The sequence below is a fragment of the Pseudomonas ficuserectae genome, assembly GCF_024584585.1.
In the GTDB taxonomy this organism is placed as follows: Bacteria; Pseudomonadota; Gammaproteobacteria; order Pseudomonadales; family Pseudomonadaceae; genus Aquipseudomonas; species Aquipseudomonas amygdali.
This window is the reverse complement of the sequence record NZ_CP085684.1, coordinates 517,109-574,779: the sequence shown is the minus strand read 5'-3', so window position 1 is coordinate 574,779 and position 57,671 is coordinate 517,109. Positions and strand designations below refer to the sequence as shown.

45 protein-coding genes, 1 pseudogene and 1 riboswitch (2 of these 47 running past the window's edge) are annotated in these 57,671 nt (G+C 59.7%); of the genes and pseudogenes, 15 read left to right on the top strand and 31 right to left on the bottom strand.

Going from position 1 to position 57,671, the window contains the following annotated elements; all coding sequences use genetic code 11:
* Window positions 1–538, top strand: the end of a protein-coding gene (gene queG, locus LJU29_RS02520; RefSeq protein WP_054996768.1) for a tRNA epoxyqueuosine(34) reductase QueG. 557 nt of this gene lie to the left of the window's left edge; the window shows 538 of its 1,095 coding nt (coding positions 558–1,095); its start codon lies off the left edge, out of view; it ends in the stop codon at window positions 536–538.
* A 271-nt stretch (window positions 539–809) separates the two neighbouring features.
* Here queG and LJU29_RS02515 read toward each other — a convergent pair whose 3' ends face one another.
* The gene (locus LJU29_RS02515) at window positions 810–1,421 is read right to left on the bottom strand and encodes a trimeric intracellular cation channel family protein (protein ID WP_005742997.1); all 612 of its coding nucleotides are present in this window, start codon (window positions 1,419–1,421) and stop codon (window positions 810–812) included.
* Between the two features lie 96 nt (window positions 1,422–1,517).
* Window positions 1,518–2,054, bottom strand: a complete 537-nt coding sequence (gene orn, locus LJU29_RS02510; protein WP_002551812.1) for an oligoribonuclease — start codon at window positions 2,052–2,054, stop codon at window positions 1,518–1,520.
* 108 nt (window positions 2,055–2,162) lie between these two features.
* Here orn and rsgA point away from each other — a divergent pair, with 108 nt between their 5' ends.
* A complete protein-coding gene (gene rsgA, locus LJU29_RS02505; RefSeq protein ID WP_257111602.1) occupies window positions 2,163–3,194 on the top strand; it encodes a small ribosomal subunit biogenesis GTPase RsgA in 1,032 nt (343 codons plus the stop codon).
* A 61-nt stretch (window positions 3,195–3,255) separates the two neighbouring features.
* Here rsgA and motB read toward each other — a convergent pair whose 3' ends face one another.
* The gene (motB, locus tag LJU29_RS02500; protein WP_005752757.1) at window positions 3,256–4,281 is read right to left on the bottom strand and encodes a flagellar motor protein MotB; all 1,026 of its coding nucleotides are present in this window, start codon (window positions 4,279–4,281) and stop codon (window positions 3,256–3,258) included.
* A 3-nt stretch (window positions 4,282–4,284) separates the two neighbouring features.
* The gene (gene motA / locus LJU29_RS02495) at window positions 4,285–5,136 is read right to left on the bottom strand and encodes a flagellar motor stator protein MotA (RefSeq protein ID WP_002551809.1); all 852 of its coding nucleotides are present in this window, start codon (window positions 5,134–5,136) and stop codon (window positions 4,285–4,287) included.
* Window positions 5,137–5,343: 207 nt separating this feature from the next.
* Between motA and LJU29_RS02490 the strand changes: the two genes are divergently transcribed.
* From LJU29_RS02490 to LJU29_RS02475, 4 genes and pseudogenes are all read left to right on the top strand, one after another.
* Complete coding sequence (locus tag LJU29_RS02490; protein WP_257111601.1) at window positions 5,344–6,879, top strand: HDOD domain-containing protein; 1,536 nt, start codon at window positions 5,344–5,346, stop codon at window positions 6,877–6,879.
* Window positions 6,880–6,924: 45 nt separating this feature from the next.
* Window positions 6,925–7,737, top strand: a pseudogene (locus LJU29_RS02485) (rhodanese-like domain-containing protein); the annotation flags it as partial.
* Between the two features lie 156 nt (window positions 7,738–7,893).
* Entirely contained in the window at window positions 7,894–8,757 is an 864-nt protein-coding gene (asd, locus tag LJU29_RS02480; protein WP_004654580.1) for an archaetidylserine decarboxylase, read from the top strand.
* 259 nt (window positions 8,758–9,016) lie between these two features.
* Window positions 9,017–10,801, top strand: coding sequence for a cyclic-di-GMP receptor FimW-related protein (locus tag LJU29_RS02475; protein ID WP_005743003.1), 1,785 nt, complete (start codon window positions 9,017–9,019; stop codon window positions 10,799–10,801).
* 66 nt (window positions 10,802–10,867) lie between these two features.
* Here the strand turns inward: LJU29_RS02475 and serB are convergent, their stop codons facing one another.
* Complete coding sequence (gene serB / locus LJU29_RS02470) at window positions 10,868–12,082, bottom strand: phosphoserine phosphatase SerB (RefSeq protein WP_004654576.1); 1,215 nt, start codon at window positions 12,080–12,082, stop codon at window positions 10,868–10,870.
* 130 nt (window positions 12,083–12,212) lie between these two features.
* On the opposite strand from serB, the gene LJU29_RS02465 reads away from it, so the two are divergent.
* Window positions 12,213–13,754: a HAMP domain-containing protein gene (locus LJU29_RS02465; RefSeq protein ID WP_044321432.1), complete on the top strand. Its 1,542-nt coding sequence runs from the start codon at window positions 12,213–12,215 to the stop codon at window positions 13,752–13,754.
* Between the two features lie 297 nt (window positions 13,755–14,051).
* On the opposite strand, the gene LJU29_RS02460 is transcribed toward LJU29_RS02465, so the two are convergent.
* From LJU29_RS02460 to LJU29_RS02415, 10 genes are all read right to left on the bottom strand, one after another.
* Window positions 14,052–14,747, bottom strand: coding sequence for a PqiC family protein (locus tag LJU29_RS02460; RefSeq protein WP_183137906.1), 696 nt, complete (start codon window positions 14,745–14,747; stop codon window positions 14,052–14,054).
* Between the two features lie 183 nt (window positions 14,748–14,930).
* Window positions 14,931–17,186: a DNA topoisomerase IV subunit A gene (parC, locus tag LJU29_RS02455; protein WP_057430742.1), complete on the bottom strand. Its 2,256-nt coding sequence runs from the start codon at window positions 17,184–17,186 to the stop codon at window positions 14,931–14,933.
* Between the two features lie 10 nt (window positions 17,187–17,196).
* Window positions 17,197–17,730, bottom strand: coding sequence for a retropepsin-like aspartic protease family protein (locus LJU29_RS02450; protein ID WP_005743008.1), 534 nt, complete (start codon window positions 17,728–17,730; stop codon window positions 17,197–17,199).
* Window positions 17,727–18,704 carry an esterase-like activity of phytase family protein gene (locus LJU29_RS02445; protein WP_005752744.1) on the bottom strand — a complete coding sequence of 326 codons (978 nt, stop codon included), beginning with the start codon at window positions 18,702–18,704 and terminating at the stop codon, window positions 17,727–17,729. The genes LJU29_RS02450 and LJU29_RS02445 overlap by 4 nt, the downstream gene beginning before the upstream one ends.
* Complete coding sequence (gene parE, locus LJU29_RS02440; protein WP_002551799.1) at window positions 18,701–20,605, bottom strand: DNA topoisomerase IV subunit B; 1,905 nt, start codon at window positions 20,603–20,605, stop codon at window positions 18,701–18,703. Before parE ends, LJU29_RS02445 begins: the two co-directional genes overlap by 4 nt.
* A 76-nt stretch (window positions 20,606–20,681) precedes the next feature.
* Window positions 20,682–21,299, bottom strand: a complete 618-nt coding sequence (locus tag LJU29_RS02435; protein ID WP_005731105.1) for a YqiA/YcfP family alpha/beta fold hydrolase — start codon at window positions 21,297–21,299, stop codon at window positions 20,682–20,684.
* An 88-nt stretch (window positions 21,300–21,387) separates the two neighbouring features.
* Window positions 21,388–22,194 (bottom strand): 3',5'-cyclic-AMP phosphodiesterase, encoded by an 807-nt coding sequence (cpdA, locus tag LJU29_RS02430; RefSeq protein WP_122322846.1) that lies wholly within the window; start codon window positions 22,192–22,194, stop codon window positions 21,388–21,390.
* A gap of 87 nt (window positions 22,195–22,281) precedes the next feature.
* Window positions 22,282–22,656, bottom strand: coding sequence for a hypothetical protein (locus LJU29_RS02425; protein WP_057401738.1), 375 nt, complete (start codon window positions 22,654–22,656; stop codon window positions 22,282–22,284).
* Window positions 22,657–22,853: 197 nt separating this feature from the next.
* Window positions 22,854–23,306: a DUF1249 domain-containing protein gene (locus LJU29_RS02420; RefSeq protein WP_002551796.1), complete on the bottom strand. Its 453-nt coding sequence runs from the start codon at window positions 23,304–23,306 to the stop codon at window positions 22,854–22,856.
* Complete coding sequence (locus tag LJU29_RS02415; protein WP_004666418.1) at window positions 23,297–23,914, bottom strand: NUDIX domain-containing protein; 618 nt, start codon at window positions 23,912–23,914, stop codon at window positions 23,297–23,299. The genes LJU29_RS02420 and LJU29_RS02415 overlap by 10 nt, the downstream gene beginning before the upstream one ends.
* A 207-nt stretch (window positions 23,915–24,121) precedes the next feature.
* Between LJU29_RS02415 and LJU29_RS02410 the strand changes: the two genes are divergently transcribed.
* On the top strand, window positions 24,122–24,868 hold the full coding sequence (locus tag LJU29_RS02410; RefSeq protein WP_004654549.1) for an RsiV family protein: 747 nt from the start codon (window positions 24,122–24,124) through the stop codon (window positions 24,866–24,868).
* On the opposite strand, the gene cytX is transcribed toward LJU29_RS02410, so the two are convergent.
* Window positions 24,837–26,126, bottom strand: a complete 1,290-nt coding sequence (cytX, locus tag LJU29_RS02405) for a putative hydroxymethylpyrimidine transporter CytX (protein WP_005752736.1) — start codon at window positions 26,124–26,126, stop codon at window positions 24,837–24,839. The two genes, LJU29_RS02410 and cytX, sit on opposite strands and share 32 nt — an antisense overlap.
* 637 nt (window positions 26,127–26,763) lie before the next feature.
* Window positions 26,764–28,647, bottom strand: coding sequence for a phosphomethylpyrimidine synthase ThiC (gene thiC / locus LJU29_RS02400; protein WP_257111600.1), 1,884 nt, complete (start codon window positions 28,645–28,647; stop codon window positions 26,764–26,766).
* Between the two features lie 156 nt (window positions 28,648–28,803).
* Window positions 28,804–28,908: riboswitch (TPP riboswitch) on the bottom strand.
* Between the two features lie 162 nt (window positions 28,909–29,070).
* On the opposite strand from thiC, the gene LJU29_RS02395 reads away from it, so the two are divergent.
* The gene (locus LJU29_RS02395) at window positions 29,071–30,510 is read left to right on the top strand and encodes a TolC family outer membrane protein (protein ID WP_005752734.1); all 1,440 of its coding nucleotides are present in this window, start codon (window positions 29,071–29,073) and stop codon (window positions 30,508–30,510) included.
* A 191-nt stretch (window positions 30,511–30,701) separates the two neighbouring features.
* Here LJU29_RS02395 and waaA read toward each other — a convergent pair whose 3' ends face one another.
* Window positions 30,702–31,982, bottom strand: coding sequence for a lipid IV(A) 3-deoxy-D-manno-octulosonic acid transferase (gene waaA / locus LJU29_RS02390; RefSeq protein ID WP_005752733.1), 1,281 nt, complete (start codon window positions 31,980–31,982; stop codon window positions 30,702–30,704).
* A 69-nt stretch (window positions 31,983–32,051) separates the two neighbouring features.
* On the opposite strand from waaA, the gene LJU29_RS02385 reads away from it, so the two are divergent.
* Genes LJU29_RS02385 through LJU29_RS02370 form a run of 4 tightly spaced genes read left to right on the top strand, consistent with a single transcriptional unit; the run spans window position 32,052 to window position 35,413 of the window.
* Window positions 32,052–32,384 carry an SMR family transporter gene (locus LJU29_RS02385; RefSeq protein WP_005752732.1) on the top strand — a complete coding sequence of 111 codons (333 nt, stop codon included), beginning with the start codon at window positions 32,052–32,054 and terminating at the stop codon, window positions 32,382–32,384.
* A gap of 48 nt (window positions 32,385–32,432) precedes the next feature.
* Window positions 32,433–33,608, top strand: coding sequence for an NAD(P)/FAD-dependent oxidoreductase (locus LJU29_RS02380; RefSeq protein WP_057422464.1), 1,176 nt, complete (start codon window positions 32,433–32,435; stop codon window positions 33,606–33,608).
* Window positions 33,605–34,420 (top strand): aldo/keto reductase, encoded by an 816-nt coding sequence (locus LJU29_RS02375; protein ID WP_005743020.1) that lies wholly within the window; start codon window positions 33,605–33,607, stop codon window positions 34,418–34,420. The genes LJU29_RS02380 and LJU29_RS02375 overlap by 4 nt, the downstream gene beginning before the upstream one ends.
* A gap of 36 nt (window positions 34,421–34,456) precedes the next feature.
* Window positions 34,457–35,413, top strand: coding sequence for a hypothetical protein (locus LJU29_RS02370; RefSeq protein ID WP_002551786.1), 957 nt, complete (start codon window positions 34,457–34,459; stop codon window positions 35,411–35,413).
* 47 nt (window positions 35,414–35,460) lie between these two features.
* On the opposite strand, the gene hldE is transcribed toward LJU29_RS02370, so the two are convergent.
* On the bottom strand, window positions 35,461–36,885 hold the full coding sequence (gene hldE, locus LJU29_RS02365) for a bifunctional D-glycero-beta-D-manno-heptose-7-phosphate kinase/D-glycero-beta-D-manno-heptose 1-phosphate adenylyltransferase HldE (RefSeq protein ID WP_257111599.1): 1,425 nt from the start codon (window positions 36,883–36,885) through the stop codon (window positions 35,461–35,463).
* A gap of 127 nt (window positions 36,886–37,012) precedes the next feature.
* Window positions 37,013–38,815: a lipid A export permease/ATP-binding protein MsbA gene (gene msbA, locus LJU29_RS02360; RefSeq protein WP_060407199.1), complete on the bottom strand. Its 1,803-nt coding sequence runs from the start codon at window positions 38,813–38,815 to the stop codon at window positions 37,013–37,015.
* A 178-nt stretch (window positions 38,816–38,993) separates the two neighbouring features.
* Between msbA and LJU29_RS02355 the strand changes: the two genes are divergently transcribed.
* A complete protein-coding gene (locus LJU29_RS02355; RefSeq protein ID WP_005752721.1) occupies window positions 38,994–39,632 on the top strand; it encodes a BUD32 family EKC/KEOPS complex subunit in 639 nt (212 codons plus the stop codon).
* Window positions 39,633–39,682: 50 nt separating this feature from the next.
* On the opposite strand, the gene LJU29_RS02350 is transcribed toward LJU29_RS02355, so the two are convergent.
* From LJU29_RS02350 to LJU29_RS02320, 7 genes are read right to left on the bottom strand one after another with little or no spacing between them, the layout of a single operon-like run.
* Window positions 39,683–40,852 (bottom strand): O-antigen ligase family protein, encoded by a 1,170-nt coding sequence (locus LJU29_RS02350; protein WP_005752720.1) that lies wholly within the window; start codon window positions 40,850–40,852, stop codon window positions 39,683–39,685.
* Window positions 40,842–41,615, bottom strand: coding sequence for a glycosyltransferase family 2 protein (locus LJU29_RS02345; RefSeq protein WP_005778841.1), 774 nt, complete (start codon window positions 41,613–41,615; stop codon window positions 40,842–40,844). The genes LJU29_RS02350 and LJU29_RS02345 overlap by 11 nt, the downstream gene beginning before the upstream one ends.
* A 31-nt stretch (window positions 41,616–41,646) precedes the next feature.
* The gene (locus LJU29_RS02340) at window positions 41,647–42,603 is read right to left on the bottom strand and encodes a glycosyltransferase (RefSeq protein ID WP_005752717.1); all 957 of its coding nucleotides are present in this window, start codon (window positions 42,601–42,603) and stop codon (window positions 41,647–41,649) included.
* Window positions 42,604–42,633: 30 nt separating this feature from the next.
* Window positions 42,634–44,043 carry a PIG-L deacetylase family protein gene (locus LJU29_RS02335; protein WP_057423952.1) on the bottom strand — a complete coding sequence of 470 codons (1,410 nt, stop codon included), beginning with the start codon at window positions 44,041–44,043 and terminating at the stop codon, window positions 42,634–42,636.
* Entirely contained in the window at window positions 44,040–44,936 is an 897-nt protein-coding gene (locus LJU29_RS02330; protein WP_005731093.1) for an antimicrobial resistance protein Mig-14, read from the bottom strand. Before LJU29_RS02330 ends, LJU29_RS02335 begins: the two co-directional genes overlap by 4 nt.
* Window positions 44,936–46,066 (bottom strand): glycosyltransferase, encoded by a 1,131-nt coding sequence (locus LJU29_RS02325; RefSeq protein ID WP_057423950.1) that lies wholly within the window; start codon window positions 46,064–46,066, stop codon window positions 44,936–44,938. The genes LJU29_RS02330 and LJU29_RS02325 overlap by 1 nt, the downstream gene beginning before the upstream one ends.
* The gene (locus tag LJU29_RS02320; RefSeq protein WP_002551776.1) at window positions 46,050–47,807 is read right to left on the bottom strand and encodes a carbamoyltransferase family protein; all 1,758 of its coding nucleotides are present in this window, start codon (window positions 47,805–47,807) and stop codon (window positions 46,050–46,052) included. The genes LJU29_RS02325 and LJU29_RS02320 overlap by 17 nt, the downstream gene beginning before the upstream one ends.
* A gap of 302 nt (window positions 47,808–48,109) precedes the next feature.
* On the opposite strand from LJU29_RS02320, the gene LJU29_RS02315 reads away from it, so the two are divergent.
* Window positions 48,110–54,202 (top strand): membrane-targeted effector domain-containing toxin, encoded by a 6,093-nt coding sequence (locus LJU29_RS02315; RefSeq protein ID WP_257111598.1) that lies wholly within the window; start codon window positions 48,110–48,112, stop codon window positions 54,200–54,202.
* A 10-nt stretch (window positions 54,203–54,212) separates the two neighbouring features.
* Here LJU29_RS02315 and LJU29_RS02310 read toward each other — a convergent pair whose 3' ends face one another.
* The 4 genes in view from LJU29_RS02310 to rfaP are tightly spaced (each overlapping or abutting the next) and all read right to left on the bottom strand, a layout consistent with a single transcriptional unit that may run on beyond the window.
* Window positions 54,213–55,658, bottom strand: coding sequence for a lipopolysaccharide kinase InaA family protein (locus tag LJU29_RS02310; protein WP_005752707.1), 1,446 nt, complete (start codon window positions 55,656–55,658; stop codon window positions 54,213–54,215).
* Window positions 55,658–56,437, bottom strand: a complete 780-nt coding sequence (locus LJU29_RS02305) for a lipopolysaccharide kinase InaA family protein (RefSeq protein ID WP_054994584.1) — start codon at window positions 56,435–56,437, stop codon at window positions 55,658–55,660. The genes LJU29_RS02310 and LJU29_RS02305 overlap by 1 nt, the downstream gene beginning before the upstream one ends.
* Window positions 56,434–57,168 (bottom strand): lipopolysaccharide kinase InaA family protein, encoded by a 735-nt coding sequence (locus LJU29_RS02300; protein WP_257111597.1) that lies wholly within the window; start codon window positions 57,166–57,168, stop codon window positions 56,434–56,436. The genes LJU29_RS02305 and LJU29_RS02300 overlap by 4 nt, the downstream gene beginning before the upstream one ends.
* Window positions 57,168–57,671, bottom strand: the 3' portion of a protein-coding gene (gene rfaP / locus LJU29_RS02295; protein WP_005752705.1) for a lipopolysaccharide core heptose(I) kinase RfaP. Its footprint extends 303 nt past the window's final position; the window shows 504 of its 807 coding nt (coding positions 304–807); its start codon lies off the right edge, out of view; the stop codon is at window positions 57,168–57,170. The genes LJU29_RS02300 and rfaP overlap by 1 nt, the downstream gene beginning before the upstream one ends.

Genomic DNA, 57,671 nt, shown 5'->3' with positions numbered 1-57,671 from the left:
CGACATCCCGCTGCCGGTGGATGCGCCGCATGCGACGGAACATTGCGGGCGCTGCACGGCCTGCCTGGACATCTGCCCGACGGCGGCCTTTGTCGGGCCTTATGTGCTGGACGCACGGCGCTGCATTTCCTACCTGACCATCGAGCTCAAGACCGCGATTCCAGAAGAGCTGCGGCCACTGATCGGCAACCGGGTGTTCGGTTGCGACGACTGCCAGATTGTCTGCCCGTGGAACCGCTTTGCACGACCAACCGACCAGAGCGACTTTCAGCCGCGCCATAACCTGGACAACGCGGGGCTGGCCGAGCTGTTTTTATGGGATGAAGACAAATTCCTCAGTAGTACAGAAGGCTCGCCCCTGCGCCGCGCCGGGTACGAACGCTGGCTACGCAACCTGGCTGTCGGACTGGGCAACGCGCCCTCCACCATCCCGGTGATCGAAGCCCTGCACGCACGGCGCGACTATCCCTCGGAATTGGTCAGGGAGCATGTGGAATGGGCGCTGCAGAGGCATGGGGTGGCAGACGCAGAGGGCTAACGCGTCTGAGCGGGCCGGGCGACGCTTAACTTGCATGGGAGCGGACTTGTCTGCGAACTGTCGGGAACCGGCAGCAAAAACGGTCGCCTTGGTGCATCAGACACAACAGAGTCAGCAGGTTTCAGGGCCGCTTCGCAGCCCATCGCAGCCGTCGTGACCTCCTGAAGCTCCCACGCCCTCCGGGCAGAAGCCCACTCTGCGGGCATCTCAGGATGTGAATGAAGCAGAGTGCTGCGTATAGGCATGCAGCTCCGGGCGTTCTGCGCCCTCTTCAGGGCTCGTCTTTATAGACGAACTTGGGCATTTCCCAGCGGAATCGGATCGCCAGCAGGCGCAGCAGCAGGCCGCCGAACAAGGTGATGAGCACGGCCTGTTCATCCGGCAGTTGCAGGTACTGGCACAGCAAAAAACACCACGCGGCCAGAAATGAAACGCTGGCATACAGTTCGCGACGGAAGATCAGCGGAATGTCGTTGCAGAAGATGTCGCGCAGGATGCCACCGAAGACCCCGGTGATGACACCGCACACTGACGCGATCACCAGACCATGCCCGGCTTCCAGCGCAGTCATGCAGCCGATCAGGGTGAAGGCCACCAGCCCCAGCGCATCCAGCACCAGAAACAACGAGCGCAGGTGGCGCATCAATGGCGCGATAAAGATCGTCACCAACGCTGCCACACTGGTCAATATGAGGTATTCCGGGTGCTTGACCCAGGTCAGCGGGTAATGGCCGATCAGCACATCGCGCACCGAGCCGCCGCCCAGCGCTGTGACGCAAGCGATCAGCACCACGCCGAACCAGTCCATTCCTCGACGGCCCGCAGACAGCGCGCCAGTCATAGCTTCAGCAGTGATGGCAATCAGATAAAGCATCAGCAACATGGCGGGGACTCTGCGACAAAGGCGCGCAGTCTAACCAGCCGACCAACGCACTGAAAGAGTGCAGCGAAGATTATTCACTGCACGCGCGAGTCTTGATCAAGGCTTGATGAAGTGCTCACGATAAAAGCGCAGCTCGGCAATCGACTCGCGGATGTCATCGAGCGCCAGGTGGGTGCTGCCTTTCTTGAATTTCAGCTCGGGGGACCAGCGCGCCGCCAGTTCCTTGAGGGTCGAGACATCCAGATTGCGGTAGTGGAACCAGTTTTCCAGCGTCGGCATGTGGCGATACAGGAAGCGGCGATCCTGGCAGATGCTGTTGCCGCAGATCGGCGAACTGCGCTCCGGCACCCACAGCTTGATGAACTCAAGGGTCTGCGCCTCGGCTTCAGCCATGCTGATGGTGCTTTCGCGTACTCGCTGGGTCAGGCCCGAACCACCGTGCTGGCGGGTGTTCCACTCGTCCATTTTCGCCAGCGTTTCGTCACTCTGGTGCACAGCGATCACCGGGCCTTCGGCCAGGGTGTTCAGCTCGCTATCGGTGATGATCGTGGCCATTTCGATGATGACATCGGTATCAGGGTCCAGACCGGTCATTTCCAGATCGATCCAGATCAGGTTCTGCTTGTTCTGCATGTGTCGACTCCTCAGCGTAGGCGCGCAGTTTAGCTCACCCTGCCGTGCTAGACTCCTGCCGATCAATCGTACTGCCTAATTCATCGGTTACATCACATCGGAACACCCATGGCCAAACGCCAACTCAATCGTCGTCAGAACTGGCGCATCGAAAAAATTCAGGGCGAGCGTGCTGCCCGCGCGGCAAAACGCGAGTCCGCTACGCTTGAAACACTGGAAGGCGGCGACCTCGGCCCCGAACAGACCGGTCTTGTAATTGCTCACTTCGGTGTTCAGGTCGAAGTCGAGGCTCAGGAAGGCGAAGCAAGCGGTCAGGTATTTCGCTGCCACCTGCGCGCCAACCTGCCGGCACTGGTCACGGGTGATCGCGTCGTATGGCGCGCCGGCAATCAGGGCATTGGCGTCATCGTTGCGCAACTGCCCCGCACCACCGAACTGCGCCGCCCGGACTCACGTGGCCAGCTCAAGCCTGTGGCTGCCAACGTCGATCTGATCGTGATCGTGTTCGCGCCCATGCCCGAGCCACATGCCAACCTGATTGACCGCTATCTGGTGGCCGCCGAGCATGCCGGGATTCGTCCGCTGCTGCTGCTCAACAAGGCTGACCTGATCGACGAACAGAACGCGCCCGCGCTCAATGCGTTGCTGGCGGTCTACCGCACACTGGGTTACCCGGTGCTGGAAGTGTCGGCGCATCATGGCGATGGCATGCAGACACTGCAAAGCCAGCTTGATGGCCACATCAGTGTGTTCGTTGGCCAGTCCGGCGTCGGCAAGTCTTCGTTGGTCAACAGCCTGCTGCCGGAAACGGATACCCGGGTCGGCACGTTGTCCGAAGTCTCCGGCCAGGGCACACACACCACCACAACCGCCCGCCTGTTCCACTTTCCGCGTGGCGGCGATCTGATCGACTCACCGGGCATCCGCGAATTCGGCCTGGGGCATGTCAGCCGTGCAGACGTAGAAGCTGGCTTCATCGAATTCAACGACCTGATCGGCACGTGCCGCTTTCGCGACTGCAAGCACGACCGCGAACCGGGCTGCGCCCTGCTCAAGGGGCTTGAAGATGGCCGCGTGCAGCAACAGCGCATGAACAGCTACCGTTCGATCATTGCCAGCCTGCCGCAAGACAGTTACTGAGCACCGAACGCAACACGCAAAAACGCCGCGATGATCGCGGCGTTTCTGTATCGGTTGCAGCTCAGTTCTGGGCCGGCTCGACCCGTAACTTGCCATCGTCGAAGATGTTCAGCTTTTGCCGGATCTCGTGAGGCTGGGCATATGCCTGCGGGTCTGGCGGCGACGCTGTCGAAGCCCCCGGAGCAGCGGGAGTAGCAGGAGCGGCGGGCGCAGGTTTGGACTGAGGCGCACCACCGGAGTTCTGGTCGCCTTCGATACGCTGCTGAGCCTTTTTGGTCAAAACCACAATGTCGATGCGGCGGTTGACCGGATTGGTCGGGTTCTCGTGATCATAAAGAGCTGACGAGGCATAACCCACCACCCTGGCCACCTGTGAGTCCGGATAGGTACCGGCCACCAGCGCACGACGTGCAGCGTTGGCGCGGTTGGCCGACAGTTCCCAGTTACCGAATCCGCCGTTGCCTACAAAAGGTGTCGCATCGGTATGACCGCTGATACTGATCTTGTTCGGCACGCTCTTGATGGTGTCAGCCATCGCCAGCAGGATGTCTTCGAAATAAGGCTTGAGACGTGCGCTGCCCGAGTCGAACATCGGCCGGTTGTCAGCGTCCATGATCTGGATACGCAAACCGTCCTGGGTGATCTCGAACAGAATCTGGTCCTTGAATTTCTGCAGTTGCGGGTTTTCCTCGACCTTGTTCTGCAGCTCTTGCAACAGCATCTCCAGACGCTCCTGCTCGACCTCTTCAGCTTTGGTCTCGGAAGTCTCGGCCTCAAGGGGCACGGTGTCAGGTGACGGTGTGGTCTTGACCTCAGGGTTCAGCGTCTGATTCGGCGACATCTCGGGCGAGCCGCCCAGGTCGATCACATACGGCGAACCGCTGTCCGAAAAACCGACCGGGTCCTTGAAGTAACCGGCCACCGCGAGCAACTGTTCGGGCGTGGCAGAAGACATCAGCCACAGCACCAGGAAGAACGCCATCATCGCCGTCGCGAAGTCGGCAAACGCGATTTTCCAGGCACCGCCGTGATGTCCGCCACCAAAGCGCTTTACGCGCTTGATGATAATCGGCTGATTATTTTCCATGACTTAGCGACCGCGAACCGCTTGTTCCAGCTCGCTGAAGCTGGGGCGATGCAGCGGGTAGAGAACCTTGCGGCCAAATTCGACGGCCAGCGAAGGCGGCATGCCGGAGGCCGACGCCACCAGCGACGCCTTGATGCTCTCGTAGACGTTCATTTCTTCCTTGGCATCATGGGCAAGGCAGGTGGCCAACGGACCGAAGAAACCGTATGCCGCAAGAATACCGAAGAAGGTACCCACCAGCGCAGCACCTACGTGCATGCCGATTGCAGCCTTGTCGCCCGACCCCAGCGACGCCATGGTCACCACGATACCGAGTACCGCCGCCACGATACCGAAGCCAGGCATGCCGTCGGCGATACCGGTAATGGCATGGGATGGATGCTCAAGCTCTTCTTTCATGCTCAGCAGTTCCATGTCGAACAGGCCTTCCAGCTCGTGAGGAGCCATGTTGCCGGACGACATGATGCGCAGGTAGTCGCAGATGTACGCGGTCATGCGCTCATCTTTCAGCACACCAGGGTATTTGGCGAAGATCGGGCTGGAGGCGGCGTCTTCGATATCCCCTTCAATCGCCATCATGCCTTCACGGCGGCTCTTGTTGAGGATTTCGTACACCAGCCCCAGCACCTCGAGGTAATAGGCGTGTGTGAAGCGCGAACCGAACATCTTCAGCGACTTCTTGAACACGTGCATGGTCATGTAGCCAGGGTTGGCCTGGAGGAACGCGCCCAGTGCAGCACCGCCGATGATCAAGACCTCGTAGGGCTGGAACAGCGCCATGATCTTGCCATGGGACAGCACATATCCGCCGAGGACACTCGCGATAACGACAATGATGCCGATAATTTTAGCCATAGGAAAAAATACTTTACTGAGTCGGGTTCAGGGACAGTCCGGAAGTTCTTGAATCTCTTCTTCTCCTTATCGGCCTAACTGGGCCAGACTATAGCCGGTTCTTTTGAAAAACCCATTTATCCGCCTCCATAAAAGGAGGAAAATGGCCTCAGCGTCCCGTACGCTGGCGGTTTCCCAGCTCAGATAATCAGCCGCACAGGCCATCGAATGTCGACAGCACACGCAGCACATCATCTCGTTCCGAAAACGCTGGATGCCTGGGTCAAGCTGCTTGACGGCATCGCGTTACCGGTCCCTGCCGTCAATCATGGGCACGTTCGCGCAGCATTGAACGACAGTCGCCGCTCACTGCGTGAAATCGCTGAAATGATGCAGGAAAGCCCCGCACTGGTATTGAGTGTGATGCGCGAGGCCAACCATCACACCCACGGTTTGACCGAGCAGGCCGAGAGCCTCGAGATTGCGATCAACCGCCTGGGGCTGGCGCGTACTGAAATCCTTCTGGGCCGCTTGCCGGCCAAGCCGCCCGAGGAAATTCCCGCGGTCTATCGCCAATTGATTCTGGTCAGCCAGCACGCCACACAACAGGCCAACGGGTTGTTTGCCAGTCGCCTTGCACGACTCTGGCAAGACATCCATATGGGCAGCCTGCTGTTCCTCTCCCCCCTTTGGCCGATGGCGCTGGCCTATCCGAAGCTGCTCGAAGAGCTGGAGTTGCGGGTTATCCACAAGGGCCATTCCAGCCTTGCAGTGGAAAAAGAGCTGTTCGGCGTCAATCTGCTGGAGCTGTGCCTGGCACTCGCCGAATTCTGGCGCCTGCCGATCTGGGTCACGCGCGGTTATAAGTTGCTGATCAACGAGCGACGCGATCTGGCCAAGGTGCTGCGCATCGCCCGCGAAGAACACAGCCCGCTGCAACAGCAACAACTCATGGACGCCGACCCCAACCTGCGGCGCTGGCTGAACCAGCCAGCCAATACTGTTTTGCTGGGTAACGGCCTGGCGCTGGCGGCGCAACATGCCTGGAACAGCCCGCATTGCCTGCGCTGGGAACGGCTGACCAGCCTTTACCTGCAACAGTCGATCAGCGAAGTGCAGCAGCAGGCGCATCAAAACGCTGCCAGCAGCGCGCGTATTCATGCGGAAAAAGACCTCTGGCACCCGGCCGAATCGCTGATCTGGCCTTGGGATGCGCGCCGTGTAAGGCGCGACAACGAACCAGCGCCACCGCCATCGGCCGACGCCCTGCAGCTATGGCGCAAGCACTGCGCCGAGCTGCTGCAGGACCCCAGCCCGTTCATCAACGCCATGCACTTGACCACCTCGGCCCGCGACGCGTTCATGACGTGCGGTATGGAGCGGGTCATGCTGCTGATGCTGGACAAGACCTCGACCGTACTGCGCGTCAATCAGATGGCCGGACTGCCGGCCGAAACCGCCTCCTTGCAGCTGTTCATCAAGGAAAGCACCGTGTTGCAACGCTTGCTGACCCAGCCGACGCAGTTGCGCATGACCCCCGCGAACAACGCGCAGTTTGCCGCCCTGCTGCCCGCGCCACTGAAAACCCTGTTCAGTGGCCAGCACTGGCTTATTCGCTCGCTGAGCAACAACGGTAAAGTCATGCTGCTGGTGGTCGCCGACCAGAGTGGTGGGGCATTGTCGGAAATTTCCGTCCAGGCATTCGGAAAAACCGCGCAATGTATTGAAAGGGCACTTGGCATCTTTAGTCATCGCAAAGCGTGAGGCCTGGCGTACAATTCGCCTCTTTCCTTTCATCGGAGGCTGCAAATGTCCGCATTCACTGGCTTGTCGCTGGTCATCGAACCCAACGATCTGCTTGAGCGTCTAGACGCCCCGGAACTGATCCTCGTGGATCTGACCAGCAGCGCTCGCTACGAAGCCGGGCACATTCGCGGCGCACGCTTTGTCGATCCGAAACGTACGCAACTGGGCAAGCCCCCTGCACCAGGCCTACTGCCCGACACTGCCGATCTGCAGCAGCTGTTCGGCGAGCTGGGCCACAACCCTGATGCAGTCTATGTCGTCTACGATGACGAAGGCGGTGGCTGGGCCGGGCGTTTTATCTGGCTGCTGGATGTCATCGGCCACCACCGTTATCACTATCTGGATGGCGGCGTGCTGGCCTGGGAAGCGCAATCGCTGCCGTTGAGCACAGAGGTTGCGCCCGTTGCAGGCGGCCCGGTCACGCTGACGCTGCATGACGAACCTACCGCCACACGCGAATACCTGCAAAGCCGTCTGGGTGCCGCCGACCTGGCAATCTGGGACGCTCGCGGCCCTACCGAGTATTCGGGCGAAAAAGTAGTCGCGGCCAAGGGCGGACACATACCCGGCGCGGTCAATTTCGAATGGACTGCGGGCATGGACAAGGCACGTAACCTGCGTATTCGTCAGGACATGCCGGAGATTCTTCGCGACCTGGGCATCACGCCCGACAAGGAAGTGATCACCCATTGCCAGACTCACCACCGCTCGGGCTTCACTTATCTGGTGGCAAAAGCGCTGGGCTACCCAAGGGTCAAGGCCTATGCCGGCTCGTGGGGTGAATGGGGCAATCACCCGGAGACACCGGTAGAACTTCCGGAAGTGGCCGCCGCGCCCGCCGAGGCAGTCGAGGTTGCGCAACCCGTCGCGCCTGCGCAGCCAGCACCAGCCGAAACCGTCGAACCTGTCCGCTCTAGCGAACCGCGACAGGCCTCGCAGAAATATTCAGGACACTCATCCTCAGGACCTTCAATGAAAGACCGCTTGTTCATCATCAGCCAGTACCTGCTGCCGCACCACCTGCTGTCCCGACTGGCAGGCTGCGTTGCCGAATGCCGCGTACGCTGGTTCAAAAACGCTTTCACCGCGTGGTTTGCCCGCCGTTATCAAGTGGACATGTCGCAGGCTCTGGTCGAAGACCTGACGTCCTACGAGCACTTCAATGCGTTCTTCACCCGCGCATTGAAAGCCGACGCCCGCCCGCTCGATACCACGCCGGGCGCGATTCTTTCGCCAGCCGACGGCGCCATCAGCCAGTTGGGCCCTATCGACCACGGCCGGATCTTCCAGGCCAAGGGCCACAGCTTCAGCGTACTGGAACTGCTCGGCGGTGATCCCAAGCTGTCAGCGCCCTTCATGGGCGGCGAGTTCGCAACCGTCTACCTGTCGCCAAAGGACTATCACCGCGTCCACATGCCACTGGCTGGCACGCTGCGTGAAATGGTCTACGTGCCGGGCCGCATCTTCTCGGTCAACCAGACCACGGCTGAAAACGTACCCGAGCTGTTCGCCCGTAACGAGCGAGTGGTCTGCCTGTTCGACACCGAGCGCGGACCAATGGCAGTGGTGCTGGTCGGCGCGATGATCGTGGCGTCGGTCGAGACGGTATGGGCCGGGCTGGTCACGCCGCCCAAGCGTGAATTGAAGACGTTCAGCTACGACGAAGCAGCGCGTGCGCCAATCCATCTGGAAAAAGGTGCCGAGATGGGCCGCTTCAAACTGGGCTCCACGGCCATTGTGCTGTTCGGGCCAAATCAGGTGAAATGGGCCGAGCAACTGACCGCGGGTTCCAAGGTACAGATGGGCCAGGCATTGGCAGTTCCGACACAGGCATGATCGTGACTTGAAGTCACAGTGCCTGGCATGGGCGCCCCATTAACAGGGGCGCTCATGCAGTTTAAAACCGGACAGTAATGGCTCCAGGCCATATTTACTGCGTAGTGATGCCGATACTGGTAAAGTCGCCCGATCGGTGCTGTAGGATACTTCGCACCTTCATGGGCGTATGCTCGACATGTCCCCGCTCCGCGATGACGTCAGCCACCCATTTAAAGCCTCCGTCCGGGCCAATGAGTTGTTGGAGTTCGCCTGTCACATGAGTAATTTTAGCCTCCCTCTGCTATTGCGTGCCCCTACGCCGACGCAGTCGAGCCTGACATTCAGTGAAGCCAACCCCCGCGACCTCAAACGCTGGATTTCCAGATTGCCCAAGGCGAACCTCGGAGAAATGGCGCGCCAGCTCTATCAAGGGCTGACCGAGCTCAACCAGTTGATCACCCCGAGCGAGAACCGCCTGCAATTGCTTGAATTGCTGCGGCCCGAGGTGTACTTCGTCTGCAAGCACCTTGAACGTCACTTTCTCAATCAGGCCATTGTGCTGGACGAGCGACCACGCAAGGTGGCCAACCTCTGCCAGGCGCTGCAAAACCATCTCGCAACCGGTTACAAGCAGATCATTCAGCAGGTCGCCCCGCGCTACACCCGAGACCAGGCCGGGCTGTTCAGCACTGCGCTGCAACGCGCACTGCATGGTCTCAACGGGCCACTGATACGCGCCAACCAGCTTTACTGTCCCGTTCAGGATGGCCTGTGGCTCGAGCTGCATCAGATCTACCAGATTGCCCGCCAGTACCAGTTGCACAACACGCCGGTCGAAGAGCCCCTAGCCCATCACAGCAAAGTGCTGAGCGTGGAGCAAACCTACGTGATCGCGCTGCTGATGGGTTGCTCACGCTGCAACCAGATGCGTCAGTTGAACATCGGCAAACTGGCCGATGCGCTGGAGGCCTGGAGCCCTCTGGTAAAGCTGCAATTGCCGGTCACTGAAAGCAGCCTCTTCGCTCTGGACCCGACGGTCGACAAACCACCGCTGTATCGCACCCTGTTCAGCGACGAACAATCTCCTCGGCTGCTGGGTATCAACACCTACGCGCTGGCTGAAGCGATCAATCAGTACCTGGCCCTGCCGGATGACCAGCGCACCCCTTCGCCGTTGCTTATTCCAACCGGTATCAACACCGACCTGCTGCAACATCTGGCGGTCGCCTGGGGTGATGTGGCCGAACGCACCTTTCAGCGCACGGCAGGCCAGGGCACCCTGAAGCTGTGCATCGGCATGAGTGCACTGCATTTTTATGTGGCTGGTCAGAAGTCGTTCAGCGAACTCCTGCAACTCAACAGCGCAGGCAGTGCTGCGAGTTTTTCGCTGAAGATGGCCAATGATGACGCGGACGATCCGTGGGCGTCTGCCTTCGACACTCAGCGCGGCAAGACTTCATCCGTTCTGCTGCCCTACGAAGAGATCGAATACCCGAAAAACGACGGCGACAGCGACTCGCTTTCCAACAACCAGCATACGTTTCCGACCTTCGACCTGAATATTGTCAACCACAGCCCGGGCGGATACTGCCTGGCGTGGCAGAAGGACGTGCCTCAGCAGTTGCAGGCTGGCGAACTGGTGGGTATTCAGGATGACGCCGGCCAGGGCTGGAGCATTGCCATCGTGCGCTGGATCCGCCAGGTACGCAGCGGCGGCACACAGATGGGGATCGAACTGATCGCCCCGTTTGCCCAGCCGTGCGGCATGCAGCTGATTCGCGAACAGCAGAATAGCCAGTACCTGCGAACCCTGATGCTGCCGGAAGTACGCGCCATGGAAAAACCGCCCACCGTGCTCGCACCGCGTCTGCCTTTTCAGGAGGGCAACAAGGTGATGATCAACGTCGCCGGTGAAGAACGCCGCGCGTCACTGAGCAACCGGCAGGTCAGCAGCGCCAGTTACAACCAGTTCGAGTATCAGATGTACGACGCCCCGAAAGCGACCGAAACCGAAAAGGCCAGGCCGGATCAGGAATTCGATTCCTTGTGGGGCACGCTGTAGCGATCACTGCGACAGCCGTCGCGATTGGCCCCTCGCCATCAGGGGCAAACCACCACGGCCTGAGCGTCAGCGCTTTCCTTCGCGGTCGCGGAAACCCAGCAGATACAGCACGCCATCCAGTCCCAGCGTCGAAATGGCCTGTTTGGCCGATTGCTTGACCAACGGCTTGGCGCGAAATGCGACACCCAGCCCGGCAATCGCCAGCATCGGCAAGTCATTGGCACCGTCGCCGACCGCGATGGTCTGCTCCAGGCTCAAGCCTTCCTTGTGCGCCAGCTCGCGCAACAGGTCTGCCTTGCGCTGCGCATTGACGATCGGCTCTACGGCGACGCCGGTTACCTTGCCATCGACCACTTCCAGCTCGTTGGCGTACACATAATCGATGCCCAGCTTTGCTTGCAGCTGCTTGGCGAAGTAGGTGAAGCCACCCGAGAGAATCGCGGTCTTGTAACCCAGACGCTTGAGCTCGGAGAACAGCGTTTCGGCGCCTTCGGTCAAGCGTAGAGAAGCGCCGATTTCATCCAGCACACTGACATCCAGGCCCTTGAGCAAAGCCAGACGCTCCTTGAAGCTTTCACTGAAATCCAGTTCGCCGCGCATCGCACGCTCGGTAATTTCGGAAACCTGCTCGCCCACACCGGCAGCCTTGGCCAACTCGTCGATCACTTCGGCCTCAATGAGGGTCGAATCCATGTCGAACACAGCCAGACGCCGGTTGCGGCGAAACAGCGAATCCTGCTGGAACGCGATATCTACGTTGAGATCCTGGGCAACTGCGAGGAACTCGGCCTGCATGGCTTTCGGGTCGGCTGGCTCGCCGCGCACGGTGAACTCGATGCAACCCTTGCCCTTGTCGGCCGGCGTGTCGAGCGGCATACGCCCGGACAGACGATCGATCTGATCGATATTCAGCCCGTATTTAGCCGTAATGGCGCTGACGCACTGCAATTGCTCGGCCGTAACCTTGCGGGTCAGCAGTGTGACGATATGACGGGCCTTGCCCTGACCTTCAACCCAGTGCTGATAATCCGCTTCGGACACCGCCGTGAAACGGACCTGCTGATCGAGTTTGTAGGCGGTGAACAGGATGTCCTTGAGCACGGAAGAACCCTGCACGGTATCCGGAATTTCAACCAGGATGCCGAACGACAGGGTGTCGTGGATAACCGCCTGACCAATATCGAGAATGTTCACGCCACCCTGGGCGAGGACGCCGGTGATGGCAGCAGTGAGACCTGGACGGTCGACACCTGTGATGTTAATCAGGACGATTTCGCGCAAGGCGCACCCCCATAGTGGAAAAAAACCGCATTCTAACCACATTCAGTGACCACCGGGCACAGGCAGCGCTTTGCCGCTACTGGGTCGCTCGTTATACTGCGCGACAACTTCACCGAAAGAGCCGTGCTCTGTGAACCGGCCCACGCCCGTTAAAACCGATAATTTCTTCCTGCTCATCTTTCGTGCCCTGCGTCATCGCCGTGTACCGATCGCTTTGCGCATTGCCAGCCATAACGTGATCCTGGTCGCTTTGGCGCTGGTGATCTACGCCGGTGTCATGGGTCTGCAATTCAAGCAGGCCATGCATGAACAGGCGGATGCGCTGGGGCAGGCCCTGACGACCCAGACCGCCACCTCGGCCACCGAGCTGTTGGTGTCCAACGACATCCTCAGTCTCAACGTGCTGCTGGGCAATCTGGTCAAGAACCCGCTGGTGGCGCATGCCGCTATCTACAGTGTGGATAACCGCATCCTCGCGGAGGCCGGCCAGCGCCCGAAAAACGGGCTTCTGGGCGAGGCTCAGGGCCTGTATGAAATCAAGATCACGTTTCAGGACGTGATGGCGGGCCATCTGCGCATCAGCCTCGACATGTCACAGTTCCAGCAGCCGATGACCATCAGCCTGCAGAGCATGGGCATTCTGGCGGGCATTCTGCTGGCCCTGGCGCTGGCCCTGAGCCTGCGCCTCGGTCGCCATATCTCCACGCCATTGATGCAGATGCGCATCTGGCTGCGCGACATCGACCCATACACCCCGGCTACCGACCGCCAGGATGAAATAGGCGATCTGGCCCGGCAACTGCGCACCTCGTTCGCACCACCGGTTCCAGAGCCGGAGCCGCTGCCCGAACCCGAGTATGACGGCGACGAGGACGACGGTGACGATCCGTACCTGGAGCCGGAAGAGCGACCTGCACCACCGGTCTCGGCACGCAGCAGCGAACCGAAGCCGCGCCTGCCGGCACCGCCAGTCCAGCGTCGCATTGTTGCCGAAGAAGATGAAGACGACGACGAAGACCCGTTTGCGGACCTGCGTGACAGCTCGAACACTGCACCAGCCGCACGCCCGGTGGCTGCGCCGGTAGCGCCCGTCGAGCCGCACAACAGTGCCGTGCTGGCCGTACAATTGGGCGCGCAGGACCAATTGCGCCGCCTGCCGCGCGCACGACTGACCGAATTGCTGCAACGTTATCGCGACTGCCTCGATCAGGCCGCCTCGCTGTATGAAAGCGAGCTGCATACCCTGAACGATGGCAGCACCCTGATGCTGTTTCACAGCCACGAAAGCGGTGATGACTACCTCACCAACGCAATCTGCTGCGGCGAGCTATTGCGTGCCCTGAGCCATGCCTTGCAGATCGAGGTGGCCGACAGCGGCATCACCTTGCAACTGCAACTGGGCCTGACGCTGGGTGAGGGCCTGAGCGGTCTGAGCCAGATCGACCTGCTGCTGACTGAAACGGCGCAGGATGCGTTGGCGCTGTCTCAGCACAGCCGCAACCTGCTGCTGGTTGAACGCCGTATCAACGACGACCCGTTGATACGCCAGCGCGCCCGTATCCGTCCTATCGCCAGCCCTGAAGGCGCATGCTGTGTGGAACGCCTGATGGAGCCCTACCCTTCGATGCTCGAACGCCAGCTGGCGCGCATGCACGAATCCAACAAGGCCTGACCACCGCCTCTCGTTCACATGCGTAAGCACAGGACGAGAGGCGCCCGACCTTGACTGTGGCAGCGCGGCGCAGATCTGTGGCGCAGAGCGTCACCCAAGGCATTCCCACGCTGGAGCGTGCGGAACGATAGGTGTCCGCAAGATCACCATCGTGCCCATGCTCCGCGTGGGCATGCCGTTCTGGACGCTCCGCGTCCTCCTGACTGCGTGGTGCGTCAGGAACGTCGAGGTGTGAGAAGCGAAGATTCGCGTCCAACAAAAAGCCCGCATCGCTGCGGGCTTTTTGTTGGGCCAACCCTAGAAGCGGAACACTTCAAGATCGGTACGTATGGGCGAGGCCATTGGAATTCTTGGTTTGTCAGGCTCTTTGGCCTTCGCAACCGGGGGCTTTTTCGGTTCTTCGATCGGCTGCCAGGAAATCGGCTTGATCGCAGTACTGACCTGATCGGCCAGGCGTTGCAACAGCATGCCCTGGGCCTTGACCTGGTCTGCGGAGCTGCCGGCATGGACCTGTTCAAGGTGCACCAGTCGGCTGTCACGAACATGACCTTTACGGTCCAGAAGACGCCATTGCGCATCCAGAACGGCAGGCTGTTTGGCACCGGAGTCGAGACGGGTGATCGACAGTACGACCTGAACGTCCGGTGTGAAGTTGGCAACCGCAGGTGCCATGACGACGCGCTGGCTGTCCAGCTTCCAGGCCAGCTGACGCAAGAGCAACTGGTCGATATCCGAAGACAGGTTGCCCGCCCAGCGCCCATCGGACGAAGCGGTCAAGGTGCCGTCAGGCTGGCGTTGCAGCAGTGTTTCGCGTTGCAGATAGTCGGCCACCGAAACAGGACCCAGCAATACTGCCAGACCACTACTCTGTTTCGGCTGACCAGGCTCGCCGCTATCGAGCTGATAAAGCGCGGTCGGCTGGCGCACACTGCAACCAGCCAGACCCAAAACGCCAGTCATCAGCAAGATCAGGGGAAGGCGTAGAAAATTCATCATCCCATCCAGGTGGCCGCCCCGAGGCAGGCCACAGTATAAGTACTTTCAAGACCCATGCAGGCACTGAGCCACGCATGCACCCCAAGACCCCATATCATCCGTGAATATGCATCATGACTCCAGCGATTATGCATCGTACTTCATGGCAAAACGAAGAACGCTGGTGCCAGATCAATGTTTTTAGCTATTTTCCACCAATAACGCGTCTACGCGCTGGAAGCCTCTTGGCAATTTATTGCCACGTCGGCCCCGCTCCCCCTTGTAATGTTCAAGGTCTTCAGGTTTAAGCGACAGCGTTCGCTTGCCTGCCTGGAGTACGAGCGTCGCGCCCTGCGCAATCACCGCCAGATCGGTCACATATTCTTCTCGACTGGCTACCCGCTCACCCGGAATACCGATGATCTTGTTGCCTTTGCCTTTGCCCAACTGCGGCAAATCGCTGATCTTGAACACCAGCAGGCGGCCTTCGGTGGTCACCGCTGCCAGCCAGTTCTGTTCACGGTCGGGCACCGGCCGGGGCAAGATGACTTTTGCCCCGTTTGGCAAGCTCAGCAACGCCTTGCCCGCCTTGTTCTTGGCCTGCAGGTCTTCGCCTTTGACGACAAACCCATAACCGGCATCCGAAGCGATCACATACAGCGCGTCATCTTCGGGCATCAATACGCACTCGAACGTCGCACCCGGTGGCGGTTGCAGTTTACCGGTCAACGGCTCGCCCTGGCCTCGTGCAGATGGCAGGGTGTGTGCTGCCACCGAATAGCTGCGCCCGGTCGAGTCGATGAATACGGCGAACTGATTCGAGCGGCCGATGGACGACGTCTTGAAACCATCCCCTGCTTTGTAGGAAAGCCCGGTGGCATCAATATCGTGGCCTTTCGCGCAACGCACCCAGCCTTTTTCCGAAAGCACGACAGTTACCGGCTCGGTGGGCATCAATTCGTTTTCAGACAGCGCCTTGGCTTCGGCACGGGCAACAATCGGCGAACGACGGTCGTCACCATAGGTTTCAGCGTCGGCAATCAGTTCGGCACGGACCAGCTTGCGCAGCTTGGACTCACTGCCCAGCAGGGCCAGAAGCTTGGCCTGCTCTTTGCGTAACGCATCCTGCTCGCTGCGCAGCTTCATCTCTTCCAGACGCGCCAACTGACGCAGACGGGTATCGAGGATGTAGTCCGCCTGGATTTCCGACAGGCCAAAGCGTGCAATCAGTTCCGCCTTGGGATGTTCGGCGGTGCGGATGATGTGGATCACTTCATCCAGGTTCAGGTAGGCCGTGAGCAAACCGTCCAACAGGTGCAGACGATGCTCGACCTTGTCCAGACGAAACTGCAGACGACGACGCACAGTACCGATGCGGAAGGTCAGCCATTCGCCGAGCAGTGTCTTGAGGTTCTTGAGCTGCGGCTTGCCATCCAGACCGATGATGTTGATGTTCACCCGATAGCTGGACTCCAGCTCGGTGGTCGCGAACAAATGCTGCATCAGCTCGTCCAGCTCAACCCGGTTGGAGCGCGGAATGATCACGATACGACAAGGGTTTTCGTGGTCAGACTCGTCACGCAGGTCAGCAACCATCGGCAGCTTCTTGGCCTGCATCTGCGCGGCGATCTGCTCCAGCACCTTGGCGCCGGAAACCTGATGCGGCAGTGAAGTCACGACAATGTCGCCATCTTCAATGCGGTACACGGCCCGCATGCGCACCGAACCGCGCCCGGTCTCGTAAATTTTCAGCAGGTCGGCACGCGGCGTGATGATTTCCGCTTCGGTCGGATAGTCCGGCCCCAGAATGTGCTCGCACAGTTCCGGGACCGTGGCCTTGGGGTCGTCCAGCAGATGAACGCAGGCGCTGGCGACTTCGCGCAGGTTATGCGGCGGCACGTCGGTGGCCATACCGACGGCAATGCCGGTGGTGCCATTGAGCAGGATGTTCGGCAAACGCGCCGGCAGCACGGCCGGTTCGTCCAGTGTGCCGTCAAAGTTCGGCACCCAGTCAGCCGTGCCCTGGCCCAGTTCGCTGAGCAGGACTTCGGAATAGCGCGATAGGCGCGCTTCGGTGTAACGCATGGCCGCGAAGGACTTGGGATCATCCGGCGCACCCCAGTTACCCTGCCCGTCCACCAGCGTGTAGCGGTAGCTGAACGGCTGGGCCATCAGCACCATCGCTTCGTAGCAGGCCGAATCGCCGTGCGGGTGGAATTTGCCGAGTACGTCGCCGACGGTACGCGCCGATTTCTTGTGCTTGGCGTCAGCCCCAAGGCCCAGTTCGCTCATCGCGTAGATGATGCGCCGCTGAACAGGCTTCAGGCCGTCCCCGATATGCGGCAAGGCACGGTCCATGATCACGTACATGGAGTAGTTGAGGTAGGCCTGTTCGGTGAAGTCAGCCAGTGATCGGCGTTCTACACCATCCAGGCTGAGGTCAAGGGAGTCGCTCATGCGGGCCTCATTATTTCGTTGACTGGCGCAGCAGCAAGTTGCCGCCACGCTGTGTGAATTCAAGTTGTTTCATGGCGCTCATGCCCAGCAGCACCTGCTCACCGTCCAGACCGGGTGCTACCAGAGCACGCACATTGGTCAGGACAATATCGCCCAGTTGCAAGCGGTCGAGCGTGGTCCGAAAACCCTGACTGTTGCCATTGGCCGTGCTGACCGTGACCGGATAGCCACGTTTCAGGCCCAGGCTGTCAGCCATATCACCGGGTACCGCCACGTCTGTCGCCCCGGTGTCGATCATGAACTCTACCGTCCGGCCGTTGATCTGGCCGGTACTGACAAAGTGCCCCTGACGATTACCCGCCAGTTGCACTTCGATGTATCCGTCACCGTGTTGCGAAGCAACCACCGTATTAGGGTTCTGCTGCTTGTCTTCCCAACTGCCGAAAAAGCGCGTCGCCAGAAACAGGCCAGCAGCCCAGGCCACGATCATTAATATCTTGCCAGCGCGCTTGCCGGGTTGCGGTTGATTCGCGGGCTGGCTCACTGACCGGCGCTCCAGCCCGCTTCAGGCGCAGCGAACCGCCAGACAATCGGGCGTTTTTCACCATCGGCGCGCGCACCGAAGTTATTGTCGATGCCGATCCACGCGCCCTTCTCGTCCACGACCAGCGCCTCGGTCAGGCCGTAGGGCTGATCATAACGACGCGAAGGCACCATCGCTTCCTTGGCGAACGACCAGCAACGTTCGATCTGCCCGGTCTCAAGCCCACGCCGACAGATGCGATAGGCCGCACGTTCGAGCGTGAACAGCTTGCCGTTGTAGAGCGACAGATCGGAAAAGTCCGTAGACACGGTCTTGTGCCCATGTTCTGCGGGCAGCAGGTCTTTACCGTCTTCGGACAGCAGCACGCAGCTTTGCCCGCAGCTCCATTGTTCCTTGTCGCGCTGCACAACCAGCAGCCCGCGCTTCTCGCGCTCGGCGGCGAGCCAGATGCGGTCGCCAGAGGCGTTCACGGCAATCCCTTCGAAAATCGCATTGAAGTGTTGCAACATGCCCTGGCCGCGCGCCTGTTCTATCAGTGCCTGCGGCAAGTCCAGCCAGAACGGTGCACCACTGACCGGAACCTTGAGCACCGTGCCATAGGCCTCGCTGACCAGATAACGGTTACCGGCTGCATCACAACTCACGCCTTCGAAATCCAGATCACCACCACGCACCAACGCGGAAAGGCCTGCCAGCGAACGCAGCTTGAGCGGCAGATAGCTGTGCGGCGCAGGTGCGTCAATGCGGTGTGCTTCTGCCTTCCAGGTATTTTGCGACACATCAAGGCTGTACAGCACATTGTCGTCACGGTCGGAAACGGTCCACAGCTGGCCATTGCACATGGCCAGACCCGACAGATTGCCACCGACCATGTCGTCTACCGGGTGCTCGGATTGCAGTTTCAGGACCTCAAGCGGCGCGGCGAAAACCGGCGCGGCAACCAGGGTCAGGGCGGCGAGCCAGGCTCGTATCAAGTCAGGACCTCGGCGAGGTTGCCCTTCGATTCAAGCCAGGACTTGCGATCACCTGCACGTTTCTTCGCCAGCAACATGTCCATCATTTCCGACGTAGCAGCGAAATCATCCAGCGTGAGCTGCACCAGACGCCGTGTGTTCGGGTCCATGGTGGTTTCGCGCAGTTGCGGCGGGTTCATTTCACCCAGGCCCTTGAATCGGGTGACCTGTGGTTTGCCACGTTTCTTTTCAGCCACCAGACGGTCAAGAATTCCGTCGCGCTCGCTTTCGTCCAGCGCGTAGTAGATTTCCTTGCCAAGGTCGATCCGGTACAGCGGCGGCATGGCCACATACACATGCCCGGCGTCGACCAGCGGGCGGAAGTGCTGGACGAACAACGCACACAGCAAGGTGGCGATGTGCAAACCATCCGAGTCGGCGTCGGCGAGAATACAGATTTTGCCGTAACGCAACTGGCTGATATCCGCCGCGCCCGGATCAACCCCGATGGCAACCGCAATGTTGTGCACTTCCTGGCTGGCGAGCACTTCGCCGCCGTCCACTTCCCAGGTATTCAGAATCTTGCCGCGCAGGGGCAGGATGGCCTGGAATTCCTTGTCCCGCGCCTGCTTGGCCGAACCACCGGCGGAATCACCTTCGACCAGAAACAGCTCGGAGCGCGCCGGATCCTGTCCGGCACAGTCAGCCAGTTTGCCCGGCAGTGCGGGGCCTTGGGTAATGCGCTTGCGTTCGACCTTCTTGCTGGCCTTGAGGCGGCGACCAGCGTTGTTGATCGCCAGGTCAGCCAGTTGCAGGCCCAGCTCCGAGTGGGTGTTGAGCCACAGACTGAACGCGTCCTTGACCACGCCGGAAACGAACGCCGCCGCCTCACGGGACGACAGACGTTCCTTGGTCTGCCCGGAGAACTGCGGCTCCTGCATTTTCATCGACAGGACGAAGGCAATTCGCTCCCAGACGTCTTCCGGTGCCAGCTTGACGCCACGCGGCAACAGGTTGCGGAACTCGCAGAACTCGCGCATCGCATCCAGCAAGCCCTGGCGCAAGCCGTTCACATGGGTGCCACCCTGCGCCGTAGGGATCAGGTTGACGTAGCTTTCCTGAACGCTGTCACCACCTTCGGGCAGCCAGAGCAGCGCCCAGTCGACCGCTTCCTTGTTACCGGCGAAGCTGCCGCAGAACGGTTCGTCCGGCAGTCGCAGGAAGTCGCTGACCGAATCCTGTAGATACGAGCGCAAGCCGTCTTCGTAATGCCACTCGACTTTTTCGTTAGTGGACTTGTCTTCAAAGCTGACCAGCAGGCCCGGGCACAGAACCGCCTTGGCCTTGAGTACGTGCTTGAGACGACTGACGGAGAACTTCGGGGTATCGAAATACTTCGGATCGGGCGCGAAATAGACGCTGGTCCCGGTGTTGCGCTTGCCGACAGTGCCGATAACCGCCAGCTCTGTGGCCTTGTAGCCGTCGGCGAAGGTCATTTCATATTCGTTGCCATCGCGCTTGACCCGCACCCGAACCTGAGTGGAAAGCGCGTTGACCACGGAAATCCCTACGCCGTGCAGGCCGCCGGAGAACTGGTAGTTCTTGTTGGAGAACTTGCCACCCGCATGCAGCTTGGTGAGGATCAGCTCGACGCCGGACACACCTTCTTCCGGGTGAATGTCCACCGGCATGCCGCGGCCGTCGTCGGACACCTCAAGCGAGTTGTCGGCATGAAGAATGACCTGTACCGAGCGCGCGTGACCAGCCAGAGCTTCGTCGACACTGTTGTCGATGACTTCCTGAGCCAGGTGGTTGGGCCGCGAGGTGTCGGTGTACATGCCCGGACGTTTGCGAACCGGATCGAGGCCCGAGAGGACTTCGATGGCGTCTGCGTTATAAGAGCTAGCGCTGGGATTGGCCATGGGTTCTCGTTATCAATCTTTCATGGAATTTCGGGGGTTCAATGTTCTTGCATTCAGTAGGCCGGGCATCGATCGCCTATAGCGCCGACAGGTCGATCTTCTGCAACAGATCGGGGGCAAACCCGGCAAAGCTCAACAACGCTGGCATTTGCTCGGCAAAACCCTGAAAACTGTGGTCGCCGCCCGCCTGAATGCGCAAGGCACAGGCCCGGTAAAACTTCTCGGCGCGACGATAATCAAGGGTCTCGTCACCGGTCTGCAACCACACCTGAAACTGCTGCGGGTCCTGGGGAGCAGGAACCTCCAGCTCGGCCAGTGCCTGAATATGGTCTTCGGTCAACTGCCACTGCTCGCCGGTGTACAGGTTCTGCTGCACGCCGAGAAACCCGTCAAACAGCTGATGCGGGTTGACTGCCGGGTTGATCAGCACCGCCTTGAGGCCATGCTGCTGCGCCAAATGAGTCGCATAGTAGCCGCCGAGCGAGCTGCCGACCAGTAATGGCCGTCCCAGCTCCTTTATAGCGGTTTCAAGCTGCCCCATAGCCTGACGCGGATGGTGATGCAGTTCAGGGACTTGCAGACGATCAGCCAGACCCAGCGACTTCATCAGCGCGGCCAACTGACAGGCCTTTCTCGACAGGGCCGAGCTGTTCAAGCCATGGATGTATAGCAGTGAAGGTGTGTCGCTGGTCACGCTGTCGCTCCCGAGTGCAAGGCAAAGCCGTGTAGTTTACAGGGACTTACGCTACAACACCTCACTGGAAACGTGTCCGCCCGCTCATTCAGTAGCCGGTGCCGCCGTAATCGACTTCGAACTCCATGCCAACCACTCGGGAAACAGCGGTTTCCAGCCGTCCGTCGTCATGCAGTCGCAGCCAGCGATAGCCCGGTGCCGTGGTGTCCACCTTGAAATCGGCACTGCCCGGCGCGAACTGAATGCAGGTCGAGGGCGACGCCAGCAGGCGCACGCCGTTACGCATCTGGTCGAACTCCTGATGTACATGCCCCCACAATACGGCCCGAACCTGCGGGAATCGATCCAGCACCGCAAACAACGCGTCAGCATTGCGCAAACCGATGGGTGCCATCCATTCACAGCCGATGGCCACCGGGTGGTGATGCAGGCAGACCAGATGATGCCGGTCAGGCGCTTCGCTCAGCGACTGCTCCAGCAACTGCAATTGCCCAGCAGCCAGAAACCCCGGCACCGAACCGGGCACTGCCGAATCCAGCAACGTCACCCGCCACTGGCCGATGTTGATGATCGGATCAAGCAGCCCTTCAGCCTGCGCCACATGCTCCATCTGCGGCAATTCATCATGATTACCGGCAAACCAGCGCGCGGGGGCGACGATCTGCGTACTTATCCGGCGAAACGCTTCGTAAGACTCGACACTGCCATCCTGGGAGATATCCCCGCTGGCCACCACAAGATCAATATGTGGCTGCTCGGCGAGGACCAGATCAACAACTTTTTCCAGACTGTCGCGGGTACTCATACCCAACAACGCCCCGTCCGCCTCGGCGAACAGGTGGCTGTCGGATATCTGCACCAGCAAAACTGACGATGAAGGGGCTGCGCTTGGCAAGACCGTCTCCCAGAGAGGATTCAGCGCGATTATGTGATGTGGCAGCGGGCGGGTAAACCGGGAATGTGAGCGCAGACGAGCATTTGGTCACATTTGCTGATTTGCTCGGTGCTTGAGCACAATTAAAGCAATAAGTCCGGCAGACACCATGCCCGCCAGTCCCGCACCCAAGAGATAGCTCAGCACCCGCTCATAAGGCATTCCAGGCCAGAGATATCCCGCCAACAAAAGCTCCAGGACAACGCCAAGAATCATTCCTGCCAGTCCAGCCAGATGAACGATCCACGGCATGAGCCTCAAAGACAGAATACCAATGACCACTCCGGTAATGGCCGTATATAGAAAGTGTTCCCAACGCAGAGCGCTGCCTGCCAGGGTTATCAACCCGAGATAGCTGAAAAGGCTGAGGGTGACTCCCGAGAAGCACGCTAACAGACATCGTGGGGTGCCTAAGTCACTCATTCGTTATACCTGCAAATAAATTCAGGTCGAATGTAAGGCATGTGGTTTCAAATCCAAGGTGCCGGGGGATTTTCAGAAACCACCTACAAGACTGGAGCCTGCCCGCTGTCAGCTGACGTCACTTATCGGTCAATCCGGTGTGGGATAAATACAGGGCGAAGCCAAGGAGCAGTAGTGCGATAACAATTGAAGAGGCGTTAACGCACTGCCTCAAACTCATGCCCACACGCCAGGCAATGACTCAGCCACTCGCCCAGAAACAAATTGAGCTGGGCTTTTTCGTCCGGTTGATGCATGTCGGCGTTCGGGTAGGGATAAATCCCGCGAAAGCGCCGCGCATGCTCGGCGCCGATGACTTCGGCCATGCGTGCGTCATGGTAGACCTGTACTTCGAGCACCGGCACCGGCAGCCACGGCAGGCTGTGTTCCTGGCGGACTTGCAGGGTGGTGGTGTACGGGCAGTCGAGCAATACTTCGACGGCCAGTACGCCCAGCATCTGGTCACCCTGTGTAACGGCGACGCGGCGTGAGCGCTGTTCGTTGCGCATGTCGGGCAGCAGGCGCATCAGGCGCGCGTAGTTGGCCTCACACGCAGCCTGCAGTCCGGCAAGGTCGACACGGTAGCGCTCGCGCAATAGATTCACGACCATAAACCCCTTATCTCCGCACGATTCAGCGCCAGCCATTGCAAGGCGATGATCGTCGACGCGTTTTTGATTGTTCCATCTTTCATCGCCTGCATTGCGTCATCGAATGACCAGACCGTGACCCGGATGTCTTCGCCTTCGGACTCAAGCCCGTGAATTCCGCCTGCCCCTTCACTGCTGCACTGCCCCAGGTACAAGTGAACAAACTCATTACTGCCACCTGGAGAAGGAAAGTATTTTGTGATGGGCCAAAGCGAGCGGAACACCAGTCCAGCTTCCTCCTCTGCCTCGCGATGAGCAACTTCTTCCGGCTGCTCATCCTTGTCGATCAGCCCGGCGACCAGTTCGATCAGCCACGGGTTGCTGGTCTTTTCCATGGCCCCCACGCGAAACTGCTCTATGAGCACCACTTCGTCACGCTTGGCATCGTAAGGCAGTACGCAAACCGCATCGTGGCGAACGAAAAGCTCGCGGCTGATTTCCTTGCTCATGCCACCGTCGAACAGTTCGTGGCGCACATGCAGCTTGTCCAGCCTATAGAAGCCCTTGAAGCAGTTTTCGCGCTGTATGGTTTCAAAAGCGCTTGGTGCAGATCGTGTGGTCTGGGTCATGGGTTTCTCGCTTGCCGCCGTTTTTGACATCGGGCCATCCTAACGCGCATCGACGTTAAGATGCAGCCCCCTTGAAGATGCAGGGTAGACGGCCGGGACTTAAAACAATTCTAATCTGCCATGATCGAACCGAAGACGTTGTTTACAGTCCAACCAACCTGCATACGCACAACGCAACCGCCTTTACTGACACTGCCAAGGATCAACATGTCGTTATTGAGGATCACTTCACTGGCTTGCCTGGCCCTGTTGCTCGGCGCCTGCCAAAGCCTCTTCACGCCCAACATGCGCACACCGCTGCAAGTCCAGCGCGATGCCTCCGAGCTGATCAAGCCAGGCTGCACCACGGCGGACTGCCCGCTGGTGAACATCGATACCGTGCATTTTCCCGATGAGCCGCGATTGGACGCCATCGTCCAGAAGACCTTGCTGCAACTGACCGTTGCCGACAGCAGCGCCTCGCCGCCTGCGTCCATTAAAGCCTATCAGGAGCAGTTCCTGAGCCAGGCCCAGGGCCGTAACAGCAGTTATCTGCAAGCCAAGGTACGCGAGCAGCATGACGGTATCGTGGTTGTCGAACTTTCCAGTTATCTGGATACCGGTGGTGCCCACGGCAACCCCGGCCGGGCGTTCATCAACTATTCGCGTCAGCAGCAGAAAGTCCTGACCCTGGCCGACATGATCATTCCGGGCAAGGAAAGCGAGTTCTGGCAGAAGGCCCAACTGGCCCACCAGGGTTGGCTGGTCTCGACCAAAATGAATGAAGACAGCGAGTTCATGAAGACCTGGCCGTTCAAGCGCACGCCACACATCGCGCTGACGTACGGCGCGGTGATCCTCAAGTACTCGGTGGATACCATCGCGCCGTATTCGATGGGTCACATCGAGCTGAAGATTCCTTACCCTCAGCTCAATGGCATCCTCAAGCCGGAACTGTTCCCCGGTCGCGGTTGATAGCACCGCCGATCAACAGCTGCAACACGCCAGCGACAACGAGCGCTGGCAGTGTTGCACCGACATTCGGGTAAAAGCCAGCCAGCAGGTGATAGGTGCTGAGCCCGCCCAGCCACGCCAGCAGACTCATCCAGCGCAAACCGCCCTCCATTACCTGACCACTGCGACGACGCAGGATGAAATGGTCGACCAGCACCACGCCGAACAGCGGCGCAAACACCGAGCCGATCAGCAGCAGAAAGTTCTGGTACTGGGCCAGCGGTGCCAGACAGGCGATCAGCGTGCAGATCACGCCGATGGTCAATGCCAGGTGCTCGACCTTGATGCGTGACAGCAAAGCACTCGATACCGCCGCCGAATGAATATCGGCGAACGCATTTTCCGTCTCATCCAGCAGAATCAGCAGCAACGGGATACCCAGACCTGCGCCGGCCAGTGCCAGCAGCAAGGCATTGACCTCGCCGCCAGGGGCGAACGCCAATGTATAGGCAACGCCCAGACCCATCAGCCAGAAGTTACCGATGAAAAAGCCTGCGGCCGTGCCGCCAAAGACGCTTTTCGCGCGTTTGCCGAAGCGCGAGTAGTCGGCAATGAGCGGCAGCCAGGACAGCGGCATGGCGATGGCGATGTCGAACCCCGAAGCAAACGGCAGTGAACCGTCCCCGGATGTCGACCACAGCGCTGCCAGATCAGCCTTGGTCAGCAGGTTCCAGGTCAGCCATGAACACGCGGCCAGCAGTATCCAGATCCCCCACTTGCGCAAGAATCGGCGCACAAAGGTCAATGGTCCGCTGACCGCCAGCAGAGTGGCCAGCGCTCCAAAAAACAGCGTCCAGAGCAGCGGGCTGGTCCACAGACTGCCCTGCGAAAAAGCCCGCTCGCCCAACAGACTGGCGGCGTCGCGCATGACGATGATCTCGAACGAACCCCAACCGATCAGTTGCAGCAGGTTCAACACTGCAGGCAGCGACGCGCCTTTGCTGCCCAGGCTGAGTTTGAGGGCTGCCATGGAAGACAAACCGGTGTCACTGCCGATCACGCCGACACTGGCGAGCAGTAAAACGCCCACCAGCGTGCCGAGGAAAATCGCCAGCAGCGAGCCGGACATGCCCAGCCCCGGTGCCAGCAAGGCCCCGGTTTGCAGCACCATCAAACCGATGCCGAGGGAAAACCACAGGGAGAACAGATCCCGCCCACCGAACACCCGCTGGCTGGCAGGGATGGGGGTGTCGGGAGAATAGGTGCCAGGTGTGTTCACGTTTGTGTCTCGTGTGGGGTGTTGATCGGTGATTCGGGATCGGACGCGGAGCTTCCAGAACAGCGCTACCACGCAGAGCGTGGGATCATCGCAATTATCGTGCGGCGCTCTGCGTCGCATGCCGTTCTGGACGCTCCGCGTCCTCCTGACGACGCAGAGCGTCGAGAACTGCATTCCCACGCTGGAGCGTGCGGAACGATAATCGCAACTATCGTGCGGCGCTCTGCGTCGCATGCCTTTCTGGACGCTCCGCGTCCTCTTGACGACGCAGAGCGTCGAGAACTGCATTCCCACGCTGGAGCGTGCGGAACGATAATCGCAACTATCGTGCGACGCTCCGAGTCGCATGCCTTTCTGGACGCTCTGCGTCCTCTTGACGACGCAGAGCGTCGAGAACTGCATTCCCACGCTGGAGCGTGCGGAACGATAATCGCAACTATCGTGCGACGCTCCGAGTCGCATGCCTTTCTGGACGCTCTGCGTCCTCTTGACGACGCAGAGCGTCGAGAACTGCATTCCCACGCTGGAGCGTGCGGAACGATAATCGCAACTATCGTGCGAAGCTCCGAGTCGTAAAGCCCAATGCTGGAGCGTAGCGATAACCGCTAGCGGTGTTCTGTCGTGCACGTACCGCTTTCTACACCTTCTTGTACAACTGGCTGCCTTCCTGCTTGAAGCGCTCGGCCTGCTCGGCCAGGCCTTTGGCGACATCGACTGCTTCGATCCGCTGGTTGGCGGCGTACTCGCGTACTTCCTGAGTGATTTTCATCGAGCAGAATTTCGGCCCGCACATGGAACAGAAATGCGCGACCTTGGCCGAGTCCTTGGGCAGGGTTTCGTCGTGGTACGAGCGCGCGGTGTCCGGGTCCAGCCCGAGGTTGAACTGGTCTTCCCAGCGGAACTCGAAACGCGCCTTGCTCAAGGCGTTATCACGGATCTGCGCCCCTGGATGGCCTTTGGCAAGGTCCGCTGCGTGGGCAGCGATCTTGTAGGTGATGATCCCGGTCTTCACGTCATCCTTGTTCGGCAGCCCCAGGTGCTCTTTGGGCGTGACGTAGCACAGCATGGCGCAACCGAACCAGCCAATCATCGCGGCACCGATGCCCGACGTGATGTGGTCATACCCCGGCGCAATATCGGTGGTCAGCGGGCCCAGAGTGTAAAACGGCGCTTCGTCGCAGCATTCCAGCTGCTTGTCCATGTTTTCCTTGATCAACTGCATCGGCACATGACCGGGGCCTTCGATCATGGTCTGCACGTCGTGCTTCCAGGCGATCTTGGTCAGTTCACCCAAGGTTTCCAACTCACCGAACTGCGCCGCATCGTTGGCGTCGGCAATCGAGCCAGGACGCAAACCATCGCCCAGCGAGAAGCTGACGTCATAAGCCTTCATGATTTCGCAAATGTCTTCGAAATGGGTGTACAGGAAGTTTTCCTGATGATGCGCCAGGCACCACTTGGCCATGATTGAACCACCACGGCTGACAATCCCGGTCACACGCTTGGCGGTCAGCGGCACATAACGCAGCAACACACCGGCGTGGATGGTGAAGTAATCAACGCCCTGCTCGGCCTGCTCGATCAGTGTGTCGCGGAACAGCTCCCAGGTCAGGTCCTCGGCCGCACCGCCGACTTTTTCCAGAGCCTGATAGATAGGCACAGTACCGATCGGCACCGGCGAGTTGCGGATGATCCATTCACGGGTTTCATGAATATGCTTGCCGGTAGACAGGTCCATGACCGTGTCAGAACCCCAGCGAATGCCCCAGGTCAGCTTGGCAACTTCCTCTTCGATGGAAGATCCCAGCGCGCTGTTACCGATGTTGCCGTTGATCTTTACCAGAAAGTTACGGCCGATAATCATCGGTTCCAGTTCGACGTGGTTGATGTTGGCCGGGATGATCGCGCGACCACGGGCGATCTCTTCGCGCACGAACTCGGCAGTAATTTCCTTCGGGATGCTCGCGCCGAAGCTGTGCCCCGCATGCTGCTGGGTCAGCAGGCCAGCGGCACGGGCTTCCTGAAGCTTCATGTTTTCGCGGATGGCAACGTATTCCATCTCGGCGGTAATGATGCCCTGACGCGCATAGTGCATCTGGCTGACGTTGGCCCCCGCCTTGGCCCGGCGCGGGTTGCGCACATGAGCAAAGCGCAGCGCAGTCAGTTCGGCGTCGCTCAGGCGTTGCTGGCCGAAGTTGGAACTCAGGCCCGCCAGGCGCTCGGTGTCGTTGCGCGAGTCGATCCACGGCGAGCGAACATCCGCCAGGCCTTTACGCACGTCGATGATCACGTTGGGGTCGGTGTACGGGCCGGAGGTGTCATAGACCGTGACCGGCGCGTTGATTTCACCGCCGAAGTCAGTCGGTGTGACGTCCAGAGTGATTTCGCGCATCGGCACGCGGATGTCCGGGCGTGAGCCCTGAACGTAGATTTTCTGCGAACGGGTAAACGGCTGTACCGATCCGGAATCGACTTGTGCCGACTCGCTCAAATGGGCTGCGTTTTTTAGTGTTGTACTCATCACGGGCTCTCCAGACATCCGGTTGCGGATTTATTGTCGGAGTGACCTGACGTGACGGATGGGTGCACCAGTGCTGGTGCTGAGTATCGAAAGGAGACGTACGCTGTTCATTTTTTGAACAATCGACCCCGGACGATACTCAAGAGGACTCGCCGGGAGACGAGAAATCTTGTTCCCTACGCAGGCGCTAACCTGATCAGGTTCAACGGGATCCGGTTTAACCGATCTCAGCCTCATAGCAAGGCACCCCGACAAGAACGCGATCAGTCTATGCCGGGGCGCGGTCGCAATGCCAGCCTATTTGCACAGGGCTCGATAAATGGCGCAAATCGCCGATTGTTGCTAAAAGAGTCTGGCTCTACACTCGCTAACCCGGTTTCGCTTAAAACCGTGATTACTTTCTTCATGAACAGGGAATGCCTCATGCTGCGCAAACTTTCGTTGGTTGTGGCCGTTTCGTTTGCGTCCAGCGGCCTGACGTGGGCAGCCGATATGCCACTGCCGACCCAGACTGGTCTGCTGAATGTCTATCAGCAGGCGGTGGACAACAATGCCGACCTTGCGGCATCCCGCGCCGATTACGATGCCCGCAAGGAAGCCGTACCGCAGGCCCGCGCCGGTTTGCTGCCGAACATTTCCGGCAGTGCACAAAGCAACAATACCCGCACCAGTATCGACCAGCCCAGAACCGTGGCCACCCGTAGCGGTAACGTCTATCAAGCCACCCTGAGCCAGCCGATCTTCCGTGCCGACCGCTGGTTCCAGTTGCAGGCCGCCGAGGCGAGCAACGAGCAGGCGGCACTCGAGCTGTCGGCTACCGAGCAGAACCTGATCCTGCAAGCGGCACAAAGCTATTTCAGCGTGCTGCGCGCCCAGGACAATCTGGCCTCGACCAAGGCCGAGGAGGCAGCGTTCAAACGCCAGCTCGATCAGGCCAACGAGCGTTTCGATGTCGGCCTGTCGGACAAGACCGACGTGTTGCAGGCGCAGGCCAGCTACGACACCTCGCGCGCCAGCCGGATTCTCGCCAAGCGCCAGGTGGATGATGCGTTTCAAGCCCTGGTGACGCTGACCAATCGGGAATACAACTCCATCGAAGGCATCGTGCATACCTTGCCTGTGCTGGCGCCAACGCCAAACGATGCCAAGGCCTGGGTCGATACCGCAGCACAACAGAACCTCAACCTGCTGGCCAGTAATTACGCGGTCAGTGCTGCCGAGGAAACCCTGCGTCAGCGCAAGGCCGGGCATGCCCCGACACTTGATGCCGTGGCGACTTATCAGCGTGGCGACAACGACGCACTGGGTTTTAGCAACCCCAATTACACCGGGCGCAATTATGGCGGCGACGTCGAGCAGCGCAGTATTGGCGTGCAGCTGAATATCCCGATCTACAGCGGTGGCCTGACCAGTTCACAGGTACGCGAAGCCTATGCGCGCCTGAGCCAGAGCGAGCAACGCCGTGAAAGCCTGCGTCGTCAGGTGGTGGAAAATACGCGCAACCTGCACCGTGCGGTGAACACCGATGTCGAGCAGGTCCAGGCCCGCAAACAGTCGATCATCTCCAACCAGAGCGCGCTGGAAGCCACCGAAATCGGTTATCAGGTTGGCACCCGCAACATCGTCGACGTGCTGGATGCGCAGCGCCAGCTGTATGCCTCGGTGCGTGACTACAACAACACGCGCTATGACTACATCCTCGACAACCTCCGCCTCAAGCAGGCAGCCGGCACACTGAGCCCGGGCGACCTGCAGGATCTGTCACGCTACCTGAAGGCCGACTACAACCCGGACAAAGACTTCCTGCCGCCCGACCTGGCAACCGCCGCGCAGAAGAACTTCGAGCGACCTGCAAAGCGCTGAGATTGCTGACCGATCTGGATGCTCTGCGCCCGACTTCAAGTCATGCAGCGCGACGCAGATTTGTGACGCGGAGCGTCACCCAAGGCATTCCCACGCTGGAGCGTAAGGAACGATAGGCGTCTGGACGAGCTCAACTATCGTGCCGACGCTCTGCGTCGGCATGCAGTTCTGGACGCTCCGCGTCCTCCGACTCAGCGCCTGCCCATCAACCGCCCGATCCCGTCGAGCAGGCGTTGCAGCGCGCCCTGATTGGCCTTCATCACAGCCAGCCCTGCATCGGCCATGCTGCGAGCCTGCTGTGGCTGGTCGAAAAGCCCCTGCACGGCGGCGGCCAGCGTGGTCGCATCGCTGACCTCTTGCAACGCGCCGGCAGTGCGCAGCATGGTGGCAATCTCGAGGAAGTTGAACAGGTGCGGGCCGCTGAGCACCGGTTTTGCCAGCGCAGCAGGCTCCAGCAGGTTGTGACCGCCGTTAGGCACCAGGCTGCCGCCCACAAAAGCGATATCGGCCAGCGCATAGAGAAACAGCAATTCGCCCATGGTATCGCCCATCAGCACCGAGACGTCCGGCGTGACAGCCTGCGCGGATGAGCGCCGAACCGTCGCAAAACCCTGCTGCTGACACAGCGCATGCACGCTGTCGAAACGCTCGGGATGACGCGGCACCAGGATCAGCAGCGCATCAGGATGGCTCGTCAATAACGTGCGATGAGCTGAAAGAACGCTTTCATCCTCGCCTGCATGGGTGCTGGCGGCGATCCATACCGGACGCTGCGTCGCCTGCCATTGCTCACGCAAGTGCGCGGCACGTTCCAGCAATTGCGGGTCGATACTCAGGTCGAACTTGATCGAACCGGTCACTGCAACGCACTCGGGACGCGCGCCCAGATCACGAAAGCGCTGCGCCTCGACTTCTGTCTGCACCGCGAACCAGGCCATTTGCGCCAGCATCGGCCGGGCAAGCTTGGCAAAACGTGCGTAGCCCCTCGCCGAGCGCTCAGAAAGCCGCGCATTGGCGAGCACCACGGGGATCCCGCGCAGGGCGCATTGGTGGATGTGGTTGGGCCACAGCTCGGTTTCCATGATGATGCCCAGCCGGGGCTGCACATGATCGAGAAAACGCCCTGCCGCCCAAGGTAAGTCATACGGCAGGTAGCAATGCTGAATGCGCGGTTCGCTGGCGAACAGCGCCTTGATTCGTTCCGAACCTGTGGGCGTCATGCAAGTCACAGTGATCGGCAGTTGGGGGTATTGCAGCAGCAGCGCGCGAATCATCGGCGCGGCCGCGATGCTTTCGCCCACTGACACCGCATGCACCCAGATACCACCGCGCTGCATGGCAGGCAGGCCGCTGGCGAACCGCTCGCCGATGCGCTGGCGATACGCCGGAGCCTTACGCGCACGTAACCACAGGCGCAGGGCAACCAGTGGCAGGCCGAGATGAAACAGTAGGGTATAAAGGGTTCTATTCATGGGCGCGGAGTTTATCAGCCCGCCATCACAAGTCGCTAGAATGCGCAGCCTGACGAAAAGGAATGCACCATGAACGCTTATTATCTGCTGGCTATCGCCGTTTGCGCGGAAGTCATCGCCACTACTTCCATGAAAGCCGTGAAAGGGTTCAGCACTCCCCTGCCGCTGTTGCTGCTGATCACTGGTTATGCGATTGCATTCTGGATGCTGATTCTGGTGATGCGCACGATCCCGGTCGGCATCACCTACGCCATCTGGTCGGGCATGGGCATCGTCATGGTGAGCATTGCGGCGTTCTTCATCTACGGCCAGAAACTCGACCTGCCCGCGTTGTTGGGCATGGCCATGATTGTGGCTGGCGTAGCCGTCATCCAGCTGTTCTCGAAAACCGCCGGGCATTGAAAAGCCGATCCTTTATAATGCTCGTACTTTTTGCTCACTGAGGTGCTCATGCCATCGGTTATTTCCACTGACGTGCTGATTGTCGGGGCTGGCGTAGCCGGTCTATGGCTCAACGCCCGGTTGCGTCGTCAAGGGTTCTCGACAGTGCTGGTAGAAAGCGCCAGCCTGGGTGGCGGGCAAAGCCTCAAGTCTCAGGGGATCATCCACGGCGGTGCCAAGTACGCGCTGCACGGCGCGCTTTCCGGTGCCTCCGAGGCCATCGCCGATATGCCGCGCCGCTGGCGTGAAGCTCTCGATGGCAAAGGCGAGCTGGACCTGTCCGGTGTACGCCTGCTGTCCGAGGCCCATTACCTGTGGTCGCCAGGCACCATCGCCGGCAATCTCACCAGCTTCTTCGCCAGCAAGGCGGTGCGCGGCCGTGTGGATCAGGTCAAGGGCGAGCAATTACCGCCCGCACTGCAAAACCCCAAATTCAAGGGCAAGGTCTATCGTCTCGCGGAACTGGTGGTCGATGTGCCGAGCCTGATCGAGCGACTCGCCGAGCTGGCCGGTGACAGCCTGCTGGCCGGTCAACACATCGAGCCGTTCTTCGAGGGCGATGAGCTGATCGGGCTGCGCGTCGATGGGCGCGATATTCATGCCCAGCGCATCGTACTCAGTGCTGGCGGTGGCAACGCCGACCTGCTCAATGCACTTGGCGTATCGCAACCGCAGATGCAGCGCCGCCCGTTGCACATGGTGCTGGTCAAGGGCCCGACCCTGAAACCGCTGTTCGCCCACTGCCTGGGTGGCGGTCCCAAGCCGCGCATCACGGTCACCACCCACCCTGCGGCTGACGGCCAGTGCGTGTGGTACCTGGGTGGCGATCTGGCTGAGGCCGAGGGCGTGGCACGCGAGCCGGACGCGCAGATCGCCGTCGCCCGCAAGGAGCTTGAAGCCCTGCTGCCGTGGGTCGACCTGAGTCAGGCACAATGGGCGACCCTGCGCGTGGACCGCGCCGAGCCTGCCCAGTCGGGGCTGGTGCGGCCAGACAACGCCTTTCTCGACAGCCAGCAACGTCTGATGATCGGCTGGCCGACCAAACTGGCACTGGCTCCGGACTTCGCTGACCGGGTTCTGTCGCAGCTTTCGAGAGATGGCATCCATCCGACACCGCAGTCACCACTGGTTGATGTACCAAGGCCGCCGATGGCCATACCTGTCTGGGATGAGCTGCTGCCATGAGCCTGAAAACCCTGCACGACCTGCATCGCCCGCTGGGCAATAGCGGCCTGAGCGTATCGCCCCTTGGCCTGGGCACCGTCAAACTGGGCCGCGACCAAGGCGTCAAATACCCCAGCGGCTTCAAGATTCCCGATGACCAGCAGGCGCAGATGCTGCTGCGCATGGCTCGCGACATGGGCATCAACCTGATCGACACTGCACCCGCCTATGGCACCAGCGAAGAGCGCCTGGGACCGCTGCTGCGCGGTCAGCGCCAGGACTGGGTGATTGTCAGCAAGGTCGGCGAAGAATTCGACAACGGTCAGTCGAGCCATGACTTCAGCGCTGAGCACACCCGCAAATCGGTCGAGCGCAGCCTGAAACGACTTGAAACCGATTTTCTCGATCTGGTGCTGGTGCATTCAGACGGCAACGACCTGGCGATCCTCAACGAGGCCGAGGTGTATCAGACCCTCGCCGACCTCAAGCGCGAAGGCAAGATTCGCGGCTTCGGCTTTTCCGGCAAGACGGTCGAAGGCGGCCTGTTGGCATTGCGCGAGGGGGATTGTGCGATGGTCACCTACAACCTCAACGAGCAAGGCGAGAAACCGGTGCTGGATTACGCTGCCGCGCACGGCAAAGGCATCCTGGTGAAGAAAGCGCTGGCCAGTGGTCATGTCTGTCTGACGCCGGGCACAGACCCGGTGCAGGCCAGTTTTCAGCTACTGTTTAAACATCCGGCGGTAGCCAGTGCTATTGTCGGCACCATCAATCCGTTGCACCTGGCGCACAACGTTGCAACTGCCGCTGCCGTGATTTGCCGTCAAGCCTGATTGAGGCGGCCGACCCCAACGCAAGAAGGAGCCGTTATGCCGCGAACACTGATCCGCAAGAACCCCAGCAACTTCAAGACCCTGCCGCTGTTTGTCGAGGCCACGCCGGAAGGCCTGAGCTATCAGAGCATCGGCATGCCGATGAACTTCGCGCAGACCTTGCAACGGCGGCGCAAGATCGACGTGCCAGACACCGAACGTTTCTCCACCGAGCTTGCCAATCTGGGGGTGTCCGTTCGCCTTACCGTCAGCTGGCAGAATCGCGATTACTGGGTGCTGGTTCGCCAGCGTCGCCAGGACCGTGGCGACGTCGTACTCAAGCTGATCTCGGGTTATGTGCCGGCCCACGAACTGACCCTGCCACTGCATACCGCCATTCAGGAAGTGGCCGAAGAGTGCATGATCGAAACGCCTCAGGGCTGGCTGAGTGGACTGTTCAAAGAGACTTGGCTGCCTGCGCCATATGCCGCTGCGCTGCATTATCGCGAGGCCATGCCCTTTCGTCTGAGTCCGCTCTCCGGCGCAGCGCGGCCGGTGCGAAGCGGCAGCCTGACACTGCTGGAGCGCCCACGGGCTTATGTGCATTTACCCACCGCGTCCTTGCAGCTGATTTACGACATGCGTCTGGAAATCCCCAAGGAAGCGCGCCCGGTCAGCCTTTTCCATGTCGATGAAGTGCTTGAAAACGATCAACTGGTCGCCCGCCTCAACCGCAGTAAACCCGACCTGTACCTGATGCCGCTGGAAAATGGAGTGCCGCTGCCCGAGCTGTACACGCTCAAGCGCGACAAACTGATCCCGGCTGGCACCCGAGGGCTGTACCTGGCCGAAAGTTTCGCCGCGCAGGATGGCTGGATCGTGCGTGAGGAACGAATTCGCTGGAAAGACTGGCTACGCCAGCAGGGCATGGCCCCACCGGCGAAGAAGTCAGGACTGAAACGCCTGACCGGAAAAGCCCGGGAGCTGCTGCACGCCATGAGCGGCAAGCTGTGAGCCTCAAGCCTTTTGATTTGCCTTGGCTTACAGCTTGCAGCTAAAAACTATCCCTGCCCGCGGATCTTCTCGACAATTGCCGTAGTCGAGCTGTTTTCCACCAGCCCCAACACACGCACATCGCCACCGTACGCCTGGACGATATCGGCACCGACCACCTGGTCAACGCCGTAATCACCGCCCTTTACCAGTACGTCCGGTTTGACGTGACTCAGCAGATTTTCAGGGGTGCCTTCAGGGAAGCTGATCACCCAGTCCACCGCACCCAACCCTGCCAGCACGGCCATACGCCGGTCGACACTGTTGATCGGACGGCCCGGCCCTTTCAGGCGGCTGACAGACGCATCATCGTTGACGGCAACGATCAGACGATCACCCTGCGCGCGCGCCTGCTCTAGGTAGGTCACATGACCTGCGTGGAGGATGTCGAAGCAGCCATTGGTGAAGACGATTTTCTCTTTGTGCGCGCGCGCATCATCGACCGCCAGCAATAGTTGCTCCAGCCCCAGCACGCCGCGCTCGGAACCTTCTTCACGCTGAATGGCGCGGCGCAGTTCCGGGGCGCTGATGGCTGCTGTACCCAGCTTGCCGACCACAATGCCTGCTGCCAGATTGGCCAGCGCCACCGCATGCGGCAGTTCCTCGCCCGCAGCAATCGCTGCTGCGAGAGTGGAAATTACCGTGTCACCGGCGCCGGTCACATCGAACACTTCGCGAGCGCGGGCTGGCAGATGCAGCGCCTGCTGATCAGGACGCAGCAGGGTCATGCCATGTTCACCACGGGTCACCAGCAGAGCGCTCAGGTCAAGCTCCTGCATCAGCTGCGCGCCTTTGGTGACCAGCTGTGCCTCGTCTTCACAATGCCCTACGATCGCTTCGAATTCGCTGAGGTTCGGCGTAATCAGGCTGGCACCGCGATAAATCGTGAAATCCTTGCCCTTGGGATCAGCCAACACCGGGATACCGCGTTTGCGGGCAGCCTGAATCAGTGCCTGATGGTTTCTCAGCGCGCCCTTGCCGTAATCGGACAGGACCAGCACCTTGATGCCATCCAGCAGGCTGTAGACCTCTGCACTCAGTGCCAGCGGGTCAGTATTGAACGCTTCTTCGAAGTCGATACGCAGTAGCTGCTGATGGCGACTGATAACACGCAGCTTGACGATAGTGGGCTGATTGGCAATGCGCTGAAAACGCGCCAGCACACCCGCTGCTTTCAGGCTGTTGGCCAGACTTTCTGCGGCCTCGTCGTCACCCGTCACACCGACCAGCGAAGCCGGTGCGCCCAGTGCAGCGATGTTCAAGGCCACGTTGGCAGCGCCGCCCGGACGGTCTTCGATTTGATCGACCTTGACCACAGGCACCGGCGCTTCAGGGGAAATACGCGAGGTGCCGCCATGCCAGTATCTGTCGAGCATCACATCGCCAACCACCAGGACAGGGGCCTGATCAAAGCGCGGCATGGATAACTTCATGGAACTACCCGTACTTTAAAAATAGACAGGGGCGGAATCTTAGCACAGGGGTTTATAACCGACAGGCTGTTGAATCACACCGCCCGAAGGCAGGCAGGCCGCAGGGGCCCGCCCGGTGAGAGCGAGGTCAGACTGCGCCGACAGGTGCCGGCTCGTCCAGACCCATGGCATGCAGACGGGCGTAATAGCCGTTCTGTGCCAACAGCTCGGTATGCGTGCCGCGCTCGACGATCTGCCCGGCGTCCATGACCAGAATCATGTCGGCCTTTTCGATGGTCGAAAGGCGGTGAGCGATGACTAGCGTGGTTCGGCCCTTCATGACGTGATCCAGGGCCGCCTGGATGTGGCGTTCGGACTCGGTGTCGAGCGCCGACGTAGCTTCATCGAGGATCAGCAGCGGTGCGTTTTTAAGCAGTGCGCGAGCAATGGCCAGACGCTGCCGCTGACCACCGGACAGCAGCACGCCGTTTTCGCCCACCTGAGTATCGAACCCCTGCGGCAACTGGTCGATGAACTCTTTGGCATAGGCATCGGCGGCGGCCGCTTCGATGTCGGCACGCGGAGCACCTGCCAGATCGCCATAGGCAATGTTGTTGGCGATCGTGTCGTTGAACAGCGTGACGTTCTGGTTGACCTGGGCTATGTGCCTGCGCAGGTTGCGCAGGCGGTAATCATTGATTTCAACGCCATCGAGCAGGATGCTGCCCATCTCGTGCCCGTAAAAACGCGGTATCAGATTGGCCAGGGTCGATTTACCGCTGCCGGAACGGCCTACCAGCGCAATCATCTGCCCAGGCGCTGCGGAGAAACTGATGTCGTTCAACACCTGACGCTCGGTCTGCGGGTAGAAGAAGCTGAGGTTCTTCACCTCCAGGTGGCCGGCCACGCGATCACGCTCGATCGTGCCGGTATCGACTTCTTCTTCCACGTCCAGTTGTTCGAAGATGCTCTCGGCACCGGCGATACCTTTCTGGATCGTCGAACTGACTTCCGACAACTGGCGAATCGGCTTGGGCAGCAGACCGGCCGCAGTGATGTAGGCAACCAGATCGCCCGCGGTGGCATCGCCTCGCAGGAACAGCACCAAAAACATCAGCACCGCCATTGCGCTGTAGATAACCAGTTGCAGCATCGGCGTGTAGATGGCGCCGGTTTTGGTCATGCGCAGTTGTTTGCGCGTGTTGCTGTCACTGGCCTGAGCGAAGCGGTCCTGTTCGTAGGACTCGCCACCGAAACTGCGTACCACGCGATAGCCCTGAATGGTTTCCGAGGCAACGTGCGTAACATCGCCCATCGCTACCTGAATCTTCTTGCTCTGCTTGCGGAATTTCTTGCTCGCACTGCCGACCATGACGGCAATCAGCGGCAGGATGGCGAGCATGACCAGAGTCAGCTTCCAGTTCATCATCAACAGGTAGATGAACAGGAACACCACGGTCAGCCCTTCACGAATCACTACTTTGATGGCATCGGTTGCCGCGCCGGTGACCATCGTGACGTTGAAAGTGATACGCGAAATCAGGTGACCGGAATTGGTGGTATCGAAGTAACGATTGGGCAACATCAGCAACTTGTTGAACAGCGCCACCCGCAGGTCATGGACCAACCCGAGAGACACCTTGGCCAGGAAGTAGTTACCCAGGAAAGAGCCAAGCCCCTGCCATGCGGCGATCAGAACGATCAGCAACGGCACTGCCTGCAACAGTTGCAGCTCACGCAGATAAGGCACATTGGGGAACAGCACGGCTTCAGGGTTGGTCAGGCCATCGACGAAGTATTTCAGGATGCCGGCAAGCATTGGCTGGGTCGAGGCGAAGATCACGAAACCAATGATGCTGAGCAGGAAGATGCCCACATACGGACGCACATAGGACAACAGACGGAAATAGATTTTCACGCTGGAAGTCGAGGACGATTCGGTGGTTGTCATGAGAATCCGTCGTATTAAAAAGAGGCCGAATTGTATCACAGCAGTTTTCGCGGCTGCCTGCTGCGGTAACATAGGCGGCTCGTCCATTCCCAAGGGTTTCTGACCGCTGCTTGAAGCCTGCAAATCCGGCTTCTGTATGACGACCAGTAGCCCTTGGGGCGTAAAAACCGGAGTATCGATGCAAGCGCTTGACCACGCCCATTACCTTGATCTGGTTCAAGGTGCCGAAGTGCTTGAAGCCGATGGCACGGGCGATAAAGTACTACGTCTGCGTGACGGCTCCATGTTGAAATTGTTTCGACGCAAACGCCTTGTCAGTTCGGCAGCCTGGTCCCCCTATGCCCAACGCTTCGCAGACAACTGTGAAACGCTGATCAAACGCGGCATTCCCTGCCCGCGCATACGCTCGGTAAGCCGCATCGCCGAAATCGAGCGCGATGCAGTGCATTATGATCCGCTGGCAGGCTTCACCCTGCGCCAGCTACTGGGCAGTGCGGTGGCCGACGACAAGCTGCGCAGGCAACTGGGAAGCTTCATTGCTCACCTGCATGAAAAGGGCATCTATTTTCGCTCGGCCCATCTGGGCAACGTTATCCTCACACCGGAAGGCACCCTTGGCCTGATCGACATTGCCGACATGAAAACCTATCGCCGCGCATTGCGCAAAAGCCTGCGCTTGCGCAACTTCAAGCACATGTTGCGCTATCAGGAAGATCGCCAATGGCTGCTGGATAACGGCAACCCGGCGTTTCTGGATGGCTACATGAGCGCTCAGAGCCTGTGCGACACCAGCGAACTGGTCCAGGCTATTCAGTAACGCTTTCACTAAAAGAATGGTGGCCGCTTTAGAAGCGGCCATTTTTTATCTTACTGCTGCTGCCTGAGCCGATGCGCCTGCACAATACGGCCCAGCACCATCGTTGCCGGTAACAACACCAGCACCCAGAGCTCATCCGGGTTACCGACCAACTGGCCACCGTCAAAGTTGAGCATCAACAGCGCGCAGGCCAGATATAGGCCCCAGGCATCACCGTTACGCAAGGCGTTCCACAGCGTCATCGCCATCACGACCAGAAACATCACCAGCGAAGCCGCGCCGGTGTAAAGCCCCAGCGACACGAAAATGTTGTGTGGATGCTGGATGGGCATACCGCCCGTCAGAGTCTGGGTGGTATAAAAATCGACACCACAACCCAGCACCCAGCCGCAGCGACGCCATTCACCGGTCATGATTTCAAACAGCTCGACGCGATAGGAGTCACCTCTGACCATCAGCAGAGCGACCCACTGCTCATCCTTCACAAGCCAGAAACCTATGGCAGCCACAACGCCCGCCACCAGCAAGGCCACGGCAGTCCGCAGTGGAAAGCGGTAAAGCGAATATGCTGTGCAGATGGCAAACAGGAAGGCTGCGCCCACCAGCGCGGTGCGGGTCTGGACGACGAAAGCCGTTAACACCAGAGTAACAAGAACTGCAGACACCGCTTCAATCCAGCGCCGCTCTCTGGCCCATAGCGGCAGTGCCAGGGCAAGGCTGCAAACCAGCCATGCGCTGGTGTAGATCACATTCTCCATACGCCCCGGAAGAATGGCCACACGCTGACCGAACTCGAATTTCCCGGTTACCCAGCTGTAAATGCTGCTGAGCAGAATGTACAGGCAGATGGCCCAGAACATGCCGCGCACGAACAAACCGCGCCGGAAGAAACCGTTTTCCGTAATACCGGCCACGACAAAGACAAACAGGCTGACGTAGACAATATGCTTGTAATACTGGAACTCCTGCGCTTGCAGCGCCGGCACCAGAAAACACGCCATGAATACAGCCCAGGCTATGCCCAGCGGCTCTGCAAACACCCCGGCGCCGCGGTACTTGATCAAGAAGAACAAGCCCGGCAAGGCGGTGAATGCGTAAAACAGATTGTTGGTGATCTTGGCTGACGGGTTAAGAATGAAACTCAGCAGGAAGGCAACAATCGCTACGGTGAAATACGTCTGTACTTTGTTGCTGGGGATTGTGATTCGGTCAACTGACATTATTGAGCAACCAACCTGTTACCAGACCAGCAAGCACAGCGATGATCAGCTTGACGCGATCACGACGCTTGCGACGCTGTTTGTCGAGCCGCTCCTGCGGCACCACCACATGCTCACCGAACCCGGTGTGCAATACGGCATCATTTTCCAGAATCAGAGCGTAACGGTTTTGCGACGCGAATAATTGTGAAAGTTTCTTCTCGCCACCATGCTCGGCATACGGCGCATGCTGCTGGTAATCAGCCAAGCGGCGCAGCCCGGGATTGAAGGAAAAACCCTGCCACTCCGGCTTGTGCGAGCCCAGTTTGTAAAACGGGATACCCTCGACCACTTCACGCTCGTTCAGGTAAACGTAAGGGCTGTGGATACGCAGATCATGATTGTAGCTGCGCAACCAGACCTGCAAGGCTTGAGGGTCGTGTTCCAGCAGCGTCATCGACTCTTCGATGAAGTGCGGGCGGTAGAAATCCCAGTCGTCTTCGCAATGGAACACCCAGGACGTTTCGATCAGCGAATAGGCCGCATCGACAGAGCGCATCTGCCCCAGCTTGGGGTTGTTGATGATGAAGCGCGTATGCGGGTGCCAGTGCTCGGGAATGCACGCCTGGACCCGGGCATCGCCGGAGTCTTCGGTAATCAGCACATGGCGTATGGGCGCAGTGTTGAAATGGTCGAACGTTTCCAGAGTGCGCTTCAACAGGTCGAACCGACCACAACTGGTGACAACCAGCGTAATGTCGCTGTTTTCGCTGAATACCATCATTCGTTCCCAATCATTGAATATTCATAATTCCCTACCATCCCAATCGTGACCGCAGGCGGTCGAGCCAGCTCATCGCCGGCATGCTGCGCAGCGGCGAATGCATTGCGTCCACGATGGCTTTTCCAAGGGCATGGAATGTAAAGCGTTCTTCGACCAAAGTCTGCCCATTACAGGATATTTCGCCGGCCAGCACGGTGTTCTCGCGCAACATCGCCAGCTTTTCACGAAGTTGGGGAATGTCGCGATAGAGCACGATGTTGTGCATGTCGACAAAGCCCAGCGCGCGATTTTCTTCAGCGCCCTGATCAAAGGCCAGCAGCACGCAACCGCAGGCCATGGCCTCGAAATTCTTGATCATGTACTCGCCCATGCCGACATCGGCACTGACGAAAAAGCGGATGCGGTTAAGGGTGTCGCAATACTCTTCCCCGGACTTGGTACGCGTGACGAGCAGATTCTCGACCTGCCCCAACTCATCCAGCAACGCCTTGCGGCCGCTGTAGGCCACACTGTTGGTGCTGCCCACGAACGCCAGTTCGATGTCACGCTCACGCGCCTGCAATTGCAACAGGCTCTGGTCATAGCCCTTGGGCACGAACACCGCGTCGAAGCCTTCCTGGCGCAGGCGCTCGCTGACCATGAACCCCGAGCAGATCACCCGCGCCCAAGGCAGCTTGCGATAGTGCGCACTGAACTTACCGGTGTATTTGCAAGGAATGTAGTTCTGGTAGGCATCGTGTTCAAGGATGACCAGGTTGGGAATCGTGCGGATGAAGCCGACCTGACGCACTTCCTGCTTGAAGCGCAGGAAAAACAGGATCCGGTCATAACGGCTGACGTCCACTTCGCGGCGGAAATAGCCACGCAGGTTGCGTTGCTCCGCGGAACTCAGCCAGCGCACATCGCATTCGCAGTGTGCCGCGATGCCGTCATAGAGACGGTCCAGAATCGCACGCTGCTCTTTCTGGACCAGAAGTAGAACTTTCATGGTTTTCCTTGCAGTACTGCGCCTGCTGAATCAGATGTCACGGCTGCGCCAGAACAACTCGTGTCGTCGCACAGCTTTGCGGAAGAATTCGTTTTCGCCTTCGGCCGGCCAGTGGCGACCGGCCAGAACGCGTTGCAACGTACGGCGCACACGGCGTTTGAACGGCATCGGCGGCAACAGGTCATGCATCATACCCAGCGCCATTGCCTTGTCGCGTTGGGCCGCAACCGATAAGTGCAGGCTGTACGGTACCAGCGGCAGACTGGCATCGAATACCGGCGGCAGGCTGATGCCACTGTAGGCATCGCCCATTGGCCAACGGTCGTTGTCGTGCAAGTGGTTGGCGTAACCGAGCACCACGTCTGGCTGCCATTCAAGACCGGCCAGCGCTTCACGCACGGCTGCCTGGGCACAGATATGGTCGGGATGCGGATCGATGGCCGGGTGCGGCATGACAATAACCTGCGGCCTGGCCTTGAGGACCAGTGCACGCAGGTCGGCGAGCAGGTTATTCCAGGTTGGCAGGCCGTCATCGCCGGGCAATGGCAGCGTATTGAACTGGCGAAAAAACCGCGTATCGGTCAGATCCGCCTCACGCGAGGCGACCGGCGTATCCGGCGCAGCCTGCATGGCGGGCAGTTGCAGGCAGAAATAGCCCAATTGCACACACTGCGACTCGGGCACCCCGCCCCAGCGCGCCACGGCGATACTGTCCCAGGCCCGCAAGCGGCCCTTCATGCGCGCAGCTTCGGCGCGCTGCATGCCCATCTGGCGATAATGTTCAGCCTCGATCTCACCGGCGGTCAGCGTGACAATCCAGGCTTCATCGGCCTGGCTGTAAAGCCCGAACGCGGCGAGCTCGGCATCGTCGGCATGCGGTGCGATGACCATGACACGCTGCTTTCGCGCATCCGCCTGACGAAACAGCCAGAGGCGCGGCGTACCAGCAAGACGACAGAAATGCCCGCGCAATTGCAGGGCACCCGCAGCCAGCGGCTCGCCAAGACCGGTCAGGTTCAGATAACGAACGCCGCAAACGCCACGCTCGAAGGCCTGCCGGTCACTCAAGGCCTGCCCCTGCAACTCCACCACCGGGTCGAGAAAACGTCCCAGCCAGGTGCTTTTTACTGTCAGTGCCAGTATCAATGTTTCGTCGCCGTTCAGTTGCACGGCGGGGTCGATCAGCAACGTGCCACCGTCCAGGCGGACGCCTGGTACTTCGCTGTCGGCCGGAAAACTGTACTGATAGTCGTCGGTGGGTGAATAAAACAGATGATCGGCAAACCAGGCCTCATGGGCGACCCATGCACAAACAGCCACGAGCGGCACCAGCCACCAGACCGTCAACACGCCGATGGCAATCAACAGCAGCAGGCCACCCAGTAACGCCAGCCGCTTGTTACGGCGATGGCGCTTGAGCAACTGTTGCTTGCGACTCAAATCTGGAACACCGGAACGGGGTTGCACCATCGGTCCTTGTACTCGCGGTCGGCACGACCAAAGGAAAAACGCAGTGATTTGCCCAAGGCGCGGGCGTTCTCCCAGGCGGACTGGGTATTGACGAAACTCAGCACGCTGCCTGGGCTGAAGTCCCGGGTTTCGGGATCGACACCGCCGTTGACGTACTCGATGCTGACCCACTGCGGCGCTTCGACGCGATACACCAGTTGAATGGCAATCGGCGCATCGTTGAGAAACACCACCGAACCGATCAGCAGTTCACGCAGCAATTCGATGACCTCGGCCTTGTGCCGGGCACCGGTGGCCTCAAAGCCCCAGCGACGCTGAAACAGATCGCAATACATACTCGCCAGCTCGGCGCTGCTGAACTCGCTGACAGGTCTTACCGTGCCGCCAGCCTCCTCCAGCAAGCGAAGTTCACGACGCTGGTTGTAACGAAATTTCTTGGACAGTTCTTCAGGCGTACGCGCCATCGCCAACGATTCGGTCTGCGGCCTGAAGGTGCTGATGCGGCCCTCGTTGAGCGCAGACACATAGCGGGCACGATGGCGGACCGGGACCTGAATATCGTCGGCCACCGGCAAAATCAGTTCGGCGTTGCCCAGGTCGAACAGGCCTTTCTTGCCGTGACGCTTGAGTTCGTCCTTGGACAGCGCCAGCGAACGCCCCCAAGTGGCAATCGCTGCCTTTACTTCGCCGCCCTGCTCCCAGGCCAGATAACGCACAGCAATACCGGAAAATTCCGACAGGCGCGCAACGACCAGCGGATGAGTGGCTACGCTGCCTCCCAACCGCTGCCATGCCTGCTCGTAAGCAGCCGCATCGATCTGCACCCAGCCACGCTCGCGCCAGCCTTTGAATCGATTGAGCATCAGGCCCCCGCCGCCAGGCTGGAGACTTGCGGCAGCCGCCAGAAGACATCGCGCACAGCATGATCGGAAAAGCGTTCGCGCAAACGCAGCAACATGCGCTCGGCGCAGTCCTGACGCTGCTCGGCGTCAAGACCGGCCATGTGTACCAGGCCGTGCGCCAGGCTGTGAACATCACCCAGCGGGAACAGCAGACCAACGTCTTCGACCACTTCCTTCGCGCCGCCGCAGGACGTTGCAACCAGTGGCACACCGGCCACCATCGCCTCCAGAAGGACCATACCGAACGGCTCGTGGTCAGAGCTCAGGGCAAATACATCGAACGCCTTGAAGTAGCGACGGGCGTCAGGCACCTGCCCAAGAAACAGCACCTGCGGACCAATGCCCAGCTCCAGCGCAAGCGCCTTGAGGTTTTCTTCCAGGCGGCCCTTGCCGAGAATCACCAGCTGGCTGTTCTCGGGAAGATTGGGCAGAGCCTCGGCAAAACCGCGCAACAGCGTGGCCTGATCCTTGTCGGGATGCAGGCGACCGACGTTGGCGACAATCCAGGCCGATGCCGACAGACCCAGCTCTGCGCGGGCATCTTCAGCGGAAAACTGACTGCCCTGCAGTTGCTCGACGTCGATCCGGTTGTACAACGTCTGAATGCGCTCGGCCGGCCACTTGGGCAGGCTGCTGCGCATGTCGTCGCGGACCGCATCGGAAACACCGAGTATGCTCAGGCGCTTGCGAAACAGGTTGGCGAACAGCTTGCGACTGCGCCGGTGGTAATCGCCGAACGCATGATGCACACCGATCACCGGCAACTTCGTCGCCAACAGGGCGATGTACACCGGCTTGAAGCGGTGCGCGATGCAAAAGCTGAACGAGCGCGTCGCGGCAATTTTGCGCAGGTCACGGATGGCACCCAGCTTCAGGCCGCGAATGGCACTGGAGCTGTATTCCATGAACAGCACTTCGTCCGAGCCGCAGTCGGCGACCACGTCGGGGTCGGCGGCGCCGGTCAGAAACACCGTCGTCACCCGATAGCCCTTGCCGGCGAACAGGCTGGCGTATTGCCGCGCGCAGTCCAGAAACGGCCCGTCATAGCCGTGACAGAACTGCAGCACGTGACGATCAGCCGAGCGTGTCATAAGCCTCGACGCCCTCTTTTACCACCAGGATGTCTTCCATGATCAGGTACTCGAGGTCCGAGCCGAAGAACATGTTCAGCGCATCGGTCGGCGAGCAGATCATCGGTTCGCCACGGCGGTTGAGCGAGGTGTTCAGGGAAACGCCATTGCCGGTCAGTTCTTCCAGCGCCTTCATCATGTCGTAGTAGCGCGGGTTGTATTCGCGCTTGAGCACCTGGGCACGGGAAGTGCCGTCTTCATGGACGACTTCCGGAACACGGGTTTTCCACTCTTCCGCCACTTCGAAGGTGAAGGTCATGAACGGTGCCGGGTGATCGATCTTGATCATCTGTGGCGCAACGGTGTCGAGCATCGACGGGCAGAAAGGCCTCCAGCGCTCGCGGAACTTGATCTGATGGTTGATACGGTCGGCTACCCCGGTAACGCTCGGGCAACCGATGATCGAGCGACCACCCAGCGCACGCGGACCGAACTCCATGCGTCCCTGGAACCAGGCAACCGGGTTGCCCTTGACCATGATTTCGGCAATCCGCTGTGGCGTATTGTCGATCTGACGCCAGACCGGCTTGCTCGGGTGACGGGCACAGGCCGCGATCACGTCTTCGTTGCTGTACGCCGGGCCAAGGTAGACGTGTTCCATCTTCTCGACCGGCACACCGCGAGCGTGGGACACATAAGCCGCGGCACCGACCGCCGTACCGGCATCGCCGGACGCAGGCTGCACGAACAGTTCCTTGACTTCAGGACGGGCAATGATCCGCTGGTTGAGTTTGACGTTCAGCGCACAGCCACCGGCGAAAGCGATCTTGCCGGTCTCCTTGAGGATGTCACCCAGGTAGTGATCCATCATCTGCAACGCGAGCTTTTCGAACAGTGCCTGCATGCTCGCGGCATAGTGAATGTAGGGCTCGTCGGCTACGTCGCCAACGCGTTTCGGGCCGAGCCACTCGATCAGCTTCGGCGAGAAGTAGAAGCCCTTGCCGTTCTCTTTGTAGCGACGCAGGCCAATGACGTTGGCCAGCTCGGTATTGATGATCAGCTCGCCGTTCTCGAACGTGGCCAGACGCGAAAAATCATACTTGCTGGCATCGCCGTACGGTGCCATGCCCATCACCTTGAATTCGCCGTCGAGCATCTCGAAACCGAGGAATTCGGTGATAGCGCCATACAGGCCGCCCAGCGAGTCCGGATCGAAGAATTCCTTGATCTTGTGGATCTTGCCGTTTTCGCCATAGCCGAAGAAGGTCGTGGCGTACTCACCCTTGCCGTCGATGCCCATGATCGCGGTTTTCTCGGTGAAACCGGAGCAGTGGTAGGCGCTGGATGCGTGGGCCAGGTGATGCTCGACCGGCTCGATCTTGATCTTTTTCGGATCGAAGCCCAGTTGCTCGAGGCACCAGACGATCTTGTTGCGGTAGCGCTTATAGCGGCGGTTGCCCATCAGCAACGCATCAAGGGCGCGATCCGGCGCGTACCAGTAGCGCTTGGCGTAGTGCCAGCGGGCCTTGCCGAACAGGCTGATCGGGGCGAACGGAATTGCAACCACGTCGACGTCCGAAGGCTTGATGCCTGCCTGTTCCAGACAGAACTTCGCCGACTCGTAGGGCATGCGGTTCTTCGCGTGTTTGTCACGAACGAAGCGCTCTTCTTCAGCCGCTGCTATCAGCTTGCCGTCGATATAAAGCGCTGCGGAAGGATCATGGCTAAGGGCGCCGGACAGGCCAAGGATCGTCAATGCCACTAGGGTCTAGCCTCTTTAGTCTGCATACAGGCGCATTGCGCCCGAGAAAAGGTGTGCCCCCGCACAGCGGGCTGAGGGCAGCTAAAGGGCGGGATTATAACGTAATGACCAAGGATTGGCTCGACGCGCTGAAATGTCATCGGGGATGCCCGCCGGACGGCGTAGGAAACATCTCTTTCTCAGCATCAATAACTATCTACGACCTGACGCCCGTTGCTTCTGATTAATTGAGGCCCATCGTCGCCGGCCCTACGGCCGTCGCTCAAACCTCAGCGCCTGAAGCGCGCAATGGAACGCCTGTCATGACACAAACACTGTCCTCTTTGGCTATAACGCCTACACCACTGAAACCTGCCGATACCTGGCCTGCCGCCTCCGCCGCACTGAAAAGGCTCGATGAACTGCACACACTTCTGGCCATCGAGCTGAAGGCCCAGCCTGGCCCGGGCGAAGCGCTGTTGACTGCGCTTGGCGGTTCCGATGTTTCTGAACGGGAACTGGAAATATTCAGCCTGCTGCAACAGACCGATGACTACTGGACAGACCCTGGCAAAAACGCTGAAAGCCGCCGCGACCGGCTTGTACCTGCCTTGCAGCGAGCCTTGCGTGATGAAGCCAGCGTCAGGATTCACGAGCGTGATCTGGAGAGTGGCTATCTTGTCTGCCTGCCGGACTCGCCCGATCAAAGCCCGGCGCTCACTTACGCCTCGCTGCATGTGCAACTGCACGATGACGAATACGTTGAAATGGCAGGCGCGCTGGCGATATCCGAGGAACAGGGACGCACGCTGCTGATGTTACCCGGGCTCGGTATCATGGGCTTTGCCACGCTGGCCCTGATGCTCGCAACCCTAGCGCGCTGGCTCAACACAGCGACGTTGCAGGATGCTCTTCTGAACACGATGGAAAGGCGTCATCAAGATCAGCTTTTCAAGATCATCCAGGACGCCGACCTTTACCTTGAGCCATTCAAGGCTGAAGACCTGCAACTACAGCCGGTCACCACCACCCCCTTCATGCATGCCCTGGATCGCCTGCTGAACAAGCAGCGCAATGACATTCGCCATGCGTGCGAACGACCTGATACTGAACACCGGGCAACACGTCAGGCGCTGATTCAGGCAGCCATCGACATGCGCGGCCTGCTTGGCCCTGCCTACATGCTCGAACTGCGCGAACTGACCAACAGGCAACGTCAGTATCATCGAAGCCTGCCGGACTGGATGAAGATTGCCAGCGAAGCCGACCTGCAGACCTATGCCTGGCACTTGCGACACTACGATGAGGCGCATGCAGCGATGCTCAGCGTACTGGGCAGCGCGGCCTCTCCAGAACATTTTGCCGAAGCACGTTTGCGCACCCGGCTGGCCGATGAACTGGGCCATGACCTGGACCCACGCGCATTGACCATCGACACGCGGCGCACGCTGCCATCCACGAGCGAGACCTACCGCGTGACATGCTCACTGGTCGAGCTGGCACTCTATGGCCTGCACCCGGAAGACGAGAGTGCAGGCTCGGACTTTCTCGATCACACCGTTATCACTCTTGATGGCAAACCGCTTGATGCAGCCTGCTCGGCATTGAATCCGGCTTACCTTGCCGGAGTGATCGATGAGCTCGATCTGCGGGCGGAGTTTGGCGAGTTTCAACGCAAGGCTTACCAGCAAGAGCACAACCGGCAAATGCTCTGCGCACTGGCGCGAACCCGACTGACCGCGCAGGGTTGGGCGGCGAAGATGCAGGGGCATATCCAGCCCGGTGATTTCGCCATGGTCGCGGCACTGACCGGCCCGGCAGCGCGCGCATCCGATCCAGCATTGCGTGTACAACAGATCAAACTCAACAACCGCAACGTGATGGCCAGATTGCTGGTGTTTCGCAAGCAGGGTGCCGAGGGGCGTACGCAGCGGCTGATCATGGTCGCCACCGATGCACCCGGGCAGCAGTACTTCAAAGCCTTCGACACTGAAACCCAACTGCTGCACGAGGTGGTCGGCTGGACTGCTTCGCCATCAATGGTCAACTACCTGCTCGATCAGGTGGAAGTGGATGCCCGTGCGGCACTGGCAGAGCAACTGACGGCACTGGCACTCAAACCCCAGCCTTCGAAAGACTTCATTCAGTTTATTGATCATGCGGACTGCGAGTCGGCCTTGCGCCGCTTTACCGACGAACAGACCCGCATATTGCTTTCCGAACAGGCCAGGCATACGCCGGACTGGTACCTGCGCGCCAGTCGCGCCCAGCGCCGGGAACTGCTGGCCCTTGAACAGGCCATTGGCGGAGCGCTCGACAACTATCAGGCGCAGCCACACACCGGAGTCAAGCCATTCCAGGATTACGTACACCAACGTGCCAGCCAGCAAATCGGCAAGCTGCTGAACGTACCAGCCGGCACGGTAGACCCCGACCTGATCGTAATTACCACCGAGCGCGAAACACTGACCTACACCGACATGCTGCTCAATGGCTATGACGACAGCATTGACCCCTTGCGTGCTTCCGCAGCAACCAACGCGACGTTCAGCGGCCCGGAAGGCATCGACGTGAGCGCGCTGTCAGCTGCTGTCGTTGCAGGTTCGGTGCGCGGTCAGTGGCTGGCGGACGAGTACATTGCCTTGATCAGAAACACCCTGCTGAACAGCGAAAGCGAAGGCTATGCCTATCGTCGCCAGTTCAGCGTGATGATCACGCAACTGCAGATGCAGGCAGCGGCATTGCGCAGCGTGCTGAAAGGTCATATCGAAGCAGCGCACTATGCGTGGTTGAAACAATCTCTGGATAACGCCCACCTTGACGACACCGCCTCCCGCGAGCGATATCCCCTCTACCCGCTGCAAGTGCATGTGGACAAACCGTTTATCGCCTCGGGGCTGACCGGCGTCGATCAACTGGTCATTCCCAGCACGCTGCTCACCCACGTCGAAACCGTGCAGGGCTGCCTAGTGATCCTGCCGACACAGACTCGCCATGCTGCGCTGCTCTACACGCCGCAGGCGCCTGACGGTATCGAGTTTCGTCTGTTCAGCGACTTTGTGCGCTCGCTCGTTAGCGAAGGCATGATCGATTACTACAAGGATCGCTGCCGGATCAAGGCGCGCCGAACCTTGTCGTTCTTGCTCCGCGACATGCAGCAGGGTAAGGCCAGCAAACCTCCGGTCATTCCCAAGGCATTCATTTCAGACTTCGCCGACACCTGTTTCAACAGGCCGCTGGAGCGCAGGTTGCGTGATGTGGAAGAGACCACCACCGGCCGCAACGACATGCTCGTCCGGCTGATCTGGGTCAGCGTCGAGATAATTGCTACCGCCTTGACCCTGCCGTTCCCACCGGCAAGCTTTGCGGTTGGCAGCCTGCTTTCGTTGCATGACAGCGGGCAGGCAGTTGCCGCCTTGACTGAAGGCGACCAGCAACGCGCTGCAACATACATGCTCTCGGCACTCTTCAACGGCATCGGCGCAGGCAGCGACTTGTTGGTTGGCATTAAGGGCTTCGGCGGCGTATTGCATCAGCTTGAGCACGGTCATCCATCACCGCCGGTCCTGCGCTCGTTCCAGCGCCAGTCCTCGCTGCCGCGTTACGAGGACCTGTACCCGGTTGAACTGCAGGAGCAGGTTTTTCTGATCGGCAAGCCCAACGCCCATGGTCACGCTGCAGTTTTCCATGCACCCCACGTCGCCTCGGCGCCCCCGATGGCAACCGGTCAGTTCGCCCTGCGAGAAGCCGCTGGTGCCTGGCAGCCGCTCCTGCCACCGCCCAACGCCGTGGCGCGCGTGCCTTCGGGGTTGCGCACCGACCTGGCAGTCGATGTTTCGCTGGGTAACGTGCCACGTATCACCGACGGCCACGCGAAAGGCGTGTACGCACTCAACGGAAAAAATTACATCAGGTTGTCAGATCACACCTTTCAGGTTCAATACGATGCGCATCTGCGCTGCTGGCAGATCATCGATCCGGCCAATCCATTCGCATTCTTCGGCAAACAGCCGGTTCGCCTGAATGAACAGGGCCAGTGGCTGGTCGTCGACCGGCGCTTGCGCGGCGGCGGGCTGGACGGTCCGGGGAACTATAGGCCACTGCCTGAAGATGCCGCCGCAGGCTCGCTCAACACGTTGATCGACTATGAGATGCCAAGCACCATGAGAGCGCATCTGGACATCGTCATCAGCAAGGAAGTCTTTGACCCGACCGGCGCAGGTCTGGAAATCTATTTCGAGACCTATTTCACGGAAATACGCCAGACCTTTACAGCGTTTCGGGAAAAGCTCTACCAGGACGCTCAGGCATTTTTTGCCCGATTTTCTCCGCCGCCCAGGCCGACACTGCCCGCTTATGGCCTGCCCGGTAGAGTCGAGACGCTGATCGAGCACATCTTCACGCACAGCAACGGGTTGGTTTTCAGCGAGGCCCCAAAGTCGGTAGCCAGCAAGCGCCTGCTCCTGCTCAACATGCCATTGCTGGCAGAACAGCGTGTCGAGGTCCTGTACATCGAACACCTGCTCACCGATAAACACCTGCGCAAACTGGCCAGATATCGCCAGTTGGGCAAAAAGAGTCGCTCTGGCTCTCATGAGCTCAAGTACTACCTGCACGACGTCAATCGCGGTGCCTTGAACAACTCGAGCAGCGAATACGACTACTACCACCTGATCAAGGAAGCCCACCGTCACGGCATCGAAGTGCGCCCGTTCAGCTCGTCGATAAGCTACCCGTTTTTCGGCCATTCGGTGCTGGCCGCCGCTGATGATCCGGCAGCCGCCAGCAAAATGAGCAACTTCTTCGGGCACAGGCTCATCAGCCAAGACATCGCACCCGGCTCTTCCAAACGCTGGGTCGCACTGCTCGACCAGAAACTTGCCACGACGCATGATCAGGTGCCCGGCATTGCCGAGATGCAAGGAGTCGTCAGTGTGCATGTTCAGGACATACCGGCAGGACGCCCGACCCGCATAAGTGAAGGTACCGACGGGCCGCATCAAAACACGCCGACTCGCTGTGACTTCACCATCGCGTTTGCCGACCCTGCGCTGCCGGGCGTTCCGCTGCCCCCCGCCCCCCCTGTGGATGACATGCTGATCCGAGAACTGAGGGGCTCCGTTGCCGAGGGCGAGCATTGGGCGGGCCAGTACGGGTTTGTCCACGGCGAAAACGCTACCTGGCTACGCGTACCACCCGAAGAGTGGACTGCCGACAGCCCGATGACAGCGATCCAGCAATCCTTGGCCGACGCGACCTATGAGATGCCGCTTGATACCAGAACGACACTTCATACATTGGCGAACTTCGAAAGGAAAGGGCTCGACATGGAGTATTTCTTTGAAGACACAAAACTCGACACTGTTCGCAATACGTTCGCCCAGCGCCGCAAAAATCTGCAAAAGGACGCCGCCACGATCAGATCAGCCCAACTGCCACCTCGCCCGACATTGCCAGCCATCGAGCCACAGACGAGCACGGCGGGGCTGCTTGAAACCCTGTACCGTCACACGGAAGGCATCGTTATCGGCGAGTCGCATTTTTCTGTTTCGAGCAAGAAACTGATCATCGACAACCTGCCATTGCTGGCGCGGCAAAACGTCAAGACGTTGTACATGGAGCACCTGCTGACCGACCTGCATCAGGCGGACCTGGATCGTTTCTTCGAAACCGGCCAGATGAGCAAAACGTTGCTGCATGACCTGAAAATCCTGGACCGTGGGCATCACACCGACCCGGACAAGGTCTATAACTTCGAACAACTGATCATCAAGGCGCGGCAGTACGGCCTGGAGGTCCGCGCTATCGACTGCGCAAGCAGCTATCACCTCAAAGGTATTGCCAGGGAAGAGTCCATCACCCGCCAGCAGATGATGAATTACTTTGCGTCGCGCACAATCCGCAGGCATCAGGACGTGATGGGTTCCCACAAATGGATCGCGCTGGTGGGCAACAGCCATTCCAATACCTACCAGGGCGTGGTACCCGGTATTGCAGAACTGCAAGGAGGGATCGGTCTGCGGGTTATCGATGTGGCACCAGGGAAATCGACCGGCGTAGTACCGGATCCGGGAGAGCTTGTTACGGGAGGCATAACCAATGAACAGGTCTACATCAAGGGCGATTACCGAGTGGCTATGGAAGTGTCGCGCCCAGAGTCAGCCAGGCTCTTAAGCATTGACCAACGCCTCTTCAAGCCGGGAATGTTTCTGGTGCAACAGGGCGAAGGCGATTTGCAGACCATCGTCCATCGTGCTCGTGACACATGGATTCATCGCACACCGGTGCAGCGCAATGCCGAGGGCAAACTGTATCTGGAGCGTGTGCGTTGGCCGCGTATCCACCTCAAACCCTTCGACGACATGGACGCGCTGGTGACGGCCCTCGAGGCGATGAACCTCACCCGCATTGCCTGAGAGGCCAGGCTCAGTCTGGCGTGATCTTCGGCAAGCGCTGCTCCAGTATCTGGTGCAGCGCACTCTGCACCGGCCAGTTGCGCATAAACCGCGCCCGGTCACGCGCGTAGGCTGCTGCAAAGGACGATTGAGAACTGTGCTGCTGCATGGCATCCAGGTCGATCATCGCCCAGCGATCGGTGTGCCAGAACAGGTTATGCCCCTTGAAATCACCATGACTGATACGCGCCTGGATAAGCTGTGCGAACAGCGTGTCCAGCGCCAGCAGTTCGGCCTCTGGTGCATCACCGGTTGCCACATGGGGAGCGAAGCGCTCGATGATGTCCGGTCCCTCGATAAACTCGGTCACCAGCCAGGCTTTGCTGCGCAAGCCGAGAAAACGCTTTTCCTGAACTGCCAGCGGTTTTGGCGTGGCGATGCCGAGAAACATCAGGCGGTTACCTTCGCGCCATGAATGCCAGGCCCGGCTGGGACGCCAGAAGCGCTTGAGCCAGTGACTGAAATTCTTGATGTTGTAACGCTTGATGACCAGCGTACGACCACTGATTTCGACACGGCCTACGCTCGCAGCGCCACCGGTCTTGTACAGATGCCCCTTGTCGAGCAGGGCATCAGCCTGATCAAGTACCGGCAGCATCGCGGGTTCTTCCTCGCGACGAACAGCACGGAACACCGAAGCGCTGTCCTCGACGCTGAACAGACTGCAATCGCGCACGGTCTTGCCCATGAAGTCCTTGAGCCGCCAGCTGCGAACCTTGTCGATCTGCTTTTGCAGCGCCTCCATCGGCAAACCATGTTCGGCGTTGCTCAACAGGTAATGCACCAGCAACTCTTCAGTGAAGGGCTCGAAAGACCTGGGCAACTGGGCGAAGAACACGCCGAGGTTTTCCAGCACCTTTTGCCGGGACAACGGTTTGCCGGCCTGCTCGGCGCGAATGCCGGCACCATCAATCAGGTACAGCCGGCCTTGGTGGCGCAGCAGATTGTCCAGATGCAGATCTTCCTGCCACAAGCCTTTGGCGTGCTGTTGAGCGATGGCGCTCAGCGCCTCGCCGAGCACGGCTTGCTGCTCATCCGCCAGCGGTGGCAGGTGCTGGACAGCATTCCAGGCATCGCCCAGGCTTGACGCCTGCTCCAGAAACTCGAACAGCAGCCAGCCACCCTCGCCATCCTGCAAACCGTCGGCCAGCAGCAGCGGAGTGGTCAGCCCCTGTTCGGCAAGCAGACGCACCCCGGCCAGTTCACGCTGAAAGTGCCGGGCCGCCTTGTCGCCCACCAGCAATTTTGCCAGCACCGTTCGGCCTCGCCAAACGCCTGCGCCCACATAGCGCTGCCCCGGCAATACCCTCAGCAGGGTCAACAATTGCAGTTCAGCCGAACCGGCAGCATCGGCCAGCGTCAGACTCATCGGCAACTCGGGGGTACGTCCGGCATTCTTGAGTTCAGACAAGCGCATCAACGGGTCTCTTTATCATCGCGGTGTTGAAGGTCTCGTTTGTGAGCGCTGCGCTTGCCCAAACGCGCATTCCAGGCATCGACCAGCAAGCTGTCCGGAGTGGCTTGCAGGTATGCCGCCAACAGCTCGCGGCGCTCGGCTTCATGCCACATCGGCGCACGGCGCAGCAGCGGTTCCAGGTCACGGGCAAGATCACGCTTGCCGAAGATCACCGGACGGGTTTTCTCCAGGTCGATCAGTTGCGCCTGATAGCCCTTTCCCACCGCCTGCAGAAAAATGTGCTTGGGATAAAAGCAGCCATGAACCTGCCCGGCACCGTGCAGTGTGCGGGCCAATTGGCCGCAGGCGTGAAGTACCGCCAGACGCTGCACGCTCTCCATCTGGTTCCACTGCTGCAACAGTTCGTCGAGATCGGTCCAGCCGTCCAGCGCACGCGTCATCAGGATCGCCCGGCGTTGCCCGTCGACCTTGCGCTCGCCATAAAACACTGCTTGCAGCGCGGGAATACCCAGCTTGCGATAGCGACTGATGTTACGAAACTCACGAGAGAAGGACGGTTCGCCAAACGGATGATGCAACGTGCGAGTCAGGTAATTGCTCTGGCGCTTGAGGTAAAAACCCTGACCCTCCAGGTCGAGGCGGAACACACTGCTCCAGCCGCCGCGCCCGGTATTGGGCTCGTCGACCGCATCGAGCCTGATGTTCCAAAGCGATTCAAAATCAGCCAGGTTGTGACGCGCCAGTAAAGGCTGGTCAGCACTGGCAATAAAAACGCTCATTCACGGCCCTCGAAAAAGCTGACGATATGTCGAATACGTTTTTTGTCGGAGGCGTTCAACCGCGTTCGCTGACGGTACTGCAGGTAGAAGCGCAGGCGCTGGGTGGCCGACAAGTGATACTTCGCGACCTTGTCCAGGCACGCCAGATCCTTGGTGATCCGATAGCGCAGCATGAAGCTCCACCAGAATGTGCCATTAGGGCAATCGATGAAAAACAGCTGGCCTTTGTCATCAACCAACAGGTTGCGCCATTTCAAATCATTATGCGTGAAATGGTTGTCGTGCATGGTCCGGGTACAGGCAGCCAGCTGGTGACTTACAGCGTCGACCCATTGCCGGTCGGCCAGTCGCGGATCCTTGCGTTGCGCCAGCGCAGACAAGTCTTCGGTATTGGGCAAGCCGCGAGTGATCAGTGCGCCGCGATCATACGCTGCGCCGTTGCGCTCCAGCCCCCAGGCCACCACTTCTGCCGTGGGAATGCCCCATTTGGCAAAACGCTTGAGGTTCTGCCACTCGGACTTGACCCTGGGCTTGCCGATGTAACGGCGCAGGCCTTTGCCCGCACCTACGTAGCGTTTGACGTAGTAGTAAACCCCGGCGCGCTCGACGCGGATGACGTCGGACAGCGGGTCTCGGGTCAACTGCTGGCCTTGCAAGGCAAACACGGAATCCAGACTGCCGAAATCCTGCTGCAGAAAAGCGTACTCGGGCTCAAGCTTCCAGCCCGCCATCAGAGTGCATCCCCGTAGCGCACTTTGCGCTGATAAAGCTTCTCGGCCTTCTTCTCCAGCCAGCTCAGCAGCGGCGCTTCCTTGAGCAGTATTTCGCGCAGCGGTTTCTGGAAATAACCCTTGAGAAAACGCAGCTTGTCGCGTCGCGTGAGACCAATGTCCAGCGCTGAAAAATACAACGCGGCCAGGTCCTTGTTGCGCCAGCGTGGTGTTATTGCCCGACGCGTCTGGGCACGGTGCAGGTCGATGACTGACAATCTGAAATCGTCAGCGGTGACCGGTGTGTCGGTGTGCAACAAAAAATGACAGATGTAACAGTCGCGATGGTTCACTCCGGCGCGGTGCATCATACCGACCAAGCGGGCAACTTCGGCGATAAACGCTCTTTTCAGACGGGGCTCCGGCGACTCGTTGCGCCAGTTGATACTGACGTCTTCCAGGCTGGTAGTCGGGGCCAGCTCTTCAGTGACAATAAACGAATGCTGCGCGGCAGGGTTGCTGCC

What these genes read in the sequence shown, in the direction of transcription:
- LJU29_RS02395 (WP_005752734.1), top strand. Translation starts at nt 29,071, where the DNA reads ATGCTGCGCAAACTTTCGTTGGTTGTGGCCGTTTCGTTTGCGTCCAGC.
- LJU29_RS02415 (WP_004666418.1), bottom strand. Translation starts at nt 23,914, where the DNA reads ATGACCCAGACCACACGATCTGCACCAAGCGCTTTTGAAACCATACAG.
- LJU29_RS02375 (WP_005743020.1), top strand. Translation starts at nt 33,605, where the DNA reads ATGAGCCTGAAAACCCTGCACGACCTGCATCGCCCGCTGGGCAATAGC.
- LJU29_RS02325 (WP_057423950.1), bottom strand. Translation starts at nt 46,066, where the DNA reads ATGACACGCTCGGCTGATCGTCACGTGCTGCAGTTCTGTCACGGCTAT.
- LJU29_RS02385 (WP_005752732.1), top strand. Translation starts at nt 32,052, where the DNA reads ATGAACGCTTATTATCTGCTGGCTATCGCCGTTTGCGCGGAAGTCATC.
- LJU29_RS02310 (WP_005752707.1), bottom strand. Translation starts at nt 55,658, where the DNA reads ATGCGCTTGTCTGAACTCAAGAATGCCGGACGTACCCCCGAGTTGCCG.
- LJU29_RS02305 (WP_054994584.1), bottom strand. Translation starts at nt 56,437, where the DNA reads ATGAGCGTTTTTATTGCCAGTGCTGACCAGCCTTTACTGGCGCGTCAC.
- LJU29_RS02350 (WP_005752720.1), bottom strand. Translation starts at nt 40,852, where the DNA reads ATGTCAGTTGACCGAATCACAATCCCCAGCAACAAAGTACAGACGTAT.
- LJU29_RS02380 (WP_057422464.1), top strand. Translation starts at nt 32,433, where the DNA reads ATGCCATCGGTTATTTCCACTGACGTGCTGATTGTCGGGGCTGGCGTA.
- LJU29_RS02370 (WP_002551786.1), top strand. Translation starts at nt 34,457, where the DNA reads ATGCCGCGAACACTGATCCGCAAGAACCCCAGCAACTTCAAGACCCTG.
- hldE (WP_257111599.1), bottom strand. Translation starts at nt 36,885, where the DNA reads ATGAAGTTATCCATGCCGCGCTTTGATCAGGCCCCTGTCCTGGTGGTT.
- LJU29_RS02330 (WP_005731093.1), bottom strand. Translation starts at nt 44,936, where the DNA reads ATGCTCAATCGATTCAAAGGCTGGCGCGAGCGTGGCTGGGTGCAGATC.
- LJU29_RS02515 (WP_005742997.1), bottom strand. Translation starts at nt 1,421, where the DNA reads ATGTTGCTGATGCTTTATCTGATTGCCATCACTGCTGAAGCTATGACT.
- LJU29_RS02475 (WP_005743003.1), top strand. Translation starts at nt 9,017, where the DNA reads ATGAGTAATTTTAGCCTCCCTCTGCTATTGCGTGCCCCTACGCCGACG.
- LJU29_RS02490 (WP_257111601.1), top strand. Translation starts at nt 5,344, where the DNA reads ATGTCGACAGCACACGCAGCACATCATCTCGTTCCGAAAACGCTGGAT.
- LJU29_RS02420 (WP_002551796.1), bottom strand. Translation starts at nt 23,306, where the DNA reads ATGGTCGTGAATCTATTGCGCGAGCGCTACCGTGTCGACCTTGCCGGA.
- orn (WP_002551812.1), bottom strand. Translation starts at nt 2,054, where the DNA reads ATGCAGAACAAGCAGAACCTGATCTGGATCGATCTGGAAATGACCGGT.
- LJU29_RS02425 (WP_057401738.1), bottom strand. Translation starts at nt 22,656, where the DNA reads ATGAGTGACTTAGGCACCCCACGATGTCTGTTAGCGTGCTTCTCGGGA.
- rsgA (WP_257111602.1), top strand. Translation starts at nt 2,163, where the DNA reads ATGGCCAAACGCCAACTCAATCGTCGTCAGAACTGGCGCATCGAAAAA.
- LJU29_RS02340 (WP_005752717.1), bottom strand. Translation starts at nt 42,603, where the DNA reads ATGAAAGTTCTACTTCTGGTCCAGAAAGAGCAGCGTGCGATTCTGGAC.
- msbA (WP_060407199.1), bottom strand. Translation starts at nt 38,815, where the DNA reads ATGACAACCACCGAATCGTCCTCGACTTCCAGCGTGAAAATCTATTTC.
- LJU29_RS02410 (WP_004654549.1), top strand. Translation starts at nt 24,122, where the DNA reads ATGTCGTTATTGAGGATCACTTCACTGGCTTGCCTGGCCCTGTTGCTC.
- LJU29_RS02355 (WP_005752721.1), top strand. Translation starts at nt 38,994, where the DNA reads ATGCAAGCGCTTGACCACGCCCATTACCTTGATCTGGTTCAAGGTGCC.
- motA (WP_002551809.1), bottom strand. Translation starts at nt 5,136, where the DNA reads ATGGCTAAAATTATCGGCATCATTGTCGTTATCGCGAGTGTCCTCGGC.
- asd (WP_004654580.1), top strand. Translation starts at nt 7,894, where the DNA reads ATGAAAGACCGCTTGTTCATCATCAGCCAGTACCTGCTGCCGCACCAC.
- motB (WP_005752757.1), bottom strand. Translation starts at nt 4,281, where the DNA reads ATGGAAAATAATCAGCCGATTATCATCAAGCGCGTAAAGCGCTTTGGT.
- waaA (WP_005752733.1), bottom strand. Translation starts at nt 31,982, where the DNA reads ATGAATAGAACCCTTTATACCCTACTGTTTCATCTCGGCCTGCCACTG.
- LJU29_RS02460 (WP_183137906.1), bottom strand. Translation starts at nt 14,747, where the DNA reads ATGAATTTTCTACGCCTTCCCCTGATCTTGCTGATGACTGGCGTTTTG.
- parE (WP_002551799.1), bottom strand. Translation starts at nt 20,605, where the DNA reads ATGGCCAATCCCAGCGCTAGCTCTTATAACGCAGACGCCATCGAAGTC.
- LJU29_RS02315 (WP_257111598.1), top strand. Translation starts at nt 48,110, where the DNA reads ATGACACAAACACTGTCCTCTTTGGCTATAACGCCTACACCACTGAAA.
- parC (WP_057430742.1), bottom strand. Translation starts at nt 17,186, where the DNA reads ATGAGCGACTCCCTTGACCTCAGCCTGGATGGTGTAGAACGCCGATCA.
- LJU29_RS02300 (WP_257111597.1), bottom strand. Translation starts at nt 57,168, where the DNA reads ATGGCGGGCTGGAAGCTTGAGCCCGAGTACGCTTTTCTGCAGCAGGAT.
- thiC (WP_257111600.1), bottom strand. Translation starts at nt 28,647, where the DNA reads ATGAGTACAACACTAAAAAACGCAGCCCATTTGAGCGAGTCGGCACAA.
- LJU29_RS02345 (WP_005778841.1), bottom strand. Translation starts at nt 41,615, where the DNA reads ATGATGGTATTCAGCGAAAACAGCGACATTACGCTGGTTGTCACCAGT.